This is a genomic window from Paenibacillus pectinilyticus (assembly GCF_001700435.1).
GTDB classification, from domain to species: Bacteria; Bacillota; Bacilli; order Paenibacillales; family NBRC-103111; genus Paenibacillus_E; species Paenibacillus_E pectinilyticus.
This window is the reverse complement of record NZ_LYPC01000027.1, coordinates 1,251,149-1,306,256: the sequence shown is the minus strand read 5'-3', so window position 1 is coordinate 1,306,256 and position 55,108 is coordinate 1,251,149. Positions and strand designations below refer to the sequence as shown.

The following is a 55,108-nucleotide window of genomic DNA, read 5'->3' as shown; positions in this document are numbered from 1 at the left end:
ATTCTCATTCCATAACCCTAATTGAACTGGTTTAGGTAAGAAACCAAGTTCATAACAATATTGATAATAGGTCATTAGTCCGTCCCATTGTTCATTCGCAAAATCATAACATAAAGTATGAAAGTAATGATGCCAGAATGCCGGTGTACCGCCCACCTTCGCTTGCGCTTCTTCTATCATGCTCTGAGGATCTTGATGTGCCTTTTCTTTGCTCGCCTTAAATGCATCAAAAATGTTCGTGACAAGCTCTGGATAGTTAACGATGGTTTCTTTACGGATCGCCCAAACAGCGAACGTCATCCATTTCCCGGTCCACTTAGCCCATTCCTGACCAAGATCAGTAATCATATGCGTTTGATTGCGCCAGCTTTCTTTGATGGCATCGTCGCCGATCAGCAATGCAGCATCTGCTTCTCCCATCATTTGCTCCAAGTTAGGCTTTGCATATTCATACGTCGGTTTACCGCCGTAAAATTTTTCAATAATAATTTTCAATAAATTAACCGAAGTCGCCGATGTAGTAGGCAGCATAATCCGACCATTCACGATTTCACGTAATGGTTTGTCATGGAAGAGCAGTATCGAATTCACTTCACCATAGGAACTCACTGACAAATCTGGGAATAACATATAATCTTCAAAAAATTGCCCATATGAGAACGAGGAAATCGGTCCCATATCAATGCTCCCTGCAGCCATTGCTTGATTCAGGGATGTAGGTACTTGCTCAATTATTTCAACTTCAGACGTATTCATCAAGGCCGGAAAATAATAATAAATAGGCCATACATTCGTATAGTTAATTCGTCCAATTCGAATTTTAGGGTCTAGGTTGCTCATCGGTATCTCCCCATCTCCGGTACAAAGAGTGCTCAATCTCCATGCTATCCATCACCTTACCCACCAAAAAATCAACCATCTCTTCGATGGAACGCGGGCGATTATAGAAGGCTGGCATCGCCGGAATCATTCGCACGCCCATTCTTGTTAGGGTAAGCATATTTTCTAAATGTATGGCATGCAGCGGCGTTTCCCTTGGTACTAGAATTAATTTTCTTCCTTCTTTGAGCATGACATCCGCGGTACGCTCTAACAGGTTATCTGAGGAACCATGTGCGATTCCAGACAAGGTGCCCATTGAGCAAGGAATAACAACCATCCCTTTGGTGCGGAACGACCCGCTTGCCACTGTTGCTCCTATATTGGCGACCGGATGATACTCGTAATTGCCTGCTCTCCCGCCAAACTGCTTATCAAGTACCTCTTGACGCTTGGTCACGTTCCAGTCCAACTCATCCTGCAGAACACGCCAACCCGCATCCGAAATAATCAAATGTACATCTAATCCAAGATCCAATAGCACTTCACATAAGCGAACGCCATATTGGGCTCCACTTGCGCCAGTTAGTCCAATTACCCAGTTCCCCTTACTCATGAGTATTGACTCACTAGCACATCAAGCAACGTGAAGGTAAACATAACTAAGCTCAAAATGCCATTCATCGTAAAGAATGCTGTATTTAACTTGGACAAATCCTGAGGGGTAACCATTCTATGTTCTTTAAACAACAAGATATAGGCGATAACAAGTCCAATTAAATATAACCAACTGAGATGCGTAATGAAGAAGAGAGATACTAAGCCCACCGCTGTCATCACATGAAGTACTCGCGCTGTGATCAAGGCCGCTTTAATCCCAAAGCGACTCGGAAAGGAATGCAGACCTTCCGCACGGTCAAATTCTGCATCCTGACAAGCGTATATCAGATCGAAGCCAGAACTCCAGCAAGCAACCGTTAAGAAGAAAATGATGGATGCCCACGTAAAATGACCGGTAACTGCGATCCAACCGCCTAATGGAGCAAGACCTAATGTTAGTCCTAGGAAGAAATGGCATGTCCATGTGAACCGTTTCGTGTACGAATAAAACACTAGGAAGAAAACAGCGATCGGCAGCAACTTCATCGATAATGAACTCAAATGATAGGTTGCCCAGAAAAGAACAGCAAACGAGATAATAATATAAATAATAACTTGAGGCACAGAAATAAGTCCTGCCGGAATGGCACGATTCACCGTACGCGGGTTGCGCTTGTCAATCGCTTGATCAATAACGCGATTCAAAGCCATTGCCGCGGTTCTAGCACCTACCATGGCTAGTGTAATCCAGCCGATTTGCGCCCAGCTTGGTAAATGTCCTTGCAAAACAACGGAGCCTAAAATGGCCCCCATGAAAGCAAATGGCAGTGCAAACACACTGTGTTCAAACTTAATCATTTCAAGAAAAATCTTTAATTTAGTAAACATATGCAAGTTACACTCCTGATTTCGATTTACCCTTGGTTCCAATGTGCAATGCTGCCACGCCACCGAAAAGCGGATAAGCTTGTACCTGATCTAGACCATTTTTAGTGAAAAGAGCTGCTAGTTGTTTGTGATCTGGAAATGATATTAATGATTCCGGGAGCCATTTATACTGTTCATATTTTTTTACAATTAGCTTGCCCAAGAAAGGCATAATATGACGGAAATACACATAATAAATGGATTTGAACGGCTGCCACGTTGGTTTGGAAAGCTCCAAAGACACAACTAGCCCTCCAGGCTTAACGACACGATTCATTTCTCGAATGACTTGCTCTAAATCGGGTACATTACGTAATGCAAACCCAATCGTTGCATAATCAAATGAATTGTCGTCAAACGGAAGACTCATCGCATTTCCTTGTATCAACTCAATCTGTCCCTCAAGTCGAAGCTGTTTCACTTTGTCAGCACCGTAGTCCAACATGTTCTGACTAAAATCCAGTCCAACCATCTTGCCTGACCGACTCGCTTGAGCCAAGCTGATCGTCCAATCACACGTTCCACAGCATAAATCAATGGCTGTATCCCCTGGTTGTACATTCATCTTCTTCATGGCAAATTTGCGCCAGGCTTTGTGTCGATTAAAACTGATAATATTGTTCATCAAATCGTATTTGGGTGCAATACTTTCAAACACATCAAGTACGAACTCTTCTTTACTCTTCGCTTTTTTGGTTTGGTTATTCGTTTTGCTTACGCTCATCGCCCTGGTCCCCTTATATTTCTTCCAACACCTTGGAATGGTCCCCTGCAAATCGTAAGAAGGGCTCTCCCATGTGAAAGAGTTCACTTTGTAGTTTATCTGATTTCAACCGTTTCACATGTTCCTGCAATTGGTTCGTTTGTGCGCGGAACATCTGATACAGCTGAGAAGATACACTATGCTTATGAAGAAGTGTCCGAATTTTGATAGGATCTGCTTCTCCGCCTTGCAACTGCTTGCGCTCATCTTTCGTGCCATGTTGGTTAATGTGCCAATATCCCCAACTGCCTTTGAAATTAGCCGCGGTTTCCATCCGGTAAATCTCATCGAAAAGAAGTTCGCAGGTCATAAAGCTTCTCAAAATATCAGGCCATACCCAATCGTAAACCTCTGACAACACTTCTGAGAAAGACAAAAACAGCTGAGATTTTATTTCCACCGTAAGGTGAATGTAATCTTCTGCCGTCAATTTAAGTTGCTTCATTTTCATGTAGACATTCATCTTCAGGCGATTCACTTCACAAATAGCATCTGAGAGCTGCTTAATCATACTAATTTGTCCAGCACCAGCTAATAGATGATAAAATCTAGCACTGAAATAGTCACCTGCCAGCACTTTAAGCTGCCTTGACCTTGATGCCTTCTTCTCTTTCACTTCATTCGATGCCGTCACCAGATCATGGGTGTCAAGCCCTAACTGTACGAGGGAAGTTGCTAGTGTAAACAATTCGCTCATCGAATTTAGTTTGTTATTACCATTCAAGAATGCAAACAACAGACGTGTGCGCAACTCTGGAAAATCGGGCAGGTCTGTGTGGATTTGGATCATATCATACTCCGTGTACTGCTTAGCGATCTCAGGGATCCGATAAGAATTCATGCAAAAGCCTCCGTAACCGTATGCCAAATATCTTTAATGAACTTCAATGGCTCAATTCAAATTATTATAGCATAACAAGATAACAGAAGCACATTTAATTATAGTGGATATTTTTGCTGCCATTTGGACGTGTATGTGATGCGGAATCGATTCTGCAGCTCTTGCTCTAATTGAATCAAACTCAGTTCATTTGGCTTTTTCTCCATATCCTTGACGAATTCGCGCTGGGCAACCATGGCAAGTACAAGTTGTGAAGATGTTGATTCGGATCCTCCTGAGTAATCAATGACACGGACCCACACTTGATCCACATTCTTGGTTTGCACAAGCATCGTCTGTGCAAGGGTGTACAAATCGCGATACACGGCGATACTATCCGCGTTCTTGGGCAGGCTTAAGTCGAGTGACAGGCGTGACGTACTTAATTCCACTTTACGAATTCGCAGCTGAAGCGGTACTTGTACGAGGAGATCGGCTAGGTTATTTTCCGTCAGCTGCCCCCCCTTCGTATTTGACCACGTATAGGTGGAACCTAAACCAGCCGTCATGTCCATTTTCGGAAGCGCAGAAAGACATATGGCAATAACAACGGAAAGACCCAGCGTGATTCCGATGCGCGTTGACCATTTCACGTTAAACACCTCCCAAGCGTGCATGTGCAGGAGCCCTAATGAAAGATTGACGATTCCCATCTAACAAGCCCTATACACCATTGTACAATTAAAAAAAGCAGGCTATGCCTGCTTTTCGCAAAATAACATCGATTTAGGATTCTTCGGTATCGATTGTACCAAACTTAGTCATAATCAAAGCTTTCCCTCTCACTTTGACAGCAGATGTATGTTCTGTGAACTGGGCAATCATCACTTCACCCTTGTCCAATTTCTCCGTATGGTGAAAGCGCGTATCTTGACCACGGGTCAAACCAATCACATGAACACCATTATCTTTGGCTTTTATAACAAAATAATCATTGCCGTTCGCATTTGCATTCGCGTTCGATTGATTCGGCTGACTTGGTTTATTCGATTGATCCATATCCATCCTCCGTTCTTCCTTAACCTTCATACTTAAACTAATGATGCCAAAAAAAGCAGCCGGAAGTCAATATCAACTAGGCGGATAGTTCAACTGAAGCTGATTTCGCTCGTTTATGATAAAACATTTTGAACTTCGCTGGCAATAAGCGCTTAGAACCAACACGGATGATGAGGTCTGTGAGCTTCACCGTTCCAAAGGCAAATAGCATACCGGCGAAAACATCAATAAGCCAATGGATCTGTAAATACAACGTTGAGAAAATAATAGCCGAGCAATACGTCACCATCATCGTTTTGAAGATACGATCCTTCTCTCTTAGTGCGAGAAGCAGCATCGCAAAAGAAATTGACGTATGCATGCTCGGGAAACAATTCATGACCGCCACTAGCAAGGAATTCTCGTCCGCAAACACGCGATGCAGTAGGTCAGGCTGTTTGTTCACATACCAAACCTCGTGCAGCAAGATGATATTATAAAAGGGCAATATGAGCGGAAACTGCAGCATATGACCAGATAACGCATAAGATAGCATCTTTTTGACACTCCGCGTCCAAAAACTCCGAACAATACATATCCATAGCGATAGGACAAAGCCGTAATTGTACACCCAAACCATCGCTCTATCTAGGAATGGCGTCGCAATGAGCCGCGCCCATCCTCCCGTATTCAGCGGGATGGCATTCATATACTGATCCCAGTGCCACGGATGGCGGTTATTTTCAAACATCCAATTCGCAATTTTCCACCAAAGTCCGTTCCCTGTACCATAAAAATAATAAAATACACCTAAAAGCGGAATCCCAACAAGAAAAAAGCGTTTCCAATCCACATCAATCTGATCCGTTCGAACACCTAGCAGACAGATAAGCAAGAGAATCCAACACTCTTTACTCCAGCCGCCGACGGTACCAATCCGCCAAATGAGGTAGATGGAACCAATAATACCAAACATCGTCCAATCCTGTGACTTTACAAGCTCTCTCACATGCAATTTCGATTTAGCCAAGCCTGCTCCCCCTATGACTCATACATGTAGAAAAAGACATCGAACGACGATGTCTTTGTCATAATCGGAGTAACACGATTCGAACGTGCGACCTCACCCACCCCAAGGGTGCGCGCTACCAGGCTGTCACGTATGAAATCCTGCACCGATAAGACTCATTCACATTAAGAGATTAATCTATATAATGAAGGAACGCAATAAAAAAGATTTAAGGACGCTTCAGCAATTTTTTAGCCTCCATCAAACTCAGAAACGGCCCCTGCACCTTCTTCATTCCATTGTGCTTAAATAGCATCAGCCCGCGTTCCTCATCTTTAATGTCCTCTGCCCCACTCGCATTCAGTGTTATACGTGAGTTCACATCGTCAGCGTGCTTGAACGCCATCCGCACGGTTAAGTTAGACTTCAACCCAGACTCCAAAAGCTTCGCGTCGGGACGCTGCATTGAGATAATTAATTGAACTGAAAGTGCACGGCCTATAGCAGTTATATCCTCAATCAATGGCATGAGCTTCTTATCCTTCTTTAGCAGTGCCACCTCGTCGATAGCCAGGAGGATAAAAGGAAGTTTGAACGGAAGATCGATTACATTGGAAACCTCATACTTATCACATAAGTCTCCGCGCCTCTGCATTTCTAATGAAATGTACTCGAGAACCGGCTGCAATTCATTTTTATCGTTGACCACTGCCCGAGTGTGAGGAGAGTTTTTGAAAACATGAAATTCACTTCGTTTGAGATCCGCAAGGTACAGCTCCAATTCTTCTGGCTGCTTAGTCAGTATTAACGTTGTGATGATCGCCCTCAGCTGCGTGCTCTTTCCGCTGCCTGTTTCCCCCGCTATAAGCAAATGTGGGTTCTCCACCATGTCGTATACTTCCCATCCGCTGCGCGATTTGCCGACCACAATAGGAAGGTGTATCCCCTCTAACGGTATGTCTGACACGTTGTAAGCGAACTGTGATATCCCCTTGTTAAACACCTTCATCGTGAACATAGATGAATCCCCCTCGATATCAATATGCGGCCCGAACCCCTGTTCAAACACCCAGAAATGCTTATGCAGCCGTTCCGGATCCACGCCGATCGGCAGCGTGAACGTGTACTCCTGGCGATCCTCAAACGTCTCATGCCCGTTGACCGACGGGTACGTGTAAACCCAATCCTTCTCGCTACGCTGCCGGATGAACAATCGCGCCCGTGTGAAGCACGTATGCAGCGTATCCTTCTCCGCAGCTGGCTTACCTCCCGAGAGTGTGACTACCGTCCCGCCGATGCTGGCAACCACACACGCAGCTCCTAGCGCCAACAGGATCATATGCCGAACACCATCCGCGCATAGTTGATGAGTTTAGACACCTCGACTAGCACAATGATAGCCACGGTGAGATACATGGAGATACGCACGAAAATAATCTTGTTCTGCTGCTTCGCTTCCTTCAAAACTCCTGTGATTACGGCATCAAGGGCGCCGAGGCCCAGTATTGTGAAAGCTATTTCCACTGATACCAACTCCCTTCTGGATGAATGGTGGCCGTGTTGGCGGCTTGATGACTTTCTCTGTTGCTTCGTACACTAACTTCTTGTCGATGCCGCACCACAGGCGGAAGGCATCGCGCAATGCGTCTGAGCGCTTGCCTTCGGGGATGGCGAAGTAACGGTCGCGGATGTCGGAGTCAAGGTCTCTGAATGGTGCCATCATATATTCCCTCTTCTTACCACTCATGTTGCTCACTCACCCTTCAATCTCCAGTACAGTCTAATCATCCATGTTTGTGGAATCTTTACGTATAACTCAGCGTTATTCGCCGACTCTGCTGCGAGATTATTACCTAACTCCACCAACGTCTTTGACTCTGTCAGGATCTCGCAGAAACGATCACCTGCACGACAGGACCTTTTGTACTCTTTCAAGCTGTAGTAAAACGAACGACCGTATTCGACGACGAACGCCGCAATCACTATCTCGACTACCATCTGACCAACTCCTTATTTAACGGGATGTATAACAAGGATATTGTCGAAGGGATTGTACTTATTCCTACAGTTTAATAATTAGTTTTAAAGTTTAATTAACAGCCTGTCCATGGTATAATTAGACTAGAAGGAAATCGTATGAAGGATGGTGAATGTAATGGGGTAACGCATACTTTGGGGGTAAACGAATTGTTGAGGTCGAGAATCAAATCCGTCATAGCCGCTATTGAGGATGAGGGTAACGTGAAAATAAACCGCCAAGAGTTAGCGGCCACACTAGACATAACACCTGTGTATTTGAGTAACATTATTTCAGGAAAGAAAGTGCCTAACACGGAGTTAGTCTTTAAGTTGGCTAAGATACTTGAGCGTAAAGTTGATGACTTGTACATATATGAGGAGGAATAGATATGGGTGAATATTTTGAATGTGAGCTGAGGTTGAATGGCGAATACGAAACTAAAATTACAACGGTTAACTTTCGGTTACTGCCTAGAATTGGCGAACACATTTCGACAAAGTTGGATGGGATAACACATCAATTTAAAATCACAGATATTTGGCATTGGGTAGGAGATAAAATGACAGGTCATGAAATTATTATTTATGTTAATCATACTGGCAAGTAAAGGAGACAGATAACCCATGAGCAGACTGGAAGAGATTAAAGGTCGTAATGATCTCAGAAAAATAATGACGCAGGAACGTAAATATGAATTTTCTATGCTCAAAGAAATGGAATATCAGAGGTTAGTTGAAAAGTCAGTTGAAGATGTTGATTATTTAATCAATGAAGTGGAACTGTTGCAGAAAGCCGTAGCAAAATCAATGAGTTTACTTGATCAATACGAGGATATTTTGCATTTAGACAGCATTATCGAAAAAACACCGAAAGAGCTTAACGCCGATAAGGAGTAAAATAGTGAGACCAAGTAACGTAGATATATCCAGATTACCTAAATTCACATCACTGGATGAAACTGTCGAGTACTTCAATCGCTTCGGTAAGATGACGTTTTGGGGATGGGAGAATGCGAAGCCGCCTTATGCGGTGCATACGTTCAAGCGCAAAAATGGAGTGGAGTATTTTATCGATATCCAGGAAGACGGTCAGGTATCGGTGATAGAAAGGAGATTGAATGATAACAAGGACTTTTAACACAAAAAAAAGCCTAGTGGGGGATACTTTCCCTCAACTAGGCTTTTTCGGACGCTTGCAAAACAAGATAATATTACCATTTATTGTATGGGTTGTCTATAATAAATGTTTACTCCGCATCATATCAGCCACATCACTGAAGGCATTGGCCGCCCATACAGCGTTACCATCCTTCTCCCCAGCCTTCATGAGTCCTGTGAGATAATTAATCTGGTTCACGATGTCAGAAACATTCTTCATCTTCGCGGCCCATGTGACTTGTTGCTGCATCTTCATTTGTATCGTCTTGATCTCCTGCCGCAGCTGATTCATATCGATACACGGGCATGCAGTGTTATTCTGAGGATACTCGTTATGGCCCCATACGTTCTCGACTGGAATCTTGAACAGGTCCATATACGTAAGGATTGTAGCGTATAGGCAGTTACGTTCATCGTCGGTTAATGAGCGCTTAGAGAGGTCACCAGACACACTCACAGAAACGGTATACGCGTTGTTAGATGACGTGTGATACGAGAAGGTTAACAGGTCGTTAGTCTGGTATATTTGGTTACCTTTGACCACGCAATGGTACCCGATGTGAGCCCATTTCAGTGAGTTTACATGGTAATCAGCATACCCTTGGATCGTTCCGCCTTCTACAGCTGAGTGATGTACCGCGATGTGTGTAATCTGCTCGGGTGTCCGCGGTGTTTCTGGATCGGGCAGCCTGCTTGGTAACGTGTCGGTAATGTCCTGGATGGGTAGTACATCAAACGGCAGATTCGGTATCACCTTTATATTGCGAATTGGCATCTATTAGTCCTCCAATCGTTGCGTCATTTGCTACCTGCGGGTGAATGAACATACCTGCGAGAGCGATTAAATACATCACTACATCGGCGGCGATATCAATAGCAGCATCTGGAATATCGATTTTAAACACAGTTTTAACCAGCAGCGCGACCACGGTTAGTATTGGTATTAACAGCTTTTTGTTGAATTTACCCATCTCATTACGCCTCCTTCTTATATGCAGCCGGCGGATGTCCGCCAAGTACGATCTCCACAGCTTGCTTCAGTTCGTCGCTGCCATGCTCCATGATTTCGTCATAGTGGAAGCGTAGAAATGATGATGTACTGTCTAGCAGCTCCCACCACTTAGCAGGTTGTTCGGCGGTATGCTCTGAGTCGTCCATTTCGAACATTTTCATCAGCTCCTTAAGGTAATAATCTATATAAAAAAGAGCCCCGTTAGGAGCTCTGAATTAATTCGTTAACCATTTGGCTCATTGGCTTTCGCAAAAATCCTAATGGTAGTTCAATGAGGCGGTCAATTGTTTGATTTATTGTTAATCTTTTCCCCTCTGGCATGTTGCTTACTAATTTTATGAAAATTTGCTTCTCATCGTTGGTTAACATTGATTCATAGTCCATGTTTTCCTCCTAGTTTGGGAGGATATATCCTTGATATATAATAAAAATAATATTTCACACTTTTAAACGTTGACTATAGTGTATATAATATTATATATAAAGATATATCCTAGTTTTGGTAAAAGCACCTTGTTCTTGGCGGAGCGGAGGTGCTTTTATGCTGATTTTAGTAGGCGTTGGTTTAGTTTTTGGAATCTTAATGTGAGCATTTCCTTTCTCTTTTGAAAATCTTCTTCGATGTCTAGTAGTCCAGTATCGAATCGCTGAAGTTGTTCGATAGCTGTAATTTGCTCGAATGTCAGATAAGGGCGGATAGATGTTGCATCATCAAGTCCGTTCTCTTTTCTGAACTCTTTTGCTGTCTTGCCTAGTACAATCTTATTGATCATGTTTATTTCATTAGTGAAGTGGTAATGTTTGGGTACCTCGTGAGCTGATTTGATTGCTTCTGTTAATTCAGGGAATTCCAATCGAGCTGCAGATAATGATTTAATGAATGATTCCATTTGGTTAAACCTAGCAATATATGCTTCTTTGAACTTAGCCGATTTCTTACCACGATACCCAAATGCAAGAAATGTGAATCCATCTCTTGTCATATAAACAATTGGTTGTTTTTTATTCTGAGCGTTTGAATAAAAGGACTGCTCAAAATTGAGCCGTCTAAATTCATCGCTACAATCTAAATTTTCAATATCACGCAATACGTTCTTGTGATCTTTTAAAAATTCTTCGGCAACTTGAATGCTTGTACTTAACGCCCTACCATTTTTTTCGTACAACCGACATTCAGTATTGAGTATCAATTTACTCATAGCCAATCCTCCTTTTGGTTTTATGAAGCCTCGTCTTCAATCACGAGCATCTCTGAAATTTGAACTTCAAAGTATGTACATAGTGCCTCGAGAGTTCTGTAATCAATTCCTTTGGCCTTGTTATGCCTAATCAATGACAAAGTGTTCTTATTAAGGCCAGTTCCTTTAGATATATCTTCCAGAGAGAAGATTTTTCTTTTTGCCATGATCAATGCTAAATTATTTCTTATCGCCACATTTTTCACCTCCCATCCACATATTTATCCTAACATATTGGTACAAATATATCAATACTAGTACTAAAAAAGGAAAGTGATAACTTTGATTAAATGTAATCTCGGCGTAATCCTCGCCGAAAGAGGGATTAAAAATATTCAGATCGCTGAAGCAACAGGAATAAATAAGAACACAATTTCAGGACTTGTTACTAATAGGGCGACTGGCATTCAATATGATACTTTAGAAAAAATCTGTACATATTTAAATATCACAGCAGGAGATTTATTCACGATCGTTGATTTCAGTGTTAACTACAGTGAACATACAAAATTAGATGATAACAACTATGAGATATCCATTATTTTCAAAATAAATGAAGAATATATGGAGTGTTCTTTACCAGTAAAAATAGATCAAGGTATAGGTCGTGTCGGAGAACCCAGTTTCATTTTTGATATAACAATCCCAAAAGGATTACTATCGAAACTTTACGCTGTTCCTCAACAATTAATCGTTAAAGAACTTGAAGAATTAATTGTAGATAATATTTTCGATGGAAAATACGAAGGTGTTATGTTTGAAACTGAAACTAGACTAATAATCAATCATGGAATCATTAACAAAGGAGCCCAATAGGGCTCCCAGGGAGGTATCTATGACAAAAAGAACTTTAGCATCTATTGTTTTAATCGCTATCGTACTAATAGAAATTATTTCATTTTTAAATACGGACACACCAACAAAAATATTACCCAGAGCAGAAGGATCGAAATCACTTTTTGGAGCAACAGTCATTGATAAAGATGCTCAATCGCAACGTAATACAAAATATTTTTTAATCATCGGGGCAACTATTTTGTTAGGTGGTATAACTATTTTCTCAATTAATAACTCAGAAAAAAGTATCATGTCTTCCCGAAAATCTGATCTTTAAAAACTAACGCGTCTTTTTAATCTCAGCAATTGTTCTTGGTTTTTCCCCTTCTTGCTGCTGAATGTATAATATAAGATCTTGCAGCTTCTTAAGGTCATCCAAACGCTTGTAATAAGCATATTTTTGAGCGTCAAAGTCTTTTGTCATTGAACTAACACCTAATGACGGCAACCTAGTGGCCGTATCTTGATCGACACTCTCAGGCTTTTGTAAGATGCCGCTTAAGCCCCTACCGATCTGTCCAGTGGATTGCTCGAGCGCATATGCCAATTTAACCGGCAAACCAAATTCTTTATTGGTAAACGGAACCTGATATTTCGTTTCCTGCCCCTCAAACTTCTGAATCGGCTTGCCTCTGAACATATTGTAATTAAGCGCGAGTTCAGCCGGTGCTTTCAATACTGCCGAAACAGAATCCACGAGTGTCTTACCAGGCTTAGATAACTTTGTTAGATCGCCTACAGGTAGGTTCAAACCGAGCATTTTACCCTTACCATTCGCCCCATACACAGGCATTGTAAAGCTTTCTTTCATGTAGTCAGGGATGTTATCATCGTTCAGTCCTACGGCATCCTGAGCGTTTAGACGCGCCTTATTTAAATACTCATATTTACGCGGATCATTAAGGAAGGATTGAATTTGATACGGTATATTTTTTCGGCTCCAGGTATAGAACGGCATCACTCGTTTGGCTACATTTCTTTCGAAAGGGGTGAGCTCCGAGTAATCAAATTGAACCTCTCTCACCTTCGCCGCGGCCTGTTCTGGCGTCATTCCTTTATCCTTAGCCCATTTATAGAGTGCAAGCCGATTTACTTGATCTGACGCTTCTCCAACGGACTTTGATGTGTTGAAGATGTTCTTATAGCTGCTGAGTTTCAACGGGTTAACAGCTTCATTTAAGCGTTGACCGTTACTTTTACTGAGGTTCTTGACCGTTTTGATTACTCCTTGTTCCGGTTCCTCTCCATGCCGTGCAAATTCTACTCTGGAAATTCCCGATGCGCCTAACCCCTGCTTTCTGAATTCCGTTAGCAGCGCGCTTTCCTTACCATTCTTAATGGCGTTGAAAATGTCATTACCTGCGTCTGCAGTGTACTTGGCCAGATCGGCAACGTTCATGCCAGCTACACTGTTGTTGAATAGTGCACCCGCGGCGTTTCTTGCATGGAACCCACCAGAAAGCAAGGCCATCTTTTTCCACGTGTTCTGTAGCCCATCATAGGCTTTTAATACCCCTTTGGTACCTTCATCAGTTGCCAACCCTTGGAATCGATCTAAAGCCTCCTTAACCCCTTTGGTGACTACATATTTTCCGCCAATCTCATCGGGTAAAGCGTTGTTCGGGTTCTTCATAAACTGATAGTTGTTGGTGTCAATTAACTCCGCACCATCAGGTATTTGTGATCCGTTGGTATGCTTGAATGCAAATTGAGGATTGCTCAAAATGTCTCGGCGAAATTTAACTGCATTACCATAATCGATAAGCTTCTTCTGACCGATGGCTGTAGCGAAATAGGCATTTGGCTCAAACATTTTCCTGCCCACTTGGTCATTGGCGTCTTCGGCACTACCCGGGTATTTTCGATTATCTGTAACATGTTTATCTGGATTGTTGATACTACCTGTTGGACGGTCAATATTTCTGCCAGTTTTAGTCTTTCTGAACGCCCTTTCTTCTTCACTGAGGATATGGCGCATGTAACCATCGATCTCACCGATAGGGATATCATTATCTGTGGCCCACGTTCTCAAAGCATCATTGCTATCCATTAATTTTTGAGTAGCTTGCAGATGTGTGGGATCATTAGACAGTTGTCTTAAAGGTCGAGGCCCCATCATGACAACGTCCTTTTCCATAAGTCTTCCGATGTCATCACCGGCATTAACGCCTGTTGTCTTCGCGATATTACCAATGTTCTTGAGAGCTTCCTCATTCATGAAGTCCCTTGTATTGTTGGTATCACGATACAACTGCTTTAAAGTATCGTCTGTCCCACCAGTCAATGTCTGATCCCATTTATACTGTGGCACAAAAGCGTGTCCTAGAACGTCTTTAGCCCCATTTAATAAGGGTTCAACCGTATTGGTTCGCAGCGCTTGTAGTCCCGGTGATGCACTCTCTAACGCCTTATAACCTAACCTTAACGGTGCCGCCGCTAATTTAGTGGCACCTTTTGCCCCTTTAAGCAACGCGCCACCTGGTACGTATGTTAAAGGGTCGAGCGCTATGTCAGCACCCAACCCTAATGCGAATTTACCTAATCTATTCTCGACTCCTAGGTCACTAGCTATATCCACGCCATGAACCTTTTCTCTGCCGGATAGACCGTTTATAACGGATTCACCAAGTCCTTCTTGGTTCTTAATGAATGTTTTATCCACTGCATTCTTGATGGCGTTGCCTGGCCTTCCCAACAGTTCCAGTGTATCAAATAACCAGTTCTGTCCTTGAGGAAGGTTTGTACTCTTCTCAAACCAATTCCTTTTATCGGAATCCTGCTGTTGGTACCCTGCATCTTGAATTCGTGTATTGGCATTGCTGATTTGTTTATCTAAAGAGGTTGTGTCATAGGCGTCGTTTCCAAACAAACCTTTACCATTTCGATTCACACCCTTGTCAAAGAGCCCCATAATCAGCCTCCAATTCTTCCGCTGCCCAAGCGTTTAGCAATGTCATCCGCTTTCTTAACTCTCTCTGCTCGTTGGTCGTTTGCGGTTTTATTTGCCGCTTGAGCTGCTGCCGCTTTTTGCCCCAGATAAGATTCTACCTGCTTAGCTTCATCCGTAGACCATGCATTCTGAGCTTTCAAGCCAGCTACAAACTGTTTGATTGCTGATGCATCCGCTTTTCCAACATCCAACCCTTTTTGAGATGCTAAGCTATCGATCATAGCGAGGTCATATTCATCTATTCCGTGATCTGCAGATTTATCATTCTTATTGGTGAGCGATTCAATCTGCGCTTTCTTGTACTGATTGTCAAGATTGTTAGGGTCGTTTTGCATTTCGAGTGCTTTGTTTTTATATGCCATCTCTGCGACGAACTGTTGTTGAGATTGGTTTAACTTGGCGTAGTCTGCACCAAGGTTCTGAGCAAACTGTTTAACGCTTTGATCAAATGATTTATCTTTAAAGTTCTGCTCCCATAGATCAGAAGCTTTTTGATAATCGAATTGACCCTGTTTAAACGTATTATCCCACTGTCGTTGTGCTTCTTGGGCGTTAAATTGTTTATCGAATTGTTCTTTGCTTGTATCTAATTGCTGGCCTTGAACGGTACGCATCGGACCAAATGCATAATCACCATTGCCGGTCGTATCACTTCCACCGATCGATGTGGCCAATCTCAAGTTATCCTCATGCAACTGTTTTTGACGATCTGGAGATGCGGATGCATACGCCGCGCTGTTTGCCTCCATTTGCTTTCTAACAGAGCTCAGTGTGTTCGCGTCTGGCGCCCAATAACCAGTGGCCGCGGTGGCTGCGTCCTGTCTTCCTGCGTCGAAATTGCGGTCAGCGTTATGTTGACTATCTGCTTGATTGCTTAAATTAAAATAGTTTTGAAACATGTTTTGCTGAGCCTGCAACTCTTGTTGGCGTTGAGCTTGTAACTGTGCTTGGATCTGCGGAACTAATTGAGTTGTTAGGTACTCATTTGAATTCGCCGCGATTTGATTAGCCTGGCTGCTCGTTAGACTCGAATCTAATATACCTCTGCGGTTAAGATTCTCTCTGCTTTGACGTTGCCCTTCTGCCACTCCACGCTGTGCTTGAGCCTGCGCTGCTGCATACTGTGGGCTAGAATAAACGTCAACCGGTGGAGCTTGAGTAGCGGCGTTTAGATGTGCCAGGATATCAGTGATCTGCTGTGTGTATGGGTTTGTATAACCTTGGTTAGCTGGTTGTGCCGCAGGTTGTGGAGTCGTGTTATACGCGGCCGCTGCATTAGCTGAATTCTGTTTATATTGGTTATGCGCTTGATCGAATGTCGCTTGATCCGTATAGGTCGTTCCATTCACATTTAACTGGGGTTTCATAAAGTTTTGTCCGCCATACGTCACATATCCTGAATCAGCGTTATAACCGATTTTGTCGTTATCATATTTATTGTTGTTCATGAGGGTCCTAACGCTCTGGTCATATGCCATTTGATCACCTCTTTCTGTAAATGAAAAAGAGCCTATCAATGATAGACTCAATTGTAAATTATCTCCAACCTGATAGAATGATATTGTCACATGTCATTTTATAGGGAAGGAGGTGGAAATATGTCGTTATATTTAATAAGTTATGACTTACATGCACCAAAAAGAGATTACTCGAGTCTATATAAGACAATACCGACAATAGGCCAAACTTATAAAGTCTTAGAATCAGTATATCTCATCAGCACTAATCACTCATCGGACAAAGTTAGAGATATTTTAAGGGCTCATTTAGACTCTAATGACGAAATCTTTGTTATTGGTATCAACAAAGATTTCGCTGCTTACGTTTCTAAGGCCGAATCGTTACAGACATGGATCAACAACCATTAGTTGAAAATGAAACTGGTCTATTATCTGCCATGTATTTTAATGCAATATTTTTATCGGAACTGCTCAATTCGGGCAGTTCTATTTCTTTTTCATACAATGGAGTATTACAAAAACGGCACCGTCCATCAAGATTTGAATCGAAACGTGAGACTTCACAATGTTGGCAAAACGTTGTTTTTATTTTCAGCATACATTCTTCCTCCTCATTATACCAAAAAGAGCCGCATCAGCGACTCTCGGTTGATTATTTTTGTAACTGCTCGAGTAATGCTTTCATTGCTGCTAAGCGCTTTTCGTCTCGTGTAATAGACTCTTCTAATTCCTTATTAGACTGGCTATGCTCGAATGTATACTTGGAGATAGGCAAAGTAATTTCAAGTGATTTAATTTCTGACTGCAGGTACGATATTTGTTTATCCACTGGAAGATTTGGATCAACAAGAATATCTTCAGTCGGACCTGTGATTGGCTGTGCTGGCACAGATGTTGCTTGAGGTGATTCCGGCACTGTTGTTGCTCCTTTCGGTTTAAGTTCAATACCTAAATCTGAATTAAAAGAAACATCCATGTTTAACGCTTCTCCAATAGCTCTAACAGGTAAATAACTCGTTCCATCAATAACAGCCGCCTGAGTATCCAGTGATTTTCCCGATATTTTAACAGGAAACTGTCCTTGGATTGTTTTCCCTACGATACTATCAACAATGTCATCAGCGTATACAGATCCCGCAGCTGTTATTGATACTCCAACCAATAAACCTAAAATGAATTTTTTCATATAAAGATCACCTCATGTGGTATTTTTCACCAATTATACCACACCAGTAATTATCCCGTTCGATACAATTACGGTATTAGTTCCTGTAGAGAAAGATCCTGTATAGCCACTAAAAGTATTAGCTTTCGCATTCAAAGCCGTTTGCATTGATTGTCCGTTAAATACATTGTAAAGCTCATTCCATGAATTTACGGTTATTTTCTTACCCGTACCACATTGGAGAACTACATCATCTGTTGAAGATTTAATATTGATCTTTCCGGCTGTTGTATTGATCATGAAATCACCTGAATTATCAGGAATAATAAACATTTGCATACTCCCGTTCGGTGGATTATCCCAAACTAATGCTGGTGTACCACCCACATAATCAGGGGTAATATAAATAAAGTTATTTGCATCTGACGAAGCTTTCAACAATTCATCAGATGACGACAATTCAATCCTTGGATACGTTCCAGCTGCTGATTGAACCTGCGCCCCAGTCATTGTAACTTGACCATGTATATCTACGTGGAAGGTATCTTTAGTACCATCATTAATGGTCATTCCCGTTGAGTCGATTGTTATACTGGCGCCCGTCGCGTAATCAACCTTAATCGTAACCTTTCCTGCATTCAGTGTGCCTGTATCCACTTTATCGGCTGTCAGATGCTTAATATTCAAAGAATCCAAATTGCGAAAGAACCAGTTGAGGTAATCTTGCCATTGAATCATCGTGGACTTAACTTGATTGAAATCAGCATTCGCGCCGAGCTGTGGTAATTGAGAAGTTGCCATGATATGCCTCCTTAATATTGAACCGGCTGTATCCTGCAGTAGCGTTGAACTCCGACGATCTTTATTCGTCCTGTTCCAGATATCTTATATCGCATCCAAAATGCCAGCGCGACCGTGTCCATAGGTACGATCAGGTTTCTATTTTGAGTTAAATTAGACGTTGAAATAGGATCATACTGTATCCCCGTGAAGCTGCTGCCTTGGTCATCCGTAGATACGCTTAGACCTAATGTAGCTGTTGATGGGAATTCGCCTTGCATGTGCATTTCGTAGTATTCTTTCTCTGCCTCTGGATACTTCTCATCGAAAGGCCTGGACGTTACACTGTAAGGAATCGCTAGTCCATCGTCGGTGTCACCCTCGTTCATCAGGTACGTTTTTCCGCTTGAACCTCCGTTGTACCATCGACCATTAAAGTTTGTTGAGTATCTAAGGTCTGTAATTAAGCTTTGTACTCTCCACTTCTTACGATCACTTCTAGGATCATAAACGAGTAGTACGTTAGGCTCTGTATTTGACCCTGTAACGAGCCCAATGTAATATTTCTGATCGTCTGTACCACCAAAACATTTATCGATCTGTGATACGTTCAGGTTCGTTAAATAAGGCCTAATCGGTTGCGAGATATCTTCAGGAACACCACCGTCATAGCTGTAAATTCCGCGCTGATCCATCCAGTACAAAATTCCATTTACGTTCTGAATTGTTTTGGCCGAAGCGCATCCGATATTTCCGTATCCATCGAGCAACTCGTAATCATCAGGACCTTTACCGTACAACTTGGCATAGTAATTCATCGAGAAACCGATGACATAACCATTGAAGCTAGTTATAGCTGTACCTAATTCACCGTTCGGTGTGGACATATTTATTTCTCCGGCATCGTCCACAGTCGTCCAATCAGTTGGAATTCCTAAAGCGCAATACGATATTGTTCTGTCTTTCAGAATGTACACTCTGTTGTCATGCTGCGTTACGTATTTACCTTTAGGCGCTGATGCGCTCAGATCAGCATAAGTTGTCCCATTGTATACCTTCACATTGTCCGTACCATTGGTCATGATCAGCGAATCACGGTAATTCACAGCGCTCCAGTCGGTATCTGTAAGACCAGTTGCTAGATTCGACCATACACCAGATGACTCAGTTTGTATCACCGTACCAACAGCCCTCAGCATCCTCGTACTCTTGTAATTGATGAGCAACCTTGTTACTGCACCACCAGATGCCCCGAAGCTTGTACGGCCGTTCCTGACCTTCAAGGCGGGGTAGTCTTCGAAGTCCCACCCAAACTCATCAGTACTTGAGTTATCGTTTATGTTGAACGCGTTCTGGCCTAAGTCCAGTCCACCGCTGAAATTATTAGCGCCGCGCTTGTCCAATGATGAAGGTAATCCTCTCCATTGAGCCATTTACTAGCCCCCTTACTTTGTTGCGTATAATGGTCCTATTGTTCATTACGTAACAAATCAATAACGTGCCATAAGTCTGCTTCCCTATATTCATTAGCAGGTTTTCCAGGTGCAAAATCTGGATTTTCGGTCATCAGAAGGTCGTAGTTATCGCCACTAATCAAAAACTGCTCATTCTTTAAAATAAATCCTGATTGATCTTTATAAGTAATCGTTACTTCAACATTTTTTAATATTTTCGTTTCATTGATTCTCGACATCTCTTCGGTTACAGCAAATTCATTCACGTCCTGCCACTTTTGCGTAACGATAGTCATATTGATGCTTCTCATATCACATAAATCCACCCTATTATTTATTTTTCAAAATATAATCAAGCTTATGCCGTATACACCAAACTATCTATTGTGATATCCCAAGTTATTGAAAGTGTTCCACCTGATAAGAAATGACTAGCTGTTAACTTGCCTGCTGTCATTGCGAATGTACCACCACCAACGCCACCATTCAGTAATTCATATGTCTTGGTCGGAGTGAATGTTGTTCCATCATATTTCGCATTTAAGCGAACAATTGAGGAATTGGTGGTATTACTTAACTTGTAATAAAGATTAAAATCAAACTTTCCGCTATCTGGCAAGACGAAAAGATCAAATGCAGTAGTTGAAGATATCGTCACACCAACCGGCGAACTAAATCTAACATTGCGATATATCACCATTGATATATTCGATGAAACGACTTGCGGTTTTAAAGTCGGAACCTCTCCAATGAAGGTTATTCCATCAATCTCAACAGGAATCGAGTTCCCGCTGCGAACTATAGTTGTACAACTTTCAACAATTAAGCCTGACACCCTCACCCTCTGCGTCAAATACAAACAAAGAGGACACGACAAAAAACGGTTGTCGTTAATATCGCACTGCGTCGCATTTATAGTTGCCCCAATAGCAAAGTTTTCAATTCTATTATTTGATAGTTTAATTCGCTTTGATGATGTATCAACAATTTGAACACCGTTCGCATTACCAACACCTTTAAGATCGTTCCCCTCAACGAGTATACCCTCAGTGGGGACATAGGTGTCTTGCGATACGCCTGAAGCCAATTGGATTCTAATCGCATCTGCTTGATTCTGCGCGCGGATAATATTGTTGGTTACGGTGCCAGCATATGAAACATCCTCAATATGCAAAACAGAATCCGTCGTTACCGTTGCGCCATCAAGTATATTACCCTCAACAACGAAATTGTTAACATGTGCTAGGTTGATATTAAACCCAGTATCAGAAGTTACTCGGTTATTTCTAATAAACGCATGATGGCAATATACATGAGGCGTGTTGATACCGATCGTTCCTTTTAGGATTACATTATCTTCGATGTAGATATTTTCGATAGGCGATCCCATTGGTGTAGCAATGTTTCCGCCAGCTGTTTGTTGGTTGATTTGCACAGGATAGTTTACAGTTTCAAACACATTATCACATATGCGGACGCCTCTTAACCCATTTGCATTGACCCATACGCCATAGATATTTCCAGTCACGCCGTCAGACTTGAATGTCTTGCCTTTGACCTTGTTACGGATGAATCGCTGATTGTTGACGTTAGACGATGCGTTGTACAGCCCTTGCATGGATGTGTTGGTTGTTGAGTTGGACAACTCGAAGCATACACCGCAGATTGTTACGTTCTCGCCACCCCACGTAAACGCATTGCCATCGGCCGCAGAAACTTGAATATCGAGAACCGAATAAATATCGCTATACGTTGAAACCCCTACAGTATTTAACGGCTTTGTAATTTTATAGCGTGACTTGGTCAGCCTCACACTGACTTGCTTCGTTTTTGCATCAGCATACATATTCAGAAAAGCCGTGCCGTCGTCAGTCGTTCCATTCCCTACAGCCCCATACATCTCAGGCGTGACATAGTATGATTTGTTCGCAACATCCGCCTTAAGCGCATCAAGCCCATTCGAACTCTCGCTAATGGCAGCCACTAAACTCGACTTATCTACCGTAGCTAAATCCGAAAGCTTACCCGTGGCCGCATCAACAATTCCAAGACTCGATGCTAACGCTGGTATCGTTTGATCTACCTCATCTGACATATCGGGCATGATTAGCCCTAAATTTGGTGTTGGCGTTGCCATATATCCACCCCCTATTTAAACGAAAGCCATGAATTTTTAGATAAGTCCGTCCACGTGTTGTCGCCGTAATTGTCTGTTTTTAGCGTCACGAACTCTGCTCTGCGACCTGAACGGTTGCAGTTTCGGCGTGGTAACGCGTCGATTGGCGCTCTAAACTCTGGCTCTGACTGCTTCATCTTCATTTCTAACTCGAATATTTTCTCTTGGTACTCTGCGTCGTAATTGTTATGCCACGATGTGTCCTTGCGGGCTGCAGCAATTCTCTTTAACAAACCGAGTTTAAGCAGCTCCTGGTACCTCTTCGGAACGGATGGTTCACTATCAAGGTTAGCTGTCGTAATCTCAGTCGGCTGTGAGTCCATGTAGATGTAGATCTGACGATCATCTACAGTACCATTGGGAATAAAAAAAGACTCGCCTACAATGGTGTAGTACAAGTCCGTTCCGTATGTGTATGAATTATCGTCGTTCATTCTGAAAGGTAGCTGCCTGAAGTCTGGTGTATCCGAACCGTCATTCACTTGGATGCTGATCGTTTTGATGCGGTCGATATCTACGTTGTCGGGAATGGGGTAGAATTGAACATTTGTCTGCAACGGAAAGTTGACAGGTGGAGAGTCGATTTCAAGTATCTCGAACAGTTCGTTTACTTCTTCATTCATCCAGACAATCTTCTGTGCTGTTGTGTAAGTATTTCGGTAACGTAAGTCTACGTCATTGAGAATTAGCTGGGATGAGGCCATGGAGACAACTCCTTTCTTATCTCTATCCAGGTGTACCAATCACGAATACATCGATAATAATCGTATTACCGTTTGGTATTACAGTTCCATCTATATGGCAAGCTTCTACAAATGATGTTGAACTGTCTTTTGCGATTACCCCAACATTGATTTTACTGACATTGGTTCCATATGTGCCACCTGAGTTAGCAGTTACGACAATTTTAGGAACACCAGTATATTTATTCACGTACGTATATTGAGCTGTTCCTGTCGTGGAAGTCCCATTGCCAGTCACAGTGAGCGTTGCGGCCTCCATGATCTGATTACCAACAGCACCGCTAGCAGGAGGAATATTCGCACTCGTTGATTTGAAGCAGTTGGTGAAGTTATTATTTTGAGAAATCAGCCTCGTCATTGTAGTAAACAACCACGGCGCCAGAAGATTGTCATTATTCGGCGCGTAATAACGATTACCCGAGTGAATAATGTCTTGTGCATTTTTAACGTTCAAATGGTACTTCGTTGTCGGTGTTGTGCCTACCATATGAAATTGAGTATTTGTGATACTCGTGTTCTCAATCCCATTGAATGTGGTTATTGATCCATCTAAAAATACTAAGTCGGCTGCAGCATCTGAATATCCTGCGAATTTCACATGTGATATTTCCACTCCAGAAGTGAAAGAACGAGCTTGATCACCTTCGGCGTACAGACAACCTAATTTGGTTGGTGTGATACCAAGCGGACCAGAATATCGACTGCCCGCAGTGTGTCCGATGTACGTTCCTGATACTATTTTAGTGAACCTACTGCCCTTTAAGTAAACGCCCATGTTAAAGTAATCGATCATGCAATTATCGATAATCATGTAATTGTGATTAATACATTGGATTGCTGTAGCGCCATCGAACCATTGGCAACTTGTAAACTTAATACTCTCTCCACCGAAACGATTAAATGTGTCAGTATCAGACTGATTGATGTATACGCCATAACCAGTTGGGGAGAAAAATCTAGCATCAGTTACGGTTATGTTCGTGTTAGATAGCGCTTTCCAGCCGTATTGATTATGAATGAACGCACAATCGTGTATGTTCGAATCTAGACAATTTTTAGTCTCGAGTCCAATTTGACCGCGAAATGTACATCGATGAAGGTCGAATGATTTGATAAACGTCCCTTGCGATTGGTTTTCTATTTTCAGACCGGGAGTTGTTCCAACACCTTCGAAAGTAAGGTTTGTTGCAGTGAAATAAGCATCCGTTTCAGCTGTTGTTGCACTTATACTTTGGGATGGGGAATTCAGTTCTTTGTAGTAGAATCCCTTTATGACAGCGCCGAATAGAGATACTAAATTTACTCTACCACCAACACCACTCATTCCAACTAGGTTGTATGTTCCAGGTGGAAATTCTACAGGCCCACCATTTGCAGCAGTTATAGCAGCAAGAACCGCTGATGAATCATCAGACCCATCTCCTTTAGCTCCGTATGCTTTTACATTGTAGATAATAGATCCCCATATATCTGCTAACTTCACCGCATTCCCCATGTACTTACTTACTTCTGATGGTACAGATGACATGATCCCACCTCCTAGTACAATGCGACAATATCAGTAGCTGTCGTGCTTGCGGACATTACTCGCTTAACGGAAATAGGATGAACTACTCCTGCGGCAACAGCTTTAAATAACACGGTTACACCAGACGCTAATACTAAATTCAAATCTCCTGTGACGCCTACGTAAATCCCTTTAGAGCGTTTAATTCCTGAAGGATACACAATATCAATGGTGTCGCTTTTAGTGACTACAACGGCACCTGACGAGCTAGGATCTATTAGTTGGCTCATTAGCCTTCCCCCTTGGATTCGGTTTGTTTTGTTGCTGAAGCAATTGCGCAATTTGCTCCAACAGTTCATTTTGTCTTCTTGTCTGTTGCATCAGTTCGTTGTTAAATCGTTCCGTTTCGTTGATACCCTTAAAGTGATCCATATGTCCTCCATAAAGAAAAAGAGGAGCCGCAGCCCCTCCTATTTCGATTCCATAAGCCCAGCTTTTATGAGCTCCTTTTGCATGTTGTTGTAATTAGTGAAAAAAGTCTTTTGGTTATCATCCATGTTGTCCGTAATCTTGATCGGCGTTAGGAATACCATCTTCTTTTTAGTGGGCGGAGATTGCTCTCCGCCACCACTAACTTCCCATGTAACCTCTGGCATGCGTTACACCCTCCTCTTAACCACTACGCCCCATGTACCACTTGCAAGGTCAACGGTTCCAGCACTGCGGTTGTGAAGAGAGATAACAATTGTATTCGCCGCTGATGCCTGAGCCTGAACAGCGATGCCTTGCGTGTCATAAGGCGGGTAGAGTTCGACGTGATCACCTAAAGCTGTACCCGTCAACGTTATTCCACTGGACACCGCAATTGCTCCGGTTGCCAATGAAGGAGGATCGAATGTAATTGTTGTATTGATAATAGTTTTAGGTCCAACTACGCCGCCAGCACCGGCGAAACCGTCCGCATAGACGATTCCATTGCCGGCGTTAGCGCCAAGACCTCGAAAATCTGCGCCATTATTCGGCATGCTATTTCCCCCTTATCCCTGGCTACCAACCCAGCCTCTCCAATTTCGAACAACTGTTGATTCACGTACATAACCATCCCATGATTGAGAACCATTCGGATTCATGTATTTACGTTTAACAAACTCAGGTTTTACGCGGTAGAAGTGGATTGCTTTGTGCTGCTTAGCTTGCAAGAACCACGCTGTTTGAGATGCCATGAACGTAGATCCAACAAACTGCATGCTAGGCAATGTGTTTTTGTCATTGTTTGCTGTTCCTGAACGATCCGCGGACTGGAACACAGTCGCAAACTCGAACTGGTTATTCATATGTGAGATGAACTTCGATGGACGCATTTTGATACGTTTACCAGCCTCATCATTCAGCGTATTGAATAGGTTAATGCCAGCCTTGACGTTGATATCAGTAATGCCGCCAGTCGTCAGATTGGATTGTACACCACTCAAACCAGTCTTGCGGTATGGATGGTTAGCCGAAATTAATGCTTGTCCATCGTAAATCTTTCCATTCGTTCCATCGAACGCAAGATCCAACACGCTAACAGAGTTTTGCTCTACCGTGTTTCGACCAGAACGCCCTGCATCAGAAGTCATATCAAGAACTTCGCCATACTTGGAATCGTCAATGTCCTCACGAGATAGGATGATTTCCACACCGTATGGCGTGTGCTCCGTGACGATCAAGTCAGCCAGTTCAAATGAATCTTGCTGCGCGTTCTGCATTTCTTGCTTAGTTTTCCAACGAACAGTACCCGCGAATGATTGGTATGTTTCGTTATGTTGATTGGATTGTTGATCTAGGAGGAACTGGGACCACTCTTCCGGCTCTTCATCCCAACCTTCGAAGAATGTTTCATCGATCTTTCGTGTCCATAGATTGTTAAACTGACCTGTCATAACTGGCATATTTGGTTCCCCCTTATCCTACGTTCGCTAAGTTCGCATCAGCGAAAATAACGTCCACGGTGTTATTTGTGTTGTCATAAGCTTGTACATAACACATACCGCCTGTTGTATCATCAGGTGCGATAGATGTTTTGTTCAGCAGGTCATAAGCTGTTGTGTACTTGTCAGTGTCAGCGAACGTCTTCTTCGTTCCTGCCTGAGAAACAGCCATACGCACAACCTCGCGACGCACGATGGCCACAGGGATTACGTCCGCCGCAGTAGCAGTGGTAGTGGTGATCGCTTGCTGAGCAATACCTACGATGGTGGTAGATGCAGCCACAGCTGCTTCACCTTTACGGCTAGTTCCGTTAATCTGAATCAAATCACCATAAGCGATTGTTTGGCTGTCTGCCATTGCTAGCCATACAATGATAGGCACATTGTCCGCATTCTTTCCTGATCTTACGATTTGCATGTGAATTCCTCCTTATTTTTAACCTGTCCATCTTTTGTTGTTTATGATTCTACTAATTTGTTGGTTACTTACTCCAAATTTTTTAGCGAGTCCAATAGTAGAAAACTCATTTCTGGCACGTCGTTGGTACGTTTCTCTTATTTCGTCAACTTGTCTTTGAGACAGTTTAACATTCAGAGCTTCTTCACCTTTTTTGATCGTGTTTACGTGCCGACCTTTCTCCATCATGTCATCTGTATTGTCTTGATTTGTACCTAAAAAAAGATGCAATGGATTAACGCACGATGGAACATCACACTTATGAAGAACTCGCATTTCAGGAGGAATAGTTCCATTAAAATGCTCCCAAGAAAAGCGGTGCGATAAGCCCATTTTTCCTTTGTATCTATATTGACCATAACGACCGCCAACTTTACTGGCCATCCAAATCCAACAACTTCCAGTAAAATCAACTTTGTCTATAAATCTTTTTGGGAGTTGGGTTTCCATTACCTCCCACTTCCTTTGCGTTTTTCTCGCCATTCGTCAATTGTTTGAGCAGATTGAGCAGTCATTAACCTACGCGCCTCCGCCTCACTTATTCCCATCTTCTTAGCCTCAGCCAATACTGATGGTGACAGCGGCTTCTCCCCAACACTCGTACTCGGTGAATCACGTTGTACGGTGCGTGGTTGTTGCGCTCTCTTAGCTATCTCACGCTGTTGCGCTTCGAGTTTGACCTGTTCTACTCGCTTATTTCCGCCAAGCGCCCAGAAGGCTTCTTCGACGGTTAAAGCACCATTGGAACGATCAATCTTCGCTAAGATATCTTTTTCCATGCTTGCAATACCTGCATAGTCAGGATTGTCTTTAAGCCTGTTAATCTGCATTTGCACACGGAGCTCTTTAAGCTCTTGCTGCTGCTTCTGTTGCTCGATGTACCACTGAGTGTCAGCATCTGACCATCCGTTTTGATCGGCTAGCCGCTGTGCTTCTCTCACCATTTGCGCTTCTTTAGCAGCATTGAGAATCTTTTCAGGATCCCCACCCATGGATGAGATGACCTCATCGTGCTTGCTGTACTTCTGCTTGAACTGCTCCTCCATCTCGGTGCGGAGCTTTTCTTCAATCTTCTTCTGTTCGCGCTCTAGGCGCTTCTGGAAGGCTGTTTGTTCCTTCGGGGATAGTTGCTCGACTTCTTCCTCAACGTCATCCTCAGAGGTTTCTAGATCGTCCTGTACCTCTTCTAACTCTTCCTCGATGACTTCATCTGATTCTTCCTCGAATTGATCATCGATTACTTCTGTTTCTGCTGCTTGTAAGTCGGCGTCACTTACTGTTGCGCCCGTTTCTCTTGCTTTGCGGTATTCGTTTTGGTCCATGATTAAAACCTCCATGTTTTCGCGACGGCATCAACGCGAGATTAGCCCGATCCTGTACTATTCACAGTGGTCACCTCAGAAAGGACAATAGAATAGGCCACCCTACGACTAGGAATGGCCTGTTACGTTTTACTCTTTGGATTAAACTCATCATTGATAGATAATTCATGACATGTACCTTTTGCCATTTCAAGCATGCCTAATGCATTGCGATAGGAATAAACGTCATATACAAACATGCTGGTGTTGTCTTTCATTTGAAACTGGACTATAAACTCGTCAATATCATGAAAGTTTTCTTCGATCCAATTGATTAGACCAGTTTTTGATTCAGGGTATATCCGTTTAACGTCACTCATCTGTGATACCCCTCAGCCAAATGAATCTTAACCTTGTGCGTCTTCCCCTTCGAGAAGTGGCCACAACTGGAGCACATGACACCTTCCTTATGGTGAAACGCGAAACATTCGCATCGTTCGCATACAGGTTGGTTCATAATCTCTCGCCTGTACTGCGGATTAGCCTTCAGTTGTGACGCGATGTAACTACCGACAATCGGGTCTTTCTTCTGGTTGGAAAGGAAGTGCATCCAGTACAGTTCCTCGTTGCGATCCATCATGGTCGTAGACTTGTCAAAGCGAACCTTCGTTAAACTACTCATCTTGGCGCACCTCCTTGCATTAGATTAAGTTGTGGCGGCATCATCGCAGGAGCAGGTGTTGGCTGTGGCGCTCCCATCGGCATACCCTGCGGCGGCGGCATACCTGGTTGCATGGCCATTGGATTAGCAGGGTTTTGCAACTGCGAATCAGCTTGCAGTGGAATACCCACTTGATCACGCAGATAGTTGCGCAGCTCCTGCCATGAAATAACCGCTTTACCCTCAACATTCAACTTGGCAAGATCAAGCAACGTTTGATATATGAAAGCTTTATCCGTTGGCAGTCCGTTGCCTAAGCTAAGTCTGAGGTCAAACTCAGCATTGCGGGTCATTACGGCACCTGAATCATCCAATAGCTGTTTGACTGTATCCATACCATTGTCTGCGGTAGCTTCTAGATTAGGGATCATGATAGGAACTTCGCTGAGCTTCGTCGGGTCAATGAACTTGAAGTCTGGCTTATCACCGTTGATGCGTACCCACATGGCCTCGTTCCAGTTCGTGACCATCTCGTCATATAGCAGCTCAAGAATAGTTGTCCAACCTTGCTTCAGCATTTCCGTTTTATGCACGACTGTCTTCTGTCCTGCCTGTTGTAATGCAATAATCGCACTCGCCGCTGTGACTCCACTACCTGGCGTATTTCCACGGTTAACATCGGGACGACCACTAATAATATTAGCTTCTTCAAACGCCTTCTCACGCCTGTTGGGAATGTCTGATGACACGTTCACAGGAACAATCGGCTTAAACGCAGTAACATCCCTAAACGGAATGCGAAGACCTGGCTTATTTGTCCACTTACGAGCATCAAATCCTTTACCAGCTGCCGATAATCCAATTGCCATTTGCGGATTACCCATGAGCCGTGCAGTCATGATGATCTGATCGTCCATATCGTTGATGAGATCCTGCGTAGGGAATAGGTATTCAACATCCCCCATACCCCAACCTGTACCGCGACGCGGAAAGCAGATGATGACCTCGAACGGGAATTGATTTCGACGCTGTAACTTCTCGCCGACGATTCCATCATCTCTGCTATCTTCGAGCACGATGTTATTAGCTACGTGAACGCAAAAAATGTCTCCATTCTCATCACGCATGTAGCATTCGATGAGCAAAGCTTTCTGAGAGGTTACTGGGCTCACCTCGTCTGTCCTTGTAGTGTCAAGGTCGAGTGTAGGATCATACGGCCAAGATACCTGGCGCTTAACGTACTTCCCCCACTTCGGAAACATACGCCTGATCCACGACAACGGACGCGGCACCGCATGTATGATGAACTCGCACTCCTGCAGCAGATGAGAGGCTGTCCACTTGGGATCCGGGAAGAAGTTAGCCGGTGAAACTATCTCAAATGTCGGCAGACCTCGACCATTCAACGCTTCGTGATCCGTGTACACTTTCACTACGGTTGTGCCTAACTCCAACCTGTCATGCTCGGAATGCGTTAACTTCACCTTGAATTTGTTCTTGTCCAAAACGAAGTTAAGTGCATGCTGCACATCATCAGAGAACATGTGATCACTCGGCTCACGGCCTAGCGCATCAACGCTGAATGGTTTATCAACGATATCCGATATCTCACTATCAATGATCGGCTTAATGATGTTGGTTACGCTGCCTGGGTCTTCTTCTGTCTCAGGTTCATTCTGGATGTTGTGCATGTAGTCATCGCACCGCGCCCATATGTTCATCAGATCCATTTGATCCTTAGCTTGGTAAGCACCGCGAAACATATCTTGAATGTCCTGAGCCAATTGTTTCTGCTTTTCCGTTTGCTCCGGTATAACTTGCTCTTCCTTCGGTTTGTCGATTGTCTTTGCCATGTTGTCCCTCCTTTCCTACTGATGCCTGTTACCTGTCTCCATCAGATTATTTGGGTTCCAAGTTCGCGGTCGTTCGTTTCGCGCGCTACGTGATTCATCTTCTCGATGAATGAAGTCCAGCTCTGACTTAAGCTGCAGAATAGCTTCTTCCTGCCTAGAAATGTACTCTGTAGCCTCTTTGTAGCTGTCTTCTAGGATCTCAATGCGGTGTTGGTAGCTAATGTGCTTCTTAGCAAAGTAAAAAGCCCCTGCGAAGGATGCAAGAACTAAGAGAATGCATATGAGTGTTATAAGTGCCGTGATCAGTTGAACCATCCTCCCGCCCAAGAATCAACCTCATCACGCTGCTGATCCTGTATTTCGCTCTTATGTACCATCGTGCCATCTTGCTTGCGTACCCAGTTGTCTCCTGCGCCTTGCAGGGGAGATGAACCAGTTACGATGTCCGAGACTTTCGTTATATAAGCATCCATGACTAAAAGGATAATCGCGGAACCTGTTACCGTGTCATCATTGCCTGTAGAAGCGTTGGTGTCGCCGTCATCGCCCACTACGTACTTGATCAACTCTTTGATCATCCTCTCGGACTTGCAGCCTAATTCGCGCTCTCTGATCAGTCTGGCGAGGTTATCAATCATCAGCGGCTTAGTCTTAGTCGATGTCCACCAACCGAGCTCCTGCTTTTCCTCGTCCGTTATCTTGTCGTGCGTTGTTCGCTTATATAAATTGTGGTACTCATGCTTCATCGCATTGATGGTGCTGAGTCCGTGATTGTTCTCCTCGACTGCTATTAACGCTTCGTTGTACCAGTTACCTAGGTTTATGAGTATCGACGATCCAAACTTATCTGGATCAATGTGACCATGCCACATGGCAACAAGCTTCTTATCAGCATCGTACACAGGAGCACACGAGTAATCTCCGTCTCCTTTACCTTTTGCAACGTCTGCGCCAATGAAATACTCTTTTCCAGGTATAGGAGGATTCCACACTTCTAGGTTACCGCGCTCATCTTTTACAAATCGTTCACCTTCCAAGTATCCAAGCTCACCTGGCACACAATGCTTCAAATACTCCATGAGCACATGCACATCAAATCGGGGTCTACCAGAAGCGAGGAAAGCCTCTTCAGCCGTGCATGGGTACTCTTGCGGCAGCTTATCCTTGAGATCCTTCCACTTGCCGTAATACCAATAGAGCTGCGGCCACTCAAGTTTCTCATATAGACGCAAGTAGTTGAGCTTCTTATGAAACTCAGTCGCTTCGTCTTCTACGTCTTGCTTGAACTGTTCTTCGTGTTCAGCATCCTCAAACTTTAAACGATACTCGGGCGTAAGCCACCAAGCGTAGAACTTTGGATCCCAGTTGTTCTTGCCTTTCTCGGCGTCATCCCACAAATCCTTGTACTCATTCACACCATTGGCTGTAGTCTCAAGTATCTGTATGCTGTCTTTCGTGAGCGCTTCACCCAGTCCCGACATAATGCTGTCGATGCTATCCCAAAACGCTGACTCTGAACCATGAAAAAAGTTGATCGTTTTAGAGCGACCAACTTCCTTGTTGCCGGCCGTGTTAACTCGCCAGCGGCTATTTAGTTTCTCGAAGTGGAACTCCCGCCTATTGTTGTACTTCGTAGTCGGTTGTAGCGCTTCTGGTAGCTGATTAAATATATATTTAGCTTTATCCTCGAATATCGTATTGGTATTGTCGCCGCTATCCGCCAATGTGAACCCCGAAAAGTTCTTGCTGATGATCGAGTTAGCGAGCTGGTACGCCGTGATGAACGAGGTGAAGCCTTGTTGCCGTCCTTTAAGTACCAAAAATTTCAGATGCAGCCTTTTGCCTTCTTTGTAATCATCCTTCGCTTTATTGATGTCAGCCAAGAAACTCTGCTGCACTTCGTTGAGGAAGAATGGGATTGTGCTCTTATCCTTGTCTACAATCACGAATGTGATCTCGATCAGGTATTCAGGGTGACGTTTGATGTCGTCGCGCGCCGCTACATTTTCCTCTTTAAGGATGTACTCAACTGCAGCATTGATAAACTCTCTGTCTTGATCAATGTTGTGGTGCTCGTTCCAAAGTTCTTTACGACGATTGATGATATCCCGACATGTCCTCATGAGAAGAATTCCTCAAGCTTCTTCGTGACAGTCGCATCAACTTTCAGGCTATCATTGAACATGCCTAGATGACGCGCTATCGAGTCAAGGGCGCCCTTTTTATCGTGCAACTTCAATGCTATGCCTTCTTTGGTCTGCCTGATTTCAGCAACAGCATCCAATTTGTGTCGATCTATCATATCCGTTTCGAATATATCTACAGTTTTATAAGTGACTATATTTCCTGATTCAGTAGCCATTTCTTTTTGTTCAACCTTCAAGTAATCCGTGATATTGCTAAAGCCTATCTTTGCATACTCTTTCAGTACCATATCAGCGGTAATTTCAGTACGTTTTGACCTCTCATCCATCATTTGTTGGATCAATTCCGCTATCTGAGGTTTTCTGAGGTTTTCATAACCCATCTCATAAGCTGTTTTTTCACTGTATCCAGCCCTTATTGCTGCTGCCCCAGCATTGAGGTCAACAATGTATTCCTGTGCAAATAACACTTGCTTATCCGTCAATGCCATCTTCTTCACCCTCTCTATCATCCGTAAAATACACATGCCAGAACCAATGCCACCAAAGGCAAAAAGGGAAGGCGAACCAGCAGAGCGCATCGAGTGCGTCTAGCATTGGGTTCACTTCCCTAACCAAACATCCTTATTCTATCCTCGTACAACAGGCATTTCACGATATCCTTTGTGTTCAACTCCTGCTTACGATCATCAACGCACCAATCATGTGCGATTACAATTAAGTTACCTTTTCTCACTTTTTCATCGGTTTCACTCCCGCAGAATGTACATTTCATACGCATTTCCCAACTTTAGTATCTGGTAATAGTACCTTATACTAATAGGTGGCAAAGTGGCTACAAACTTACGGCAATATCCAGATATAATGGCATTGGTTTAGTGCGATACTTTTTAACTTTCTTCTGAGCTCTGTCTAAGAACTCCCTTACCGTCCTGCGCTGTAATCCCAGTGTGTTCGCAATCTCTTGATCCGTCCACATGCCGCCTACATTCATTTCATAGCATGTTCTCTCCCGATCAGTGAGAAGTGACAGCACATATTCCATGTGAACGTATTCTCTGTCATCGTGAAACTGTACAACTGCTGGCTTGTTGGCGTATTTCTCCATGATGTCCGTCGGTATCTCACGCTGATAAGCCGCCAATCGTTCCACGCCCCGTTTGTTACCTGGCCTGCGACCTGTCTCCATCCACTCAAGGATGTAGTCACAATCTCGGATCATAGCCCTCACATGCGATGCATGCCTCTCCTCGATGATTGTAGGCAGCAATTCATGTAAACTCAGCTTGGTGATTCGGTACGTTTCAATGTCAGCATTCCCAAGCCATTCTATGCTCATTCCGTTCACCTCACTTTCCAAACTCTGCTTCCAACAGTTTATACGCTGCCTTTAATGCAGCATTCACATCAATGTTATCTGTGCTATTTCGTGGATTCTCTTTGTATTGCCCTTGTAGCAAACTCACATATTGCAACAACAAAGTAATTCTCTTCTCTGCATCAAGCTCTGAGAATACTCCAACATCTTCCCGTTCTATACTCATTGTCCATTCCCCTTATAGAGAGGCGCCCATTAACCTGCATGAGCGCCATGATGTGTTAAAGTCCCGTTACAGCTGTATATTCTGGTATTGGCGATATGCTCACTGGGTACAAGTCGCAAGCCCCCGATACGTCAATAATTACCTGATTCGAGAACATGTCAACGATGATTTCATCCGCTTTAACATGCTTGTAGCCAAGCGCTCGTAACAAAGTTTCAGGCGTGATTACGATACGACCTTTTTCCATTACGCCACCGCCTGTTTCACATATCCAAACACATGAGCCTCTAACGCTGAGAGTCTTTCTTCAACCGTTTGTCCTTGTCCAGCATTTGCTGCAGATACTTCTCCGTTTTGCTGTCCTTGATCCACTGTGTTAGGTAAGCTTGATACTTCTGGGAGCTCGGCACTGGGGAGGTCTGGAAACGTTTCCTCCGGTGTTACGCTGTCCGGAAGGGATGTAGCAACTTCCGCAGGATCCGACTCAGTAGCCTCTGGCTGGCTGTATTGTTGGCGAAACTGCAAGATCTCGTTCTCGTCCGTCAGCTCGATGTAGAAGTTTTTCTTCGTCCAGTTGTAGTTAACAACTTCGTCTGTTGCTACGAGCTTAGCTGTGTAGTTCTTAGGGTTGATAACGTTATCCGGCACAACGTCGTAAACAGTACGGTCTTTTCTAATTTTGTCGGCCAGCTCTTTTTTCTTCTGTGCTTCTGCCTCTGTATCAACGACCTTGTATGCTTCACGTGCACCCACTGCGATTTCCTTGCGCAGATCATCCACTTGCGCATTCAGTCGCTCTACTTCTTTCTTCGCTTCTTCCAGTTGTTTAGCGGCATTGTCCCGATATTGTTCCGCTTGAGCGCGAGCGAATTTTTCCTCGTTCAACAACCGGTTCGTATCATCGATCTCTTTATCTTGCGCTTGAATTTTGGCACTTACTGCATCGAACATTGATTGCAGCTGTAACCTTTGTTCGATCTCACCTGTCAGTTGTTTACTGAATTCATCTGCTTGAGCAATAAACGCTTTCTTGAGTTCAATCGTGACCAGTTGGTAACCATCTTCGCTGCCGATGACCTGGCGTAATGTAAGTCCGTCAAAGTCCATTGTGTCCAGTGCACTCACAAACTCTATTGCAGCATCCTGAATTTTGATTTGCTCAGCTGCTTGTTGTGCCAATTCCCTCTTCGCCTCATCCAGCGCAATCGCCGTTTGATTAATCGCAGTTTCATTACGCGGACTTTGTGCATTCAGTGCGTCCAATTCAGCTTGCAAACGATCGACTTTCTGTTGTGTGCTCTCCATATGAATCCTCCTAATTGGCTAAAAATTGCCGAATAATTCCGTATACCTCTATTTTACCACATAAACCTATATATTTACAGCTATTTACACCACATTTAGACGATTTATCTTCGATTATCACCACATTATGTGTTAATCACCGAACATCCAATCAAGATTTTCGTGTGATTCTTCCACCTGCGTTTGATCGCTCAATTGCATCACCTCCGTAAACCGCTCTAATTGCCTCTGTAAGCTTCATTGAGTCTCGGATGAACTTCACATCGTCCGATATGATTACGACGCCCACGCGACGCCCTGACTCGCTGTGAACGGTGCTTATGTATGTCTCGTTCATTTCATCATCACCATCCAGATTATGAGTCCCCAGAACGCCACCGCTAAGATCAACATGTTCATGCAAGCTTCGATTGCGTTGCCTTCTTCCTCGATCATGCTTTTCCCTCCAGCAGTTCAGGGTTTTCGTGGATATTTCCTAACACTTCGCACTCTGCGCGCAATTCGTAACCCGTCCATCCTCCGTGCCCTGCATTAGCATAATAAGTTGATCGAGGCACAGTTTTATATTTTGCTTGATGGATGTCGTAGCAAATGACACGTTTTTGATATCTCTCAACACCGTTTGATTCGCAACCCACGATATCCCCCTCGTAGATAGGGTCACCATTAGAGTCGTTTAATCCAGTCCACTGCATATAAATTAAGTGCTCCATGCTATCTATACCATCACCACTTGGCGAGCCGTTCCTAACGTCCGTACATTCGATTCCTGAGCTACCAAGCATAAATATCACATCAAAGTCTTCACCTGCATACAACATCTCATCCGCCACGTTATCCCACGCTCTAAACCTAATCTCTCTCATCCGATCTCCTCCACTTCTATTTCGATTCTCGGCCGATCACTGTACCACTTTCCGCTCTTACCGTAGTCCACTACTTGGCTGTCATTCTTCAGCAATATGCCCTCTATGGCGTCCTCGATGCCCTTGATGTAGTTTGATAAGTCTGGCTTACTCTTCGGCCTCATGGCGCCTTCTAGCGCCTGACGTTGTTTCACCTTCGACCAGCTATCGGGAATAGGCCTGTACACTTTTACCGTAAGCGACACCGCGCTCTCGATCAGCTGGCTCGGTTTGTTCTGGCTGGCTACCAGACTGACGTAGCGCTTATAGTCCTTTGACTTCCCTGGATCGTACATAACCACGTCGCCGCTATGTGTTTTGCCTGCTCTCGGCCGTCCCTGTGCGACTGGAGGACCATACACTGTAAATTGAATCATATGACATGCCTCCAGATTCTTCTTTTCTTGACAAGAAGTATTAATTTTTTTGATACCTGATAATCATCAGCGATCGCCTGAAGAGTTCGTGCGTCCATCCTGATAGACCTGACTTTGTTCTCGTTTAGTTTTACGCCGCCGCCATTTTTCGCACCCTTGGCTTGTCTACCTTTACGAGTCATATCTAGTGAATTTTCAGCTGATGTTCCCGCGCTAAGATGATCAGGATTGATGCACTTTGGATTATCGCAAGCATGAAGAATAATCATGCCCTGTGGTATTTCACCCTTTGAAATCGTGTAAATATACCTACTCAACCTCCAAAACTTACCCATCCTTGTGATAACCGGATATCCCTTCTTGTCTTTAGTGTGGCTTACGCATTCCCAACAACTATTTTCAGTAATTATGTACGTGATATCCTTTGCGTAACTTGATTTTTCAATAACTGGCTCCCCGTACACTGTGAATGCAATCATCGTCCCACCACCGTTAACTCCGGCTTTACCGCTACCTTCTCCAACTTCCCTGATACCGCCGTGATGCTGCAGCTGATCATCTTGTCTACTCTGTGCTCAGGCATGGGTTTGCCAAAAGGCATACCGTTGACTGATAGTTGATATAGGATCACGCCGTCCCCTCCTTCATCCTCATCATTTCCTGCGCTTGTTCCTGCTTTATCCCATTCACTCCCCAACTATTGGCCTTGTGACGGACGGTGTTCTCGTTCAACCCCATGCTCCTTGCAAATACGGATGCCTTACCGTACATAGCGATTCCAGCGATATACTCATCCTTGGTAAACGAGTTACGTGGCGCGTTCACTCTTCTTTGCTTACCTCTGGAGTAATGTGTCTCTGATTTCATTTTCTGCTTATACTTCGAACTTCCGCCCTCTTTGATGGATACCACGTAGGTGCGTTCACTGATCTTTATCAACTCGTCGCCTAACTCGCTCAACATATCGGGTACCGGACAAACTTTGCAGCAGGTAGAATCTGTGCTAGTTCTGTTCGGGCAGACCTCACAGTTACTTTTCTCGAGCGACTCGATTTGTTTGAGTATGCTAAATCTCCTTACACGTTTGTTCCTCCGTTCAATAGCGTTCATGGTAACCACTCCTTATGCGGATTTTAGAAGCTCCAATTTCCTGACCATCTCTGCTAGCACCATCCTGTATTTCCATTGTTTCAGTGGGTCCTTCTCTTGTTGCATCATTTCCTCGATGTGTGCGACCGCTTTAATGATTGCGTCCATGTCACCACTCCTAGAAATAGTTGTTTGTGATCGTTTGGTACACCTTGTCGTATTTAAGCTTCACCAGTCCCGTTGGACCATTCCGCTGCTTAGCTAGATTGACCTCGAGTATTCCTTGTTCTGCGGTATCTGGGTTGTAGTATTCATCGCGGTATAGAAGGATGATGCCGTCGGCTACAGCTCCTATCGCTGCACTCCCTGTTAAGTCAGAGATGATCGGGCGTTTCTGCTGTCTTGCGTCGATGTCTTGCTTGAGTTGGGATAATCCGAGTACGAAGCAATCGCATTCTTTAGCGGCTATCCGGATCTTTTGGCACACTCGGTGTAATGCTGATCCCGAGTTATCGTTCTTTTCAGAACCTTCGACGATCTCCTGAAGGTAGTCGATGATAACAAAGTCCAAACCTTCTTGCCGTTTCAGCCGTCGCATTTCGCTGGCTATGTAATCGGCCGTAATACCACGCGTGTCGTTGATGGTTATTTTCGAGATAATGCTCATTGCTGCACCGATATCATCTCGCTTCTCAGGTTGGACCTTACCTATCCTCAGATCCTGTAATGATATTCTTGCCATGCTTGCTACGAACCGGTTGTAAATTTGTGCTTTGTTCATCTCAAGGCTGAACATCGCCACTTTTAGTCCTTTTTTTGCAATGTTGGCTGCGAGTTCATTGGCGAATGCCGACTTCCCCATACTTGTCCTGGCTCCTAAAGCGAAGAAGTCCGAACGTTGGAATCCGAGAGTTAATTTATCGAGTTGCGAGTATCCAGTCATCATGCCAAATGCTCGATTGGGATCCGACATCTTGAGTTCTAATTCCTCGTACCAGTCGACAAGTCCGTCAATGCGGCTTTCCTTCTCTAGTGACCTCGGCCTGATCTCTAAAGCTTTTTGTTCGAACTCGTTAAGCATCTCTTCGAAATCCGTTGCTAATGGATCACTGACAATGCCTTTGTATGTCTCAAGCAAATGATTGAATTTGCGTCTCGCGTCAAACTCAATGAACTTTGTTAGAACATAGCTAAACTGATTCACCGATGGCACGGACCCCATCATTTCTGACAGGTATCCGATTCCACCAACTTTATGAATGCTGTTGCTGAAGTTGATTGCCACATTGTTTAAGCTGGCCTCGACTCCCTTTGCATTAAGCTTCTCAAGCATGACGAATATATTTTTGTGGACTGCGCTCATAAACATATCCACGTTGATATTGGTTAACGTATCTCTTACCAGTGTCGGATCAAGCAACAATGTTCCAAGGATCTGCGACTCAATAACTTCTGTATCAAACATCGCCGTTTACCGCCTTGATCATTTGGTATACCTCATCGTCCTCATCGGGTATGAATTCCTGTGGTGCTGATCGTTGCAGCGTCTCTGTTTTAAAATCAATAACTTGAAAATCAGATGCTTTCGTTTTACGTTCTGATATCCACTCATTCATGACTTTGCAGAAGTAGTTAATGTGCTTGCCTCTAGACTTACGCATGGCTTTCTCGATGACTTCTAAATCTGCTTTACCGACGTAGGAGAACACATCATGCAACGCATCGATTCCACCATCAATTTGATACTCGTTAAACCATTTTGTGAGTTTGGTTTCATGACCATTAGATGAGTGCGGTGGCGCTTCTTCTTCTTCTTCTTCTTTTTCTTCTTCTTTTTCTTCTTCTTCCCCCGAGTCTCCCCTGAGTCTCCCTAGACCGTCACTAGACTGTCTATACACGGTCTCAATAGGGTATTTAATCTCGTTACATACCTTTAGAAATACACTTATGAATGGTTTATATTTGATAAATCCTAATTCCTTAGCGATACACGTCATAACAGCTCTACTTTTGATTGCATTATGCTTCATCCAATTTGTAATCATGATTTCCTGTGTATCATCGATATACATGATCTTTCTGTACTGCATGAATCTGTTCAACAACTTGTCCACTGTCTCGCGGTTGTAACCCGTTTCCATCTCAATGACACGCTTCGGTAACTCGTATATCCCGCATTGAGTCGTTTTGCTATTGCTCATCAGGTACAGGTAGAAGTATTTCTCCTCCGGAGTTAGTCCGAGAACAAAACCATCTTGCCAAAAACTGATGTGTATTTGACGGTATGTAGCCACCTTGATCCCTCCTTTATTCCTTCTTCAAAAGTTCAGGCGTCATGTAGATGTTGCCGATTACTTCCATGTAGCCGTTACCTCTTTTGTAATCATCCTCGTACTCCCAAAGTTCCAACCCATCATCGACACCGAAACCTCCCCTAAAGAAAATAACGATAAATTCATCTGTCCTATCGTCGAAACCATTATTACGGTAGATTTCTAATCGATCACCTTCGTAAATGTTATTTCCCTTTCGATCCTTAATTCCACTTTGAAGCATCTTCACCAACGTCTCATCCGCATACTCCGATATACTGTCTAACCCCACGTTGTACGTCATTGTCTCGGTGGCTGGGTTCCATACGCGAAAACGGTAATCCCTCATGTGGTGGCCTCCAGTACAGGTTCGTATATGTTACCGATGACAACCATTTTCGAAGTGTACTTTGGCAGCATATAAGCTTTACATTCTCCACCACACAAATTCCCGTAAAATTTCATTCTGAACTGGTAGCCAACATGTTTATCAGCAAAATCATTGTCGTGATAATAAACTTCATACCCAATGTAGTTTTTATCGTCTCTCCAACTTTCAGGAGGGAATCGTAGAATGTCACCCTCGTAGATCTCCTTACCATCGCGATCCGTTAGGCCAGTAAATTGACCTAATGTTTCCTCGTCAACCTCTTCGCTTGATGGGAATATCCGGTGAGTCTTTCGGCTGTCTGGATAGAAACACCCGTATGCGTAGGTACCATATTCCCATTCACCTTTGAAATTCTTAGCACGAAACTTATACTCTCTCATACTCTCCCCCTAACTTCCCATAATCCCCAGGATATGACGTGCGGCAAGTAGCGTATTCGGTCTAGCCAGTGCGGTGTAAGCCGACTCTTTTTCAGGTGTATCGTGCATGTTTTCCTCCTTATGACCCTCAATATTCAGCGAATGTTCATCACATCGCACTAACAATTGGATTCTCATACGTCCTGTTTCCCCTAAAAATCACAACGGCATTTGGAAACGGAGCGTTATCCTTTACTCCTCCAAATTTCAGCCTTCCTTTGACAAATCTAATCTCTCCATGCATACAGTAATCATGCCACCACCGTGTATCCGTCCTTGCTGGCAGAAGACAAACCACTGTGGCTCCATCTAGAGACGACTCATATGCTTTCTGTACCCAATCCTTGATTCCACGTCCGTATGGTGGGTTCATCCAACAGATACCTTCCCATTTTTGAAAGAGACCGTCATCGGATGGTGAAAAGAATTTATTGCACTTTGCATTATCGGAAAGGGCACACACATCTAATTCAAACCCGAACTCAGTGTGCAATTTATCAAAAAAGTCTTGAGGTGTAGCCCATAAATCTGTTGCTGATGAATAATGTACTGACATTTTTTCAGTCATAGATGGAACCCTCCCACGGCCTCGTCAATAATGTCTTGATTGATTCCAATGTACCTAAGAGTGATGCTCGGCGCGCTGTGGTTGAATATCTGCTGTAGCAGCGCCACATCCTTGTACCGCTTGTAAAAGTGATAGCCAAACGTCTTCCTCAGCGTGTGCGTCCCGATCTCCGACAGCCCGACTTCCGCTGCCGCAATGTTTAGGATGCGATATGCTTGCACTCGTTTGATGTTCAGCTTCGTTCGATAGCTTGGGAACAACGGATCGCTATCCTTCTTGCCTTTGATGTATGCGTTAATGATTTCGCGCAGCTCCGCATTTATCGGGAAGCGCCGCATCTTGCCAGTCTTGCGCTCTTTATGCGTCAAGTGTGACTTGTTCCGCACATCGCGGACGTTAAGCTGAAGCAGATCACCAATGCGCAGCCCCACGTTAATTCCCATCACTAGCAAAAACCAATCCCGATTCGAGCGTTTCAGTAAAACCCGTTTCATCTCATCCAGCTTCTCGACACTTCGAATTGGCTGTACAAACTGTATGGCACTCCACTCCTTTTATCTCTCTATGAACAGGCATATTCATTTTGTTTCTTCACATTACGGAGGCCCACCATCGGCCCCCCGCTATCGCTAAGCTGATTCGGCCGTTTCGATGCCGCTAGCGCCTGCAATTTACTCCTGAACTCTTCAAGCCACTCTCTACCCTCGCCCGTCGTATCCGCCCAGGAATGACACTCTACGCAGAGGTGAGCCAACTCATTTACTGTCGTGCGTCCTTCTATCTGCCAACGTCTGACCGTATGCGCCGCCTGTAGAGCGATTCCACCTCGTCCACAATGCTCACATCGTCCGTTTGATCTAGCTGCTAATTGGAGCCTTACAGAAGGTCTGATGGAGCCCCGCTGTTTTGCTGTTGGTGCGTTACGTTTATGTTGTGGCTTCGGGCATGCGTTAAGGGTGAATAGGGTCATGTGTCACCTCAAACAGCTCAAAGTGGTCATCACACTGATGAAGTTCATTTCCGCATGAACTGCAGATGTGACTTACGTACTCTTCGTCCCATTCAACTGCATCAACCTCAATTACTCCTTCATTGCAGCACTCATCTGGTTCTTTGTACCAATCAGAACCCAGTTTCCACTTAGCTGGACCGCGATACATTCCGCAATAGAATTTAACTTTTACCGTCTCAGTCATATGTCACCTCAAAATGGGAGATCGTCATCAGATATATCTATAGGCTTGCCATCGTCTTTGAATGGATCTTGTTGCTTCGACTCTTCTTTTTCTTTGCCACCGCCGTTAGACTCAAGAAATCGCACATTATCCGCAATCACCTCAGTCACATACACTCGTTTACCCTCGTTGTTGTCATAATTTCGCACCTGTATGCGCCCTTCAATAGCGGTCAATCTACCTTTTCTGAGGTAATTCGCACACGTTTCTGCAAGTTGCCTCCAGGCTACGATGTTGATGAAGTCAGCTTCTTTTTTACCGTCATTTCCGCTGAATGGACGATCTACAGCTAGTGTAAAAGTAAAGACCGCCACGCCTTGATAATTGTAACTTGTTTTGTCGCTATTACTAAACTTATTTTGGTGTTTTTGTAACATGGTTTTGGCGCTTTCTGTATCATGAATTGACATTTCGCATGAATTCTGTAAGATGATTCGTCGCAAACTAGTCGTTTCCGCACAAAAAAACACGATACCAGTTGGCTCGTGTTTTTTCGTTGAAGTTTCTAAGATGCCGTCAAATTGTATATGACGCTTCTTCTGCGAATTGTATCGTATTCTTCAAGCTTGTGTTCAAAAGGAATTGTACCTAAGTATAAAATTTTGATATCAGTCTCATTTACAAGCCATGACATAAACAAGAAATGATTCATCCATAACCTATATGAATGTAATAGATTTTGCGAATCATCAATTACTAGAAACCTACAACTTGATACCTTTCTTAATAGAATTGTTTTCAGATCAGCTTTAGACATATTTTTGTAAAATATCATTTCTTCTCTCAATAATGAAAGTATAAACTCCCTTTCATTGTCGATATAAGGAGCTTGAGTGTATATGACTGAAGTTTCATCGGAGTTCAATTCTCTTATTAACTCTTTTGCAAAAGTTGTTTTTCCAATACCAGTAGAACCATCAACAAACATAAAATTGGCTTGCGAATGATTAATGAATTTCTCGAAACTTTGTTTGAGATCTGTAAACATAATAACTAACCCCCATTGACGAAAATAAATTATACTTTCATTATCACCAAAAATCGGTATCAATATACTTACTACATAAGATAATTTTTCAATTCTTGGGTTGAAAAGTACATATAGTTAATAGGAGTTACTATTATCATATTATCAACCAAAGTCCCTGAAGAGACTGGAAGTTGCTGTTATGTAACTTGTACTAACAATCGAATCTACGAGCGTCACTAATAGCTAAATAGCGGCTGCCGCGGTGCGATTTAGTTATGAAGCTGATTCCCAAAAGGCTGAGAGTTGACCCCCAGGGTCTGTCAAGATCTTTGTGTAAACTCTTTTAAAAAGATTTCTCCCCGAGGGGAGAAAAAATTTTCAGCGTAAAAATTGGCCGATGCGATCGGGAAAGAAGACCGAAAGTTGGAGTAAAATCTGGCCCCAATTCTGTACTCGGCCGGTCCATTTACGAACGACATCCATTGTGGAGAGATAAAGCATTTTCAATAGGGCCTCGTCTGTGGGGAAAATACTTTTCCCATTCGTAACCTTACGAAGCTGGCGATGGTAACTCTCAATCATATTGATGGTATAGATGAGCTTTCGAAGCTCAGGCGGGTACTTGAAGAAGGTGGCCAATTCATCCCAGTTAGAACGCCATGAACGGATGATCAAAGGATACTTGCCGCCCCAGGCTTCTTCAAATAGGTCAAGTTCCAGCAACCGCATCTTCTGTTGCTGCTTTGTAAATGGGCTTCAAGGCTGCCGTTACCTTCTTAATATCCTTATAGGACACATAACGGGTCGAATTCCGGATCTGGTGAATGATGCATTTCTGGATCTGTTTTGGGAAAAGAGGCTGAAATGGCTTGGGAAAAGCCAGTCAGGTTGTCGACACAGGTGATCAATTGGAAATCATCGTAGGTGAGACTTCAATACCGTACAATTGCTCGAGGTGATCCTGAATATCTCTCGCGCTGACCTTTGGCGTACATGGCAACAATCTGATCCTCAATGCCCGTTACAGTTGATTGGTGCTTCTTCACAACAACTGGCTCAAACTCACCTTGACGATCCCGTGGCACTTCGATTTCATGTTCCCCATATTCGCTGATGATCGTTTTCTTGCTTTTGCCGTTTCTGCTGTTGGTGGTTTGTTTGTTCTGAATGTCGTGTTTCTCGTACCCTAAATGCGCATCGAGCTCAGCTTCCAACATCTCCTGCAGTGTCTCAGCGAAGAGCTCCTTTAGTGCATTCTGGGCATCTTGTGCCGTTACAAGTTTGTTCTCCTTAATGAATTGCCGCAGCTGTTCCTTAGACCATAATCCCATGTGTTCTCCCAACCCTTCCTAGTAATTCTATTTTAATAAGTTTGAGAGTTTACACAATGAGTAGAGAATTATCGAAAGTCATGACAAAAAAATGAGCTCCTTAGAGGCAGGAGCTGACTTTGGATAATTCTATTGGACTAAACTGCGGTGGGTTACTACTATGGGTAATCAAAGAAGGACATACTGCTCTCGAAAACCTTATATTTCTAATGAGCTAAGCTGAAGTACAAAAATAATGAGCCCCAAGTACATCAAAACTGCTCATTTAAACGTAGCTTCCCCCTCCCCAATCAAGCGGCAATTTTATACTTATGCAATTTCCTCTTCAGGTGAAGCTCGACTAATATGGCCGACACCACAGCAAGGGCAAAGGTTAATATCTTTACCCGTCAGCTTTTTAAATAATTCCATGGTGGACAATTTCACTTTCGGCGTATCGCTAATCTTGGTTTTAGTAAGTTTTTTGCACAATTTGAGCTTGGTTGTTTTATTACGGGGGCTGAGTAATCCGTAATGTCGAATTCTTGTAAATCCGGTAGGCAGTACATGAATCAGAAAGCGACGAATAAATTCTTCTGTTGTTACCTTCATCTCTTTCTGTTTATTGCTATCCTTGTAGTCACGCCATTTGAATATCACTGCACCATCCTCAAGTTTCAGGATCCGGTTATTCGATATGGCAACGCGGTGGGTATATCTCCCCAGATATTCCACGACACAACCCGCGTTTTTAAAGGGGGGCTTGCAATAAACGATCCATTCTTTCTGATACAGTGAAGACATCAGTTCATTGAATCTCTCCTGATCTTTCAGATCAGCAATAGAACCGTAATAGTCGAGTTTGGCCTGCTTCAGATAATATAAAAATTTCCCTCTGAATTTCCGGGATAGCACCTTTACAGGGATAAAAAACCTCTTTCTTGCGTGAACCCATTTACCGGACGTATTCAAACCTCCGCCTGGGACAATGCAATGAAGATGTGGATGATGCATCAGGTTTTGTCCCCAGGTATGGAGGATCGAGGTAAAGCCAATTTGCGCACCTAAATACTTGGGATTAGCTGCAAGCTCGGATAAGGTTTCGGCTGCGGCCTTAAATAACAGGTCATACACCACTCGTTGATTTTGGTAGGCTACCGGATTCAACTGATCCGGCAAATACCACATGGAAATAGCCCACATTCAGCAAATCCTCTTTTCGGGCTTCAATCCAGCGTTCTTTCTGTAATGTTTGGCACTTGGGGCAATGACGATTTCGGCAAGAGTTGTAAGAAATTCGCGTGAAATCGCAGTTGTCGCATGCATCTATATGTCCACCCAAAGCGGCCGTCCGACAGCTTTCAATGGCGCGCATGACCTTCAACTGATCGAGATAAAGAGAGTGATCGAGCCGATAGGCAGAACCATTGGCCAAAAAAATATCTTGTAATTCAACCATGGCAAATAACCGATGGTTGTGACATTATCGTGGAATGATCCAACGGACTTTTCAGACCTGAAGTGACGTTGGCCAAGTGCAGGTAAATCGTCGTAGACTGAATATGAGCATGGCCTAGCAATTCTTTAATCTGTAAGAGTGAGGCGCCATCTTCAAGCAAATGCGTGGCAAAGGAATGACGCAGCGTATGAACGGATACATCTTTAGCAATTTTCGTTCGTTTCTTGTAGAAGGCATTCTTGATGCCGGCGGAAGTGATGGGAGTGACCTTATTCGTTCCGAGGAAAAGCCAGCCTTCCGGGTGCTGTGGGCGATACACTTTCCAATATTCACGCAGCACATGAAGGCAAGTTTCCGAAAGCAAGGTGAATCGATCCTTGCCGCCTTTGCCACATCCAACAAACACCCGCATGGTTTTGGAATCGATATGCTGGATTTTGAGCGCCGCGGCTTCACTGACACGTAGGCCCGAACTGTAAACCACCATGAGCATGGCCTTGTGCTTGATGTTGTCGCAACCAGTCATAATGGCCGAAACTTCTTCTCTCGTTAGTAATTCGGGGATGCTCTTACGCTTTTTCTGTTGTGGGATCTGAAGATAATTCAGTGTGCGATTCCACGTAACGGCAAAGAGAAACCGGATGGCTGCACTGTACGTATTTACGGTTGCAGGTGAAGATTTCTTTTCTTGAATCAAGTATTGCAAAAACTTACGAATGTCCTCTACATCAAGTTCGTCCACCGGACGATTACAATACGTCAAAAAAATGCGCGCATTCAGTGTATAACTTTCCAGTGTGTTCTTCGACAACCCCCGAAGCAGGATGTCTTCCCTTAAACGTGACAAAACTTGTTCATTGTTGTCCATGGCTGTTCTCCTTAAAATGATTTAGCAGTAAAACTGCATGGTCATTTTAAGACAGGAGTAGTCTAATCGAAAAGCATGGATAAGAACACAAATGTTGGGTTTATGGTTTTAACCACCGCTACAGCGGTTTATCCAAATTATTTTACAGCCTCGCCCCACATCTTCTCTTATATAGAGACCCACATTTATTACTTGTATTTCTCTTATTCATAAAAAATTAATTATTTAGTTTCCACGTATCTTCTCCGTATTTATTAACAACTTCTATAATGCCATCTTTCTCTTCTGCAACAGTCCTCCATTCATGAAGTTCCTTATTTGCAACTTTTTCAATATAAATATCCCAAATTAATGCTAATTGATTATCTGAAAGTAACTTTGCTAACGCTTCTTTTTCTAATAATAATCCAGTATTATAACCTTCCAATGCCAAATTAAAACAAATCAATTTTCCATCATTGTCAAACCAATACCCCTCTTGACCTTGCTGTAATCCAAGTTTCTTTACAATAAATTCTGAGGGCATTAAATAACTAACAGACTCCTCAATAGAATTATCATAGTCCTTCTCCCATAGATATTCCAAAGTAGTATCTAACAGTTCGCTATATTTATCTTCTTCTTGTTCAAGTTCCGATCGGTAGTCAATATATGCTTGATGCCAAAAATATTCACGAGAAAATATTTTATTTACTGATTTCCAATGTTTATTGTATCAATATTCATGAACTTTGCGATTCCCTTACTCAAATTGTTGACGGAGTTTCATCCCTATTTCAAGGTGGATTACGTGCTTGCAGATGCAGGCTACGATCTCGCACCCATTTACCAGCAAGCACAGGCCCTGGGAGCTTCTGCACTCATCGATTACAACAAACGAAATGAACAACCCCTCGAAGGTAAAGATAAGTATTTTCGCCCTACCTGCAAAGAAGGAAAGAGCTACAGGTACGATAGTTTTGATCCAAAGTATGAAACGCTCAAGTACACGTCACCAAAGGTATGTGGGAGCTGTCCGTTTAACGATGGAGAATGCCAGAAAGTTCAATATTATCCGCCATCGAGGAAAACTAGCAAGCGTAGACTTTCAGTTATCTTGTTTAGTCTATACAGCATGCAAATTAAAAGTAGACCGTGTTAGAAAGAGCCAATCTCACAAGGCTGTGGCTTAATTTTTTTAAAAATAGACCGTCAAACTTCGGATAACACAAGCATCATTTAAAAACGTTATGAAATTGATTCATATAACAAAAAATGAGGAAAGGTTATCGCATGAATTGCTTAACTACGCTATAAAAGCTTCAGATTTAGCATCCACTGTCCCGCTTCGTTCAGATAACCGACACTTTCTAAGTCCGACTCTTGCTGCAACTACATAGATAAGCAGTTTGTCTTCGGGCAAGAGTAATGTTTGAAGTAGTACTTCAAACACATTCTATTAAACTCAATCCATTTCCTTATAGAATTCCGAGATTTCATAACAGAAATTCGTTTTTACAAAACCTAGCCCAAACGCTTTGTTTAAACAATCACTCTCATCCCTTAAAGAGTTGATTCCCACGACGATAAGCACCCGGAGTTACTCCAGTAAGCAACTTAAACAGTCGATGGAAGTGAGAAAGACTCTCAAAACCACATTTTTGGGCAATAATCTCCAAAGAACTATCGCTTGTCAGAAGCATCTCCTTGGTGTTGGCGATTCTCTTTGCATTCACATAGTCGATCACACTTATACCTGTGTATTGTTTAAAGGCACGTGATAGATGTGACGTGGATACTGATGCACGCTTTGAAAGAGTCGTTAAGCACAAATCGTTCTCAGTATGATGTAGATCGATGAATAGCAGCAAGCTTTGCATCCATTGAGGAACTGAATGAACGGGATCTTCGGTTTCGGATTGCACTTGAGACATGAGCCGGTTCAATTGCAATAGTAGAAATTGAAGTTGAAGGCAAATCGCGTGCTTATACCCGCTTTTTCTATCCTCTAATTCCATCTTAATCTGTTCGATAATCGACATAAAGGTGCCCCGCAAGGCCTCCGGAATATTTACCTTATACTTTCTTCGTTTTCTTGCCCATTCAAAACTACTTAGTATGAAATGAGTGTCCCCTAGAGAGGGTATCCTTACCAGAGATGGAGAAAAAAATAACGCTGTCGACAAAACTGGGACCTCTGTGTCTGGAAAAGCTCGATGGATGGTGTTTCCTGGAATAACAAAGAGATCCCCCTCACTCATATCATAAAAGTTGTGATTAAGTAAAAATGTTCCTCGACCTTCGTAAATGTAAACTAACTCATAGCGGTCATGAAGATGCTCGGGAAGTTCATGCTGAGGGGATTTTCGATCCCTGTAAACCATTTCAAACGGAAACATGGGATCATTAAAAAACGATTTGCGTAAAGGTTGCTCCATCATTTTTCCACTCTTTTCACTGATTTCTATATACACATCAAAATATAGCACATTTCCGCAATTATTCGCCATTAAATATCCATTTAAAAGATGATAATATAACTATACAAGAAGGAGGTTATCATATGCTGATTGGAATTCCTCGAGTAATATCACCAGAACTGCTGAAGATTTTAATGGAGATGGGGCATGGCGACGAAATTGTTCTTGCTGACGCCAACTTTCCCGCGGCAAGTATCGCTAACCGACTGGTCCGCTGCGATGGGCATCCCATACCGGATCTTCTCGAAGCAATCTTGCCCCTTTTCCCACTGGACCGTTATGTGGAACGGCCTGCTGCCTTGATGGATGTCCTTCCGGGCGACCCTGTTGAAACGCCAATTTGGGAGCGTTACCAACAATTGATTCAAAAGCATAGCGGTATCGCTGAGCCTTTCGACATGGTAGAACGCTTCGCCTTTTATGAACGTGCCTCCAAAGCCTATGCCGTTGTTGCAACTGGAGAATCCGCTTTATATGCCAATGTAATTCTGAAGAAGGGCGTAATTCCTCATGAGAATTGATGCACATCAGCATTACTGGAAGGTAGAACGAGGCGATTACGGTTGGATCGTTCCAGATCTTAAGGTATTATATCGCGATTTCGGCCCTGAGGATTTGAATCTGCACCTTAGGAATCATCACCTTAACGGTAGTATTGTCGTTCAAGCCGCCCCATCGTTAGAAGAAACGGATTATATTCTTAACCTCGCCTCATCACACGATTCCATACTCGGTGTGGTCGGTTGGCTGGATCTAAACGACCCTCAACACCGTCAGCACTTTGAACGATTCCGTAGACATCCTAAATTTGTCGGTTTTCGTATCATGATTCAGGAGATGCCCGATGCCAACGATATTTTGAATCCCCACTTTGTAGAAGCGTTGCGCTCTTATGCCTACGAGGCCGTGCCAATTGACCTACTTGTTCTCTCTCATCAGTTAGCTCCGCTTGCAGAGTTGTTGGACGTGGTACCCGGCCTGCACGGAGTTATCAATCATTTGGCAAAACCTAGAATCGTTGAAGGCTTATTGGAGCCATGGCTCAGTGATATGCGTCGAATCTCCGCTCATCCCAATATCTATTGCAAACTATCAGGGATGGTCACGGAGGCCGATCATAAGAACTGGAAAACTTCGGACTTCCGTCCTTATGTTCAAAAAGTGTTGGAATTGTTCGGATCTAAACGAGTGATGTTCGGCAGCGACTGGCCGGTTTGTTTACTAGCAGCAGACTATGATCAAGTCGTGGAAGTTTTGATGGAATCGCTTTCCTCGTCATGGGGAGAAAATGAAACAGCGCTTTTGTTTGGCGAAAACGCGAAGACATTCTATAAACTTGGCAAGGAGGTAGTCAAATGAAATATAGAACGCTCGGTCAGACAGGACTTGAGGTTTCCGCATTAAGCTTTGGAGCATCTTCACTTGGCTCTGTATTTCAGAAGACGGATGATGCGGAAAGCGTAAAAACCGTGCATGCCGCCATCGAAATGGGCATTAATTATATGGATGTATCTCCCTACTATGGATTAACCAAAGCAGAGACTGTCCTTGGCAAAGCCATAGCCCAACTCCCGCGCGACAAGTTCTTACTGTCAACGAAAGCAGGCCGCTACGGCTCGGATCAGTTTGACTTTTCAGAAAAGCGCATTCTCGACAGTGTAGACGAGAGCCTAGCCAGACTACAAACGGACTACTTGGATATCCTATTTTTGCACGATATTGAATTCGTTCCTTTTCAGCAAGTCGCCGAGGGCGCATTTCACGCGCTTGATAAACTAAAGCAATCGGGAAAAATTCGTTTTGCTGGAGTATCCGGGCTACCACTTTCCGTATTGGAGAAAGCCATTCTCCATACCCACTTGGATGTGGTGCTCTCTTACTGCCATTATTCATTAAATGATACGACATTGCTATCCATCCTTCCACTTCTCGAACGTCATGCGGTCGGTTTAGTGAACGCTTCTCCGCTTTCAATGGGACTTCTGAATACAAACAAACTCCCTGATTGGCATCCTGCAAGCGAGGAAATTAAGCGTGTCTGTAAAGAAGCCGCTCATTTGTGCGCGCGCAGCGGAGTCGATATTGCTAAATTAGCCATCCAATTCTCCGTTGCGGATGAACGTATCCCTACTACTCTGGTCAGCACAAGTAATCCACTTAATATCCGTCGTAATGTTGAATGGGCAAATGAGGCCCTCGACGAGGCTCTCTTGCGCGAGGTACTAGCCACTCTTCAACCGATTCAGAACAAATCCTGGGTTAGCGGACTGCCGGAATATAATCTAAACATCCTACTCTAGAGGAGGTCTTATAATGAAAGCAATAATTTGTGAAGAAGTCGAGCGCTTCACTATAGTGGACTTACCTGACCTGCAATCGAAGCCTGCAGAAGCGATCGTTCGTATCCGCAGAATCGGTATTTGCGGGACAGACTATCATGCCTTCAAAGGAAATCAGCCCTTTTTTTCGTATCCTCGCGTATTGGGCCATGAATTAGCGGGAATCATTGAGCAGATCGGGGAGAACGACGCTGGTCTACGTGAGGGCGACCAGGTTAGTATAATGCCTTACCTTCACTGCGGCATATGTATTGCGTGCAGGAACGGCAAGACGAACTGCTGCACGGATATGAAAGTGCTCGGCGTCCATGTTGACGGCGGGATGTGCGAGAAAATTTCCATCCCTGTTTCTCACCTGTTGAAGACCGACGGATTGACCCTCGATCAAACTGCAGTACTCGAGCCGTTGGCGATTGGCGCTCATGCCGTAAGACGATCCGGGCTTTGCTCCGAAGAGTTCGTTCTCGTTATCGGCGGAGGCCCTATCGGACTAGGGGTCATGATATTTGCCCAAGTTGCCGGCGCTCGTGTCATTGCTATGGATATTAATGATGAGAGACTAGCCTTTGCCCGTGCCTGGGCCGGTGTGTCCCATACCGTTAACGCATTGGAGAATCCCCTCGAACAGTTACGGGACATAACGGGCGGGGAACTTCCGACCGTCGTTTTGGACGCCACAGGGAATGTGAGATCGATGACGGACGCGTTCGGATTCACTTCACATGGAGGCACCTTGGTGTACGTAGGGTTAGTGAAGTCGGACATTGCCTTCCACGATCCTGAATTCCATAAACGAGAATTAACGCTGATGGGCAGCCGGAATGCGACTAAAGAAGACTTCCTTCATGTATTGGAGACAGTCCGCAGCGGCAAAATCGATGTTGAACGATATATTACTCATCGATCCTCGTTCCAAGAAATGCCCGACCACTTTGAGAGCTGGTTAAAACCTGAATCGAGGGTCATTAAAGCCATGATAGAACTTTAAACAAAGAAGGTGTCCCTTAGCTTAGCAAGCTTGGGGGCACCTTCTTTGCTTTGAACGCTGCTTAGTCTTATCGCGTATTCCTTGAATATTGTACAAATTATCTCGTCAACAGAACCTTCTCAACAAATTGCTATCGGGTGAATAACCGATGCGGTAACTCCTTTTAATTTAAGAGGAGTCACGATAATAACAAATTCATACACCTGTTCCTGGGCAAGTTGTTCTAAGTTCAGGCATTCCATTATAGGAACTCCTTGTTCCACCAGCAGGTAAATATGGACATCATGTTTTGGTGATGGCAGCACTTCAAATGTAGAAGTATCGCCTCCGACAACGATTGCTCCCTTCTCAACTAGATACTGTGCCGCTTGCAAATTGACTCCTGCATGTCTGCTTAAAAACCGTTTGTTTTCTTTCATCCAATACTTAGAGAATCCTGTACGGGTCAAAACGCACATTCCGTTGGTTATATGTATTCCTTGCTTCTCTTCACAAAGCTTGATATCTTCGGCAGTAATTGCATAACTATCTTCTAATATATCTACACCAAGAGCTTTAGGTATATCCAAGAGTACCCCCTTGGTAATAATTGGTGGCATTTGTTCGACGCTCCACTTCAAGATCCCCTCATGATTTTCAGCATCTGAAACGGTTTGCCCTCCAAAAAAGTATCTCTCGTCCCCAACCCGTTTACTGAAGTGGCACAATGCGTCAATGTGTGTCCCAGTGTGTTGTCCCATCATAGTAAGCTCTGAAGCAAATCCTCCGGATCCTTCTAAAATACCATCTGAATCAAAGTGCCGGATATGTGGCATGATTTTAAATGGTGCATGGCCTTCAAATACAGGTATTCCAGGTTCTAGTACCTGTTGAAGGCTATAAACTCTACCAGTACGAATCATTGAAATTAATTGAGGCGTAAATTGTGGAAAGGACAGCTTTCCATAGATTTTTGCCGTATGTTCTAGATTTCCTGTCATATCCAATCACCAATTCCTCATTCTATTGTGGCTAGTAATAAGTATTCCTGTTGGGTCATCTTAATTTCTTGTTAAACAATTTGCTAAAAAATTAAGTGAGTTCCTATAATCCACTATGTTTCAACTATCTTCTTCAGCTCGATGCTGCCACTCCCGATTCCGCCTAAGGGAAACGAAATTTCATTCCGTTTCCCTTAGGCATAGACGAGATTTCTACATATTTCCATTTAACACAACCTCAAGTCATTAATTTGTGCTGACGGCAAGAATACTCCCTTGCTCGATTCGTACCTCTTCGTTAAAGAGAATGATATTCTCCTGCCGCGTAAATGGAATGCCTGCACCATCCAACTTTACTTCCGCAATTTCCTTGTTCGCGAGCAAATCAGAGCCGAGACTCCGGATTCCAAGGCTGCCGTATTGAACCTGCAGGGATAACTGTCCGTTATTGTGGACGAATTCCCCCCAGCCGGTATGCAGCGAATAGAAGCAGCGAAACTGATCCTGATTGATTTTCGGATCAAAGCCGATATGTCCTCGAACCATGTCGTATTGAAATCCGCTCAATGCAAGCAGGAATCCGTAAGATGCCATCGACCGGGCATAGTTGCTTCCGCACTCAAACTCATTCCAGGGATTTCGGTTCAAGCCGTCATACCGGTCGCGAATCGCCTTTACTACCGATAAGCCCTCATCAATTAACCCTTCATAGATCAAATGGCAGGCCGC

At 43.6% G+C, this 55,108-nt stretch carries 76 protein-coding genes and 3 pseudogenes (2 of these 79 cut by a window edge); 11 read left to right on the top strand and 68 right to left on the bottom strand.

All coding sequences use genetic code 11. The annotated features are described in order from the left end of the window. The 11 genes from A8709_RS27590 to A8709_RS27540 form a co-directional block, all read right to left on the bottom strand. Positions 1-840, bottom strand: the 5' portion of a protein-coding gene (locus A8709_RS27590; protein ID WP_065857176.1) for a menaquinone biosynthetic enzyme MqnA/MqnD family protein. The gene continues 24 nt to the left of window position 1, outside the view; only the first 840 of its 864 coding nucleotides appear in the window; the start codon lies at positions 838-840; its stop codon lies off the left edge, out of view. Further along, positions 821-1,435 carry a UbiX family flavin prenyltransferase gene (locus A8709_RS27585; protein ID WP_065857174.1) on the bottom strand — a complete coding sequence of 205 codons (615 nt, stop codon included), beginning with the start codon at positions 1,433-1,435 and terminating at the stop codon, positions 821-823. The genes A8709_RS27590 and A8709_RS27585 overlap by 20 nt, the downstream gene beginning before the upstream one ends. Continuing rightward, the gene (locus tag A8709_RS27580) at positions 1,432-2,307 is read right to left on the bottom strand and encodes a UbiA-like polyprenyltransferase (protein ID WP_065857173.1); all 876 of its coding nucleotides are present in this window, start codon (positions 2,305-2,307) and stop codon (positions 1,432-1,434) included. Before A8709_RS27580 ends, A8709_RS27585 begins: the two co-directional genes overlap by 4 nt. Before the next feature lie 7 nt (positions 2,308-2,314). Then, entirely contained in the window at positions 2,315-3,070 is a 756-nt protein-coding gene (locus tag A8709_RS27575) for a demethylmenaquinone methyltransferase (protein ID WP_065857171.1), read from the bottom strand. Positions 3,071-3,083: 13 nt separating this feature from the next. Further along, complete coding sequence (locus A8709_RS27570; RefSeq protein WP_065857169.1) at positions 3,084-3,950, bottom strand: heptaprenyl diphosphate synthase component 1; 867 nt, start codon at positions 3,948-3,950, stop codon at positions 3,084-3,086. Positions 3,951-4,048: 98 nt separating this feature from the next. Then, entirely contained in the window at positions 4,049-4,582 is a 534-nt protein-coding gene (locus A8709_RS27565) for a hypothetical protein (RefSeq protein WP_065857167.1), read from the bottom strand. A 133-nt stretch (positions 4,583-4,715) separates the two neighbouring features. Continuing rightward, entirely contained in the window at positions 4,716-4,988 is a 273-nt protein-coding gene (mtrB, locus tag A8709_RS27560; protein ID WP_084225542.1) for a trp RNA-binding attenuation protein MtrB, read from the bottom strand. A gap of 76 nt (positions 4,989-5,064) precedes the next feature. Continuing rightward, positions 5,065-5,997, bottom strand: coding sequence for a phosphatase PAP2 family protein (locus A8709_RS27555; RefSeq protein ID WP_065857164.1), 933 nt, complete (start codon positions 5,995-5,997; stop codon positions 5,065-5,067). A gap of 208 nt (positions 5,998-6,205) precedes the next feature. Next, on the bottom strand, positions 6,206-7,285 hold the full coding sequence (locus A8709_RS27550) for an FtsK/SpoIIIE domain-containing protein (RefSeq protein ID WP_167357188.1): 1,080 nt from the start codon (positions 7,283-7,285) through the stop codon (positions 6,206-6,208). Between the two features lie 26 nt (positions 7,286-7,311). Further along, positions 7,312-7,500: a hypothetical protein gene (locus A8709_RS27545; RefSeq protein WP_065857160.1), complete on the bottom strand. Its 189-nt coding sequence runs from the start codon at positions 7,498-7,500 to the stop codon at positions 7,312-7,314. Between the two features lie 228 nt (positions 7,501-7,728). Further along, positions 7,729-7,974 carry a hypothetical protein gene (locus tag A8709_RS27540; RefSeq protein ID WP_065857158.1) on the bottom strand — a complete coding sequence of 82 codons (246 nt, stop codon included), beginning with the start codon at positions 7,972-7,974 and terminating at the stop codon, positions 7,729-7,731. Between the two features lie 192 nt (positions 7,975-8,166). Here A8709_RS27540 and A8709_RS27535 point away from each other — a divergent pair, with 192 nt between their 5' ends. Genes A8709_RS27535 through A8709_RS27520 form a run of 4 tightly spaced genes read left to right on the top strand, consistent with a single transcriptional unit; the run spans position 8,167 to position 9,133 of the window. Continuing rightward, positions 8,167-8,382: a helix-turn-helix transcriptional regulator gene (locus A8709_RS27535; RefSeq protein ID WP_208607751.1), complete on the top strand. Its 216-nt coding sequence runs from the start codon at positions 8,167-8,169 to the stop codon at positions 8,380-8,382. 2 nt (positions 8,383-8,384) lie between these two features. After that, entirely contained in the window at positions 8,385-8,603 is a 219-nt protein-coding gene (locus A8709_RS27530; protein WP_065857156.1) for a hypothetical protein, read from the top strand. Between the two features lie 16 nt (positions 8,604-8,619). After that, positions 8,620-8,892: a hypothetical protein gene (locus A8709_RS27525; RefSeq protein ID WP_065857154.1), complete on the top strand. Its 273-nt coding sequence runs from the start codon at positions 8,620-8,622 to the stop codon at positions 8,890-8,892. Positions 8,893-8,896: 4 nt separating this feature from the next. Then, the gene (locus A8709_RS27520; protein WP_065857151.1) at positions 8,897-9,133 is read left to right on the top strand and encodes a hypothetical protein; all 237 of its coding nucleotides are present in this window, start codon (positions 8,897-8,899) and stop codon (positions 9,131-9,133) included. 96 nt (positions 9,134-9,229) lie between these two features. Here the strand turns inward: A8709_RS27520 and A8709_RS27515 are convergent, their stop codons facing one another. The 6 genes from A8709_RS27515 to A8709_RS27490 all read right to left on the bottom strand — a co-directional run bounded on the left by A8709_RS27515 (position 9,230) and on the right by A8709_RS27490 (position 11,600). Continuing rightward, entirely contained in the window at positions 9,230-9,928 is a 699-nt protein-coding gene (locus A8709_RS27515) for an N-acetylmuramoyl-L-alanine amidase (protein WP_065857149.1), read from the bottom strand. Then, complete coding sequence (locus A8709_RS27510) at positions 9,885-10,124, bottom strand: hypothetical protein (protein WP_065857147.1); 240 nt, start codon at positions 10,122-10,124, stop codon at positions 9,885-9,887. Before A8709_RS27510 ends, A8709_RS27515 begins: the two co-directional genes overlap by 44 nt. Before the next feature lie 4 nt (positions 10,125-10,128). Then, positions 10,129-10,320 carry a hypothetical protein gene (locus A8709_RS27505; protein ID WP_065857145.1) on the bottom strand — a complete coding sequence of 64 codons (192 nt, stop codon included), beginning with the start codon at positions 10,318-10,320 and terminating at the stop codon, positions 10,129-10,131. Positions 10,321-10,366: 46 nt separating this feature from the next. Beyond that, positions 10,367-10,549 carry a hypothetical protein gene (locus tag A8709_RS27500; protein ID WP_065857142.1) on the bottom strand — a complete coding sequence of 61 codons (183 nt, stop codon included), beginning with the start codon at positions 10,547-10,549 and terminating at the stop codon, positions 10,367-10,369. A 155-nt stretch (positions 10,550-10,704) separates the two neighbouring features. Beyond that, a complete protein-coding gene (locus A8709_RS27495) occupies positions 10,705-11,364 on the bottom strand; it encodes a Rha family transcriptional regulator (protein WP_065857140.1) in 660 nt (219 codons plus the stop codon). Between the two features lie 20 nt (positions 11,365-11,384). Next, entirely contained in the window at positions 11,385-11,600 is a 216-nt protein-coding gene (locus A8709_RS27490) for a helix-turn-helix domain-containing protein (RefSeq protein WP_065857138.1), read from the bottom strand. An 85-nt stretch (positions 11,601-11,685) separates the two neighbouring features. Between A8709_RS27490 and A8709_RS27485 the strand changes: the two genes are divergently transcribed. After that, positions 11,686-12,219: a helix-turn-helix domain-containing protein gene (locus A8709_RS27485; RefSeq protein ID WP_065857136.1), complete on the top strand. Its 534-nt coding sequence runs from the start codon at positions 11,686-11,688 to the stop codon at positions 12,217-12,219. A gap of 19 nt (positions 12,220-12,238) precedes the next feature. Beyond that, entirely contained in the window at positions 12,239-12,517 is a 279-nt protein-coding gene (locus tag A8709_RS27480) for a hypothetical protein (RefSeq protein ID WP_065857135.1), read from the top strand. Positions 12,518-12,520: 3 nt separating this feature from the next. Here the strand turns inward: A8709_RS27480 and A8709_RS27475 are convergent, their stop codons facing one another. The 48 genes and pseudogenes from A8709_RS27475 to A8709_RS27250 all read right to left on the bottom strand — a co-directional run bounded on the left by A8709_RS27475 (position 12,521) and on the right by A8709_RS27250 (position 48,199). Further along, complete coding sequence (locus A8709_RS27475) at positions 12,521-15,151, bottom strand: hypothetical protein (protein WP_065857133.1); 2,631 nt, start codon at positions 15,149-15,151, stop codon at positions 12,521-12,523. A gap of 2 nt (positions 15,152-15,153) precedes the next feature. Beyond that, positions 15,154-16,668, bottom strand: coding sequence for a hypothetical protein (locus A8709_RS27470; RefSeq protein ID WP_065857131.1), 1,515 nt, complete (start codon positions 16,666-16,668; stop codon positions 15,154-15,156). Between the two features lie 376 nt (positions 16,669-17,044). Next, the gene (locus A8709_RS34245; protein WP_141692668.1) at positions 17,045-17,248 is read right to left on the bottom strand and encodes a hypothetical protein; all 204 of its coding nucleotides are present in this window, start codon (positions 17,246-17,248) and stop codon (positions 17,045-17,047) included. Positions 17,249-17,302: 54 nt separating this feature from the next. Further along, entirely contained in the window at positions 17,303-17,836 is a 534-nt protein-coding gene (locus A8709_RS27460; RefSeq protein ID WP_065857127.1) for a hypothetical protein, read from the bottom strand. Positions 17,837-17,869: 33 nt separating this feature from the next. Continuing rightward, positions 17,870-18,616 (bottom strand): hypothetical protein, encoded by a 747-nt coding sequence (locus tag A8709_RS27455; RefSeq protein ID WP_065857125.1) that lies wholly within the window; start codon positions 18,614-18,616, stop codon positions 17,870-17,872. A gap of 11 nt (positions 18,617-18,627) precedes the next feature. Next, the gene (locus A8709_RS27450; RefSeq protein WP_065857123.1) at positions 18,628-20,028 is read right to left on the bottom strand and encodes a hypothetical protein; all 1,401 of its coding nucleotides are present in this window, start codon (positions 20,026-20,028) and stop codon (positions 18,628-18,630) included. A gap of 35 nt (positions 20,029-20,063) precedes the next feature. Next, entirely contained in the window at positions 20,064-20,360 is a 297-nt protein-coding gene (locus A8709_RS27445) for a hypothetical protein (RefSeq protein ID WP_065857121.1), read from the bottom strand. A gap of 47 nt (positions 20,361-20,407) precedes the next feature. After that, complete coding sequence (locus A8709_RS27440) at positions 20,408-22,153, bottom strand: right-handed parallel beta-helix repeat-containing protein (protein WP_208607750.1); 1,746 nt, start codon at positions 22,151-22,153, stop codon at positions 20,408-20,410. Between the two features lie 44 nt (positions 22,154-22,197). Then, complete coding sequence (locus A8709_RS27435; RefSeq protein ID WP_065857118.1) at positions 22,198-22,929, bottom strand: phage adaptor protein; 732 nt, start codon at positions 22,927-22,929, stop codon at positions 22,198-22,200. Between the two features lie 22 nt (positions 22,930-22,951). After that, complete coding sequence (locus A8709_RS27430; protein WP_065857116.1) at positions 22,952-24,496, bottom strand: pectate lyase family protein; 1,545 nt, start codon at positions 24,494-24,496, stop codon at positions 22,952-22,954. Between the two features lie 11 nt (positions 24,497-24,507). Further along, entirely contained in the window at positions 24,508-24,765 is a 258-nt protein-coding gene (locus tag A8709_RS27425; RefSeq protein WP_065857114.1) for a spike base protein, RCAP_Rcc01079 family, read from the bottom strand. A gap of 180 nt (positions 24,766-24,945) precedes the next feature. Further along, on the bottom strand, positions 24,946-25,131 hold the full coding sequence (locus A8709_RS27420) for a hypothetical protein (RefSeq protein ID WP_065857112.1): 186 nt from the start codon (positions 25,129-25,131) through the stop codon (positions 24,946-24,948). Positions 25,132-25,134: 3 nt separating this feature from the next. Beyond that, on the bottom strand, positions 25,135-25,500 hold the full coding sequence (locus A8709_RS27415; protein ID WP_065857110.1) for a hypothetical protein: 366 nt from the start codon (positions 25,498-25,500) through the stop codon (positions 25,135-25,137). 12 nt (positions 25,501-25,512) lie between these two features. Beyond that, positions 25,513-26,406, bottom strand: coding sequence for a Mu-like prophage major head subunit gpT family protein (locus A8709_RS27410; protein ID WP_065857108.1), 894 nt, complete (start codon positions 26,404-26,406; stop codon positions 25,513-25,515). A 13-nt stretch (positions 26,407-26,419) separates the two neighbouring features. Further along, on the bottom strand, positions 26,420-26,863 hold the full coding sequence (locus tag A8709_RS27405; protein ID WP_065857106.1) for a hypothetical protein: 444 nt from the start codon (positions 26,861-26,863) through the stop codon (positions 26,420-26,422). A gap of 18 nt (positions 26,864-26,881) precedes the next feature. Continuing rightward, positions 26,882-27,352 (bottom strand): HNH endonuclease signature motif containing protein, encoded by a 471-nt coding sequence (locus tag A8709_RS27400; protein WP_065857104.1) that lies wholly within the window; start codon positions 27,350-27,352, stop codon positions 26,882-26,884. Continuing rightward, complete coding sequence (locus A8709_RS27395; RefSeq protein ID WP_065857102.1) at positions 27,352-28,224, bottom strand: hypothetical protein; 873 nt, start codon at positions 28,222-28,224, stop codon at positions 27,352-27,354. The genes A8709_RS27400 and A8709_RS27395 overlap by 1 nt, the downstream gene beginning before the upstream one ends. 122 nt (positions 28,225-28,346) lie before the next feature. After that, positions 28,347-28,583 (bottom strand): hypothetical protein, encoded by a 237-nt coding sequence (locus A8709_RS27390; protein WP_065857100.1) that lies wholly within the window; start codon positions 28,581-28,583, stop codon positions 28,347-28,349. Next, the gene (locus A8709_RS27385) at positions 28,580-28,885 is read right to left on the bottom strand and encodes a hypothetical protein (RefSeq protein ID WP_065857098.1); all 306 of its coding nucleotides are present in this window, start codon (positions 28,883-28,885) and stop codon (positions 28,580-28,582) included. The genes A8709_RS27390 and A8709_RS27385 overlap by 4 nt, the downstream gene beginning before the upstream one ends. Next, positions 28,882-30,717, bottom strand: a complete 1,836-nt coding sequence (locus tag A8709_RS27380; protein ID WP_065857096.1) for a portal protein — start codon at positions 30,715-30,717, stop codon at positions 28,882-28,884. The genes A8709_RS27385 and A8709_RS27380 overlap by 4 nt, the downstream gene beginning before the upstream one ends. Positions 30,718-30,732: 15 nt before the next feature. Further along, entirely contained in the window at positions 30,733-31,032 is a 300-nt protein-coding gene (locus A8709_RS27375; RefSeq protein WP_065857094.1) for a hypothetical protein, read from the bottom strand. Next, on the bottom strand, positions 31,020-32,840 hold the full coding sequence (locus A8709_RS27370) for a terminase large subunit (protein ID WP_065857092.1): 1,821 nt from the start codon (positions 32,838-32,840) through the stop codon (positions 31,020-31,022). The genes A8709_RS27375 and A8709_RS27370 overlap by 13 nt, the downstream gene beginning before the upstream one ends. Then, positions 32,837-33,442, bottom strand: a complete 606-nt coding sequence (locus A8709_RS27365) for a terminase small subunit (RefSeq protein WP_244163323.1) — start codon at positions 33,440-33,442, stop codon at positions 32,837-32,839. Before A8709_RS27365 ends, A8709_RS27370 begins: the two co-directional genes overlap by 4 nt. Before the next feature lie 254 nt (positions 33,443-33,696). Beyond that, positions 33,697-34,200: a sigma factor-like helix-turn-helix DNA-binding protein gene (locus A8709_RS27360; RefSeq protein WP_065857422.1), complete on the bottom strand. Its 504-nt coding sequence runs from the start codon at positions 34,198-34,200 to the stop codon at positions 33,697-33,699. 10 nt (positions 34,201-34,210) lie between these two features. Then, positions 34,211-34,405 (bottom strand): hypothetical protein, encoded by a 195-nt coding sequence (locus A8709_RS27355; protein WP_065857087.1) that lies wholly within the window; start codon positions 34,403-34,405, stop codon positions 34,211-34,213. A gap of 55 nt (positions 34,406-34,460) precedes the next feature. Beyond that, entirely contained in the window at positions 34,461-34,652 is a 192-nt protein-coding gene (locus A8709_RS27350) for a hypothetical protein (protein ID WP_065857085.1), read from the bottom strand. Continuing rightward, positions 34,652-35,710 carry a hypothetical protein gene (locus A8709_RS27345; RefSeq protein ID WP_065857083.1) on the bottom strand — a complete coding sequence of 353 codons (1,059 nt, stop codon included), beginning with the start codon at positions 35,708-35,710 and terminating at the stop codon, positions 34,652-34,654. Before A8709_RS27345 ends, A8709_RS27350 begins: the two co-directional genes overlap by 1 nt. Before the next feature lie 151 nt (positions 35,711-35,861). Next, on the bottom strand, positions 35,862-36,113 hold the full coding sequence (locus A8709_RS34990) for a hypothetical protein (RefSeq protein WP_141692666.1): 252 nt from the start codon (positions 36,111-36,113) through the stop codon (positions 35,862-35,864). Positions 36,114-36,141: 28 nt separating this feature from the next. Further along, complete coding sequence (locus tag A8709_RS27335; RefSeq protein ID WP_065857079.1) at positions 36,142-36,576, bottom strand: YopX family protein; 435 nt, start codon at positions 36,574-36,576, stop codon at positions 36,142-36,144. Continuing rightward, entirely contained in the window at positions 36,573-36,992 is a 420-nt protein-coding gene (locus A8709_RS27330; protein WP_065857077.1) for a RusA family crossover junction endodeoxyribonuclease, read from the bottom strand. The genes A8709_RS27335 and A8709_RS27330 overlap by 4 nt, the downstream gene beginning before the upstream one ends. Next, positions 36,989-37,471, bottom strand: coding sequence for an HNH endonuclease signature motif containing protein (locus A8709_RS27325; RefSeq protein ID WP_065857076.1), 483 nt, complete (start codon positions 37,469-37,471; stop codon positions 36,989-36,991). The genes A8709_RS27330 and A8709_RS27325 overlap by 4 nt, the downstream gene beginning before the upstream one ends. Further along, positions 37,468-37,623, bottom strand: coding sequence for a hypothetical protein (locus A8709_RS34770; RefSeq protein WP_167357184.1), 156 nt, complete (start codon positions 37,621-37,623; stop codon positions 37,468-37,470). Before A8709_RS34770 ends, A8709_RS27325 begins: the two co-directional genes overlap by 4 nt. Next, positions 37,620-38,102, bottom strand: a complete 483-nt coding sequence (locus A8709_RS27320) for a hypothetical protein (RefSeq protein ID WP_065857074.1) — start codon at positions 38,100-38,102, stop codon at positions 37,620-37,622. The genes A8709_RS34770 and A8709_RS27320 overlap by 4 nt, the downstream gene beginning before the upstream one ends. Before the next feature lie 12 nt (positions 38,103-38,114). After that, positions 38,115-38,249 (bottom strand): hypothetical protein, encoded by a 135-nt coding sequence (locus A8709_RS35530; protein ID WP_279615899.1) that lies wholly within the window; start codon positions 38,247-38,249, stop codon positions 38,115-38,117. Between the two features lie 10 nt (positions 38,250-38,259). Further along, the gene (locus tag A8709_RS27315) at positions 38,260-39,546 is read right to left on the bottom strand and encodes a replicative DNA helicase (protein ID WP_065857072.1); all 1,287 of its coding nucleotides are present in this window, start codon (positions 39,544-39,546) and stop codon (positions 38,260-38,262) included. Next, positions 39,539-40,375: a hypothetical protein gene (locus A8709_RS27310; protein ID WP_065857070.1), complete on the bottom strand. Its 837-nt coding sequence runs from the start codon at positions 40,373-40,375 to the stop codon at positions 39,539-39,541. The genes A8709_RS27315 and A8709_RS27310 overlap by 8 nt, the downstream gene beginning before the upstream one ends. A 13-nt stretch (positions 40,376-40,388) precedes the next feature. Beyond that, positions 40,389-40,742 carry a YopX family protein gene (locus A8709_RS27305; RefSeq protein WP_065857068.1) on the bottom strand — a complete coding sequence of 118 codons (354 nt, stop codon included), beginning with the start codon at positions 40,740-40,742 and terminating at the stop codon, positions 40,389-40,391. Continuing rightward, positions 40,739-41,164, bottom strand: a complete 426-nt coding sequence (locus A8709_RS27300) for a YopX family protein (RefSeq protein WP_065857066.1) — start codon at positions 41,162-41,164, stop codon at positions 40,739-40,741. The genes A8709_RS27305 and A8709_RS27300 overlap by 4 nt, the downstream gene beginning before the upstream one ends. Positions 41,165-41,312: 148 nt before the next feature. Further along, the gene (locus tag A8709_RS27295; RefSeq protein WP_244163322.1) at positions 41,313-41,771 is read right to left on the bottom strand and encodes a phage N-6-adenine-methyltransferase; all 459 of its coding nucleotides are present in this window, start codon (positions 41,769-41,771) and stop codon (positions 41,313-41,315) included. Beyond that, entirely contained in the window at positions 41,768-42,310 is a 543-nt protein-coding gene (locus A8709_RS27290; RefSeq protein WP_141692665.1) for a site-specific integrase, read from the bottom strand. The genes A8709_RS27295 and A8709_RS27290 overlap by 4 nt, the downstream gene beginning before the upstream one ends. A 23-nt stretch (positions 42,311-42,333) precedes the next feature. Then, the gene (locus tag A8709_RS27285; protein WP_065857061.1) at positions 42,334-42,741 is read right to left on the bottom strand and encodes an HNH endonuclease; all 408 of its coding nucleotides are present in this window, start codon (positions 42,739-42,741) and stop codon (positions 42,334-42,336) included. Between the two features lie 234 nt (positions 42,742-42,975). Next, a complete protein-coding gene (gene ssb / locus A8709_RS27275) occupies positions 42,976-43,416 on the bottom strand; it encodes a single-stranded DNA-binding protein (protein WP_425262352.1) in 441 nt (146 codons plus the stop codon). Positions 43,417-43,511: 95 nt separating this feature from the next. Continuing rightward, positions 43,512-43,994, bottom strand: a complete 483-nt coding sequence (locus A8709_RS27270; RefSeq protein WP_065857055.1) for an ATP-binding protein — start codon at positions 43,992-43,994, stop codon at positions 43,512-43,514. Positions 43,995-44,354: 360 nt separating this feature from the next. Continuing rightward, a pseudogene (locus A8709_RS35300) lies at positions 44,355-44,772 on the bottom strand (transposase). A 136-nt stretch (positions 44,773-44,908) separates the two neighbouring features. Next, positions 44,909-45,307: a transposase gene (locus A8709_RS35295; protein WP_244163321.1), complete on the bottom strand. Its 399-nt coding sequence runs from the start codon at positions 45,305-45,307 to the stop codon at positions 44,909-44,911. Between the two features lie 309 nt (positions 45,308-45,616). After that, positions 45,617-46,745: pseudogene (locus A8709_RS27260) on the bottom strand (IS91 family transposase). After that, a complete protein-coding gene (locus tag A8709_RS27255; RefSeq protein ID WP_065857052.1) occupies positions 46,738-47,613 on the bottom strand; it encodes a tyrosine-type recombinase/integrase in 876 nt (291 codons plus the stop codon). The pseudogene A8709_RS27260 and the gene A8709_RS27255 overlap by 8 nt, the downstream one beginning before the upstream one ends. A gap of 217 nt (positions 47,614-47,830) precedes the next feature. Next, positions 47,831-48,199: a hypothetical protein gene (locus A8709_RS27250; protein WP_141692664.1), complete on the bottom strand. Its 369-nt coding sequence runs from the start codon at positions 48,197-48,199 to the stop codon at positions 47,831-47,833. A 147-nt stretch (positions 48,200-48,346) separates the two neighbouring features. Here A8709_RS27250 and A8709_RS35290 point away from each other — a divergent pair. Continuing rightward, positions 48,347-48,785 (top strand): annotated as a pseudogene (locus tag A8709_RS35290) (IS5/IS1182 family transposase); the annotation flags it as partial. Positions 48,786-49,148: 363 nt separating this feature from the next. Here A8709_RS35290 and A8709_RS27240 read toward each other — a convergent pair. Beyond that, positions 49,149-50,030, bottom strand: a complete 882-nt coding sequence (locus tag A8709_RS27240) for an AraC family transcriptional regulator (RefSeq protein WP_208607747.1) — start codon at positions 50,028-50,030, stop codon at positions 49,149-49,151. A 125-nt stretch (positions 50,031-50,155) separates the two neighbouring features. Between A8709_RS27240 and fucU the strand changes: the two genes are divergently transcribed. Genes fucU through A8709_RS27220 form a run of 4 tightly spaced genes read left to right on the top strand, consistent with a single transcriptional unit; the run spans position 50,156 to position 53,399 of the window. Continuing rightward, complete coding sequence (gene fucU, locus A8709_RS27235) at positions 50,156-50,593, top strand: L-fucose mutarotase (protein ID WP_065857043.1); 438 nt, start codon at positions 50,156-50,158, stop codon at positions 50,591-50,593. Further along, the gene (locus A8709_RS27230) at positions 50,583-51,431 is read left to right on the top strand and encodes an amidohydrolase family protein (protein ID WP_065857041.1); all 849 of its coding nucleotides are present in this window, start codon (positions 50,583-50,585) and stop codon (positions 51,429-51,431) included. Before fucU ends, A8709_RS27230 begins: the two co-directional genes overlap by 11 nt. Next, positions 51,428-52,372: an aldo/keto reductase gene (locus A8709_RS27225; RefSeq protein WP_065857039.1), complete on the top strand. Its 945-nt coding sequence runs from the start codon at positions 51,428-51,430 to the stop codon at positions 52,370-52,372. Before A8709_RS27230 ends, A8709_RS27225 begins: the two co-directional genes overlap by 4 nt. Before the next feature lie 13 nt (positions 52,373-52,385). Then, entirely contained in the window at positions 52,386-53,399 is a 1,014-nt protein-coding gene (locus A8709_RS27220) for a zinc-binding alcohol dehydrogenase family protein (RefSeq protein WP_065857037.1), read from the top strand. A gap of 119 nt (positions 53,400-53,518) precedes the next feature. Here A8709_RS27220 and A8709_RS27215 read toward each other — a convergent pair whose 3' ends face one another. Then, positions 53,519-54,379 carry a cyclase family protein gene (locus tag A8709_RS27215; protein WP_141692663.1) on the bottom strand — a complete coding sequence of 287 codons (861 nt, stop codon included), beginning with the start codon at positions 54,377-54,379 and terminating at the stop codon, positions 53,519-53,521. 246 nt (positions 54,380-54,625) lie between these two features. Next, positions 54,626-55,108 carry the 3' end of a GH116 family glycosyl-hydrolase gene (locus tag A8709_RS27210; RefSeq protein WP_208607746.1) on the bottom strand. Its footprint extends 2,142 nt past the window's final position, so 483 of the gene's 2,625 nt are visible here — the last part of the coding sequence; the start codon falls outside the window, past its right edge — the gene reads right to left on this strand; the stop codon is at positions 54,626-54,628.

Coding starts and splice junctions, on each gene's coding strand:
- A8709_RS27585 (WP_065857174.1), bottom strand. CDS start 1,435: ATGAGTAAGGGGAACTGGGTAATTGGACTAACTGGCGCAAGTGGAGCC.
- A8709_RS27580 (WP_065857173.1), bottom strand. CDS start 2,307: ATGTTTACTAAATTAAAGATTTTTCTTGAAATGATTAAGTTTGAACAC.
- A8709_RS27575 (WP_065857171.1), bottom strand. CDS start 3,070: ATGAGCGTAAGCAAAACGAATAACCAAACCAAAAAAGCGAAGAGTAAA.
- A8709_RS27570 (WP_065857169.1), bottom strand. CDS start 3,950: ATGAATTCTTATCGGATCCCTGAGATCGCTAAGCAGTACACGGAGTAT.
- mtrB (WP_084225542.1), bottom strand. CDS start 4,988: ATGGATCAATCGAATAAACCAAGTCAGCCGAATCAATCGAACGCGAAT.
- A8709_RS27540 (WP_065857158.1), bottom strand. CDS start 7,974: ATGGTAGTCGAGATAGTGATTGCGGCGTTCGTCGTCGAATACGGTCGT.
- A8709_RS27530 (WP_065857156.1), top strand. CDS start 8,385: ATGGGTGAATATTTTGAATGTGAGCTGAGGTTGAATGGCGAATACGAA.
- A8709_RS27525 (WP_065857154.1), top strand. CDS start 8,620: ATGAGCAGACTGGAAGAGATTAAAGGTCGTAATGATCTCAGAAAAATA.
- A8709_RS27515 (WP_065857149.1), bottom strand. CDS start 9,928: ATGCCAATTCGCAATATAAAGGTGATACCGAATCTGCCGTTTGATGTA.
- A8709_RS27510 (WP_065857147.1), bottom strand. CDS start 10,124: ATGGGTAAATTCAACAAAAAGCTGTTAATACCAATACTAACCGTGGTC.
- A8709_RS27505 (WP_065857145.1), bottom strand. CDS start 10,320: ATGTTCGAAATGGACGACTCAGAGCATACCGCCGAACAACCTGCTAAG.
- A8709_RS27500 (WP_065857142.1), bottom strand. CDS start 10,549: ATGGACTATGAATCAATGTTAACCAACGATGAGAAGCAAATTTTCATA.
- A8709_RS27495 (WP_065857140.1), bottom strand. CDS start 11,364: ATGAGTAAATTGATACTCAATACTGAATGTCGGTTGTACGAAAAAAAT.
- A8709_RS27480 (WP_065857135.1), top strand. CDS start 12,239: ATGACAAAAAGAACTTTAGCATCTATTGTTTTAATCGCTATCGTACTA.
- A8709_RS27475 (WP_065857133.1), bottom strand. CDS start 15,151: ATGGGGCTCTTTGACAAGGGTGTGAATCGAAATGGTAAAGGTTTGTTT.
- A8709_RS27470 (WP_065857131.1), bottom strand. CDS start 16,668: ATGGCATATGACCAGAGCGTTAGGACCCTCATGAACAACAATAAATAT.
- A8709_RS34245 (WP_141692668.1), bottom strand. CDS start 17,248: ATGCTGAAAATAAAAACAACGTTTTGCCAACATTGTGAAGTCTCACGT.
- A8709_RS27460 (WP_065857127.1), bottom strand. CDS start 17,836: ATGAAAAAATTCATTTTAGGTTTATTGGTTGGAGTATCAATAACAGCT.
- A8709_RS27455 (WP_065857125.1), bottom strand. CDS start 18,616: ATGGCAACTTCTCAATTACCACAGCTCGGCGCGAATGCTGATTTCAAT.
- A8709_RS27450 (WP_065857123.1), bottom strand. CDS start 20,028: ATGGCTCAATGGAGAGGATTACCTTCATCATTGGACAAGCGCGGCGCT.
- A8709_RS27445 (WP_065857121.1), bottom strand. CDS start 20,360: ATGAGAAGCATCAATATGACTATCGTTACGCAAAAGTGGCAGGACGTG.
- A8709_RS27440 (WP_208607750.1), bottom strand. CDS start 22,153: ATGCCCGATATGTCAGATGAGGTAGATCAAACGATACCAGCGTTAGCA.
- A8709_RS27435 (WP_065857118.1), bottom strand. CDS start 22,929: ATGGCCTCATCCCAGCTAATTCTCAATGACGTAGACTTACGTTACCGA.
- A8709_RS27430 (WP_065857116.1), bottom strand. CDS start 24,496: ATGTCATCTGTACCATCAGAAGTAAGTAAGTACATGGGGAATGCGGTG.
- A8709_RS27425 (WP_065857114.1), bottom strand. CDS start 24,765: ATGAGCCAACTAATAGATCCTAGCTCGTCAGGTGCCGTTGTAGTCACT.
- A8709_RS27420 (WP_065857112.1), bottom strand. CDS start 25,131: ATGCCAGAGGTTACATGGGAAGTTAGTGGTGGCGGAGAGCAATCTCCG.
- A8709_RS27415 (WP_065857110.1), bottom strand. CDS start 25,500: ATGCCGAATAATGGCGCAGATTTTCGAGGTCTTGGCGCTAACGCCGGC.
- A8709_RS27410 (WP_065857108.1), bottom strand. CDS start 26,406: ATGCCAGTTATGACAGGTCAGTTTAACAATCTATGGACACGAAAGATC.
- A8709_RS27405 (WP_065857106.1), bottom strand. CDS start 26,863: ATGCAAATCGTAAGATCAGGAAAGAATGCGGACAATGTGCCTATCATT.
- A8709_RS27400 (WP_065857104.1), bottom strand. CDS start 27,352: ATGGAAACCCAACTCCCAAAAAGATTTATAGACAAAGTTGATTTTACT.
- A8709_RS27395 (WP_065857102.1), bottom strand. CDS start 28,224: ATGGACCAAAACGAATACCGCAAAGCAAGAGAAACGGGCGCAACAGTA.
- A8709_RS27390 (WP_065857100.1), bottom strand. CDS start 28,583: ATGAGTGACGTTAAACGGATATACCCTGAATCAAAAACTGGTCTAATC.
- A8709_RS27385 (WP_065857098.1), bottom strand. CDS start 28,885: ATGAGTAGTTTAACGAAGGTTCGCTTTGACAAGTCTACGACCATGATG.
- A8709_RS27380 (WP_065857096.1), bottom strand. CDS start 30,717: ATGGCAAAGACAATCGACAAACCGAAGGAAGAGCAAGTTATACCGGAG.
- A8709_RS27375 (WP_065857094.1), bottom strand. CDS start 31,032: ATGGTTCAACTGATCACGGCACTTATAACACTCATATGCATTCTCTTA.
- A8709_RS27370 (WP_065857092.1), bottom strand. CDS start 32,840: ATGAGGACATGTCGGGATATCATCAATCGTCGTAAAGAACTTTGGAAC.
- A8709_RS27365 (WP_244163323.1), bottom strand. CDS start 33,442: ATGCGCTCTGCTGGTTCGCCTTCCCTTTTTGCCTTTGGTGGCATTGGT.
- A8709_RS27360 (WP_065857422.1), bottom strand. CDS start 34,200: ATGAGCATAGAATGGCTTGGGAATGCTGACATTGAAACGTACCGAATC.
- A8709_RS27355 (WP_065857087.1), bottom strand. CDS start 34,405: ATGAGTATAGAACGGGAAGATGTTGGAGTATTCTCAGAGCTTGATGCA.
- A8709_RS27350 (WP_065857085.1), bottom strand. CDS start 34,652: ATGGAAAAAGGTCGTATCGTAATCACGCCTGAAACTTTGTTACGAGCG.
- A8709_RS27345 (WP_065857083.1), bottom strand. CDS start 35,710: ATGGAGAGCACACAACAGAAAGTCGATCGTTTGCAAGCTGAATTGGAC.
- A8709_RS27335 (WP_065857079.1), bottom strand. CDS start 36,576: ATGAGAGAGATTAGGTTTAGAGCGTGGGATAACGTGGCGGATGAGATG.
- A8709_RS27330 (WP_065857077.1), bottom strand. CDS start 36,992: ATGATTCAATTTACAGTGTATGGTCCTCCAGTCGCACAGGGACGGCCG.
- A8709_RS27325 (WP_065857076.1), bottom strand. CDS start 37,471: ATGATTGCATTCACAGTGTACGGGGAGCCAGTTATTGAAAAATCAAGT.
- A8709_RS27320 (WP_065857074.1), bottom strand. CDS start 38,102: ATGAACGCTATTGAACGGAGGAACAAACGTGTAAGGAGATTTAGCATA.
- A8709_RS35530 (WP_279615899.1), bottom strand. CDS start 38,249: ATGGACGCAATCATTAAAGCGGTCGCACACATCGAGGAAATGATGCAA.
- A8709_RS27315 (WP_065857072.1), bottom strand. CDS start 39,546: ATGTTTGATACAGAAGTTATTGAGTCGCAGATCCTTGGAACATTGTTG.
- A8709_RS27305 (WP_065857068.1), bottom strand. CDS start 40,742: ATGAGGGATTACCGTTTTCGCGTATGGAACCCAGCCACCGAGACAATG.
- A8709_RS27300 (WP_065857066.1), bottom strand. CDS start 41,164: ATGAGAGAGTATAAGTTTCGTGCTAAGAATTTCAAAGGTGAATGGGAA.
- A8709_RS27295 (WP_244163322.1), bottom strand. CDS start 41,771: ATGACTGAAAAAATGTCAGTACATTATTCATCAGCAACAGATTTATGG.
- A8709_RS27285 (WP_065857061.1), bottom strand. CDS start 42,741: ATGACCCTATTCACCCTTAACGCATGCCCGAAGCCACAACATAAACGT.
- ssb (WP_425262352.1), bottom strand. CDS start 43,416: ATGTCAATTCATGATACAGAAAGCGCCAAAACCATGTTACAAAAACAC.
- A8709_RS27270 (WP_065857055.1), bottom strand. CDS start 43,994: ATGTTTACAGATCTCAAACAAAGTTTCGAGAAATTCATTAATCATTCG.
- A8709_RS35295 (WP_244163321.1), bottom strand. CDS start 45,307: ATGGGATTATGGTCTAAGGAACAGCTGCGGCAATTCATTAAGGAGAAC.
- A8709_RS27255 (WP_065857052.1), bottom strand. CDS start 47,613: ATGGACAACAATGAACAAGTTTTGTCACGTTTAAGGGAAGACATCCTG.
- A8709_RS27240 (WP_208607747.1), bottom strand. CDS start 50,030: ATGGAGCAACCTTTACGCAAATCGTTTTTTAATGATCCCATGTTTCCG.
- fucU (WP_065857043.1), top strand. CDS start 50,156: ATGCTGATTGGAATTCCTCGAGTAATATCACCAGAACTGCTGAAGATT.
- A8709_RS27230 (WP_065857041.1), top strand. CDS start 50,583: ATGAGAATTGATGCACATCAGCATTACTGGAAGGTAGAACGAGGCGAT.
- A8709_RS27225 (WP_065857039.1), top strand. CDS start 51,428: ATGAAATATAGAACGCTCGGTCAGACAGGACTTGAGGTTTCCGCATTA.
- A8709_RS27220 (WP_065857037.1), top strand. CDS start 52,386: ATGAAAGCAATAATTTGTGAAGAAGTCGAGCGCTTCACTATAGTGGAC.
- A8709_RS27215 (WP_141692663.1), bottom strand. CDS start 54,379: ATGACAGGAAATCTAGAACATACGGCAAAAATCTATGGAAAGCTGTCC.